Annotated in this window: 60 protein-coding genes, 1 pseudogene and 1 riboswitch (2 of these 62 running past the window's edge); of the genes and pseudogenes, 20 read left to right on the top strand and 41 right to left on the bottom strand. The window is 64.9% G+C overall.

Annotation, left to right across the window (positions count from 1 at the left end; genetic code table 11):
• From B4400_RS15875 to B4400_RS15865, 4 genes are all read right to left on the bottom strand, one after another.
• On the bottom strand, positions 1-1,031 hold the 5' portion of the coding sequence (locus tag B4400_RS15875) for a magnesium transporter MgtE N-terminal domain-containing protein (protein WP_078312005.1). 274 nt of this gene lie to the left of the window's left edge; only the first 1,031 of its 1,305 coding nucleotides appear in the window; its start codon is at positions 1,029-1,031; its stop codon lies beyond the left edge, outside the window.
• Between the two features lie 136 nt (positions 1,032-1,167).
• Complete coding sequence (locus tag B4400_RS24695) at positions 1,168-1,305, bottom strand: hypothetical protein (protein ID WP_170915024.1); 138 nt, start codon at positions 1,303-1,305, stop codon at positions 1,168-1,170.
• A gap of 233 nt (positions 1,306-1,538) precedes the next feature.
• Positions 1,539-1,707: riboswitch (M-box (ykoK) riboswitch) on the bottom strand.
• Positions 1,708-1,777: 70 nt separating this feature from the next.
• Positions 1,778-2,932 (bottom strand): SPFH domain-containing protein, encoded by a 1,155-nt coding sequence (locus tag B4400_RS15870; RefSeq protein WP_078312004.1) that lies wholly within the window; start codon positions 2,930-2,932, stop codon positions 1,778-1,780.
• A 30-nt stretch (positions 2,933-2,962) separates the two neighbouring features.
• A complete protein-coding gene (locus B4400_RS15865) occupies positions 2,963-3,388 on the bottom strand; it encodes an NfeD family protein (protein ID WP_078312003.1) in 426 nt (141 codons plus the stop codon).
• 65 nt (positions 3,389-3,453) lie between these two features.
• On the opposite strand from B4400_RS15865, the gene B4400_RS15860 reads away from it, so the two are divergent.
• Positions 3,454-4,281, top strand: coding sequence for an Rv1486c family protein (locus B4400_RS15860; RefSeq protein WP_078312002.1), 828 nt, complete (start codon positions 3,454-3,456; stop codon positions 4,279-4,281).
• Here the strand turns inward: B4400_RS15860 and B4400_RS15855 are convergent.
• The 9 genes from B4400_RS15855 to B4400_RS15815 form a co-directional block, all read right to left on the bottom strand.
• On the bottom strand, positions 4,278-5,300 hold the full coding sequence (locus B4400_RS15855) for a ferrochelatase (RefSeq protein ID WP_078312001.1): 1,023 nt from the start codon (positions 5,298-5,300) through the stop codon (positions 4,278-4,280). The genes B4400_RS15860 and B4400_RS15855 overlap by 4 nt on opposite strands.
• A 17-nt stretch (positions 5,301-5,317) precedes the next feature.
• The gene (inhA, locus tag B4400_RS15850; protein WP_078312000.1) at positions 5,318-6,127 is read right to left on the bottom strand and encodes an NADH-dependent enoyl-ACP reductase InhA; all 810 of its coding nucleotides are present in this window, start codon (positions 6,125-6,127) and stop codon (positions 5,318-5,320) included.
• Between the two features lie 75 nt (positions 6,128-6,202).
• Positions 6,203-6,949 carry a 3-oxoacyl-ACP reductase FabG1 gene (fabG1, locus tag B4400_RS15845; protein WP_078311999.1) on the bottom strand — a complete coding sequence of 249 codons (747 nt, stop codon included), beginning with the start codon at positions 6,947-6,949 and terminating at the stop codon, positions 6,203-6,205.
• Between the two features lie 74 nt (positions 6,950-7,023).
• Entirely contained in the window at positions 7,024-8,034 is a 1,011-nt protein-coding gene (locus tag B4400_RS15840; RefSeq protein ID WP_078288051.1) for a VWA domain-containing protein, read from the bottom strand.
• Positions 8,031-9,002: a DUF58 domain-containing protein gene (locus B4400_RS15835; RefSeq protein WP_078311998.1), complete on the bottom strand. Its 972-nt coding sequence runs from the start codon at positions 9,000-9,002 to the stop codon at positions 8,031-8,033. The genes B4400_RS15840 and B4400_RS15835 overlap by 4 nt, the downstream gene beginning before the upstream one ends.
• Positions 8,999-10,144: a chaperone MoxR1 gene (gene moxR1 / locus B4400_RS15830; RefSeq protein WP_078311997.1), complete on the bottom strand. Its 1,146-nt coding sequence runs from the start codon at positions 10,142-10,144 to the stop codon at positions 8,999-9,001. The genes B4400_RS15835 and moxR1 overlap by 4 nt, the downstream gene beginning before the upstream one ends.
• Before the next feature lie 184 nt (positions 10,145-10,328).
• Entirely contained in the window at positions 10,329-11,015 is a 687-nt protein-coding gene (locus B4400_RS15825) for an NlpC/P60 family protein (RefSeq protein WP_286142112.1), read from the bottom strand.
• Positions 11,016-11,089: 74 nt separating this feature from the next.
• Positions 11,090-12,535: an NlpC/P60 family protein gene (locus B4400_RS15820; protein ID WP_078312081.1), complete on the bottom strand. Its 1,446-nt coding sequence runs from the start codon at positions 12,533-12,535 to the stop codon at positions 11,090-11,092.
• A gap of 316 nt (positions 12,536-12,851) precedes the next feature.
• The gene (locus B4400_RS15815) at positions 12,852-13,409 is read right to left on the bottom strand and encodes an Rv1476 family membrane protein (RefSeq protein ID WP_078311995.1); all 558 of its coding nucleotides are present in this window, start codon (positions 13,407-13,409) and stop codon (positions 12,852-12,854) included.
• Positions 13,410-13,664: 255 nt separating this feature from the next.
• Between B4400_RS15815 and acnA the strand changes: the two genes are divergently transcribed.
• Genes acnA through B4400_RS15800 form a run of 3 tightly spaced genes read left to right on the top strand, consistent with a single transcriptional unit; the run spans position 13,665 to position 17,590 of the window.
• A complete protein-coding gene (acnA, locus tag B4400_RS15810) occupies positions 13,665-16,487 on the top strand; it encodes an aconitate hydratase AcnA (RefSeq protein ID WP_212566655.1) in 2,823 nt (940 codons plus the stop codon).
• A gap of 16 nt (positions 16,488-16,503) precedes the next feature.
• The gene (locus B4400_RS15805; RefSeq protein ID WP_078288046.1) at positions 16,504-17,076 is read left to right on the top strand and encodes a TetR/AcrR family transcriptional regulator; all 573 of its coding nucleotides are present in this window, start codon (positions 16,504-16,506) and stop codon (positions 17,074-17,076) included.
• On the top strand, positions 17,060-17,590 hold the full coding sequence (locus B4400_RS15800; RefSeq protein WP_078311993.1) for a DinB family protein: 531 nt from the start codon (positions 17,060-17,062) through the stop codon (positions 17,588-17,590). The genes B4400_RS15805 and B4400_RS15800 overlap by 17 nt, the downstream gene beginning before the upstream one ends.
• Here B4400_RS15800 and B4400_RS15795 read toward each other — a convergent pair.
• From B4400_RS15795 to B4400_RS15765, 7 genes and pseudogenes are all read right to left on the bottom strand, one after another.
• Positions 17,587-18,150, bottom strand: a pseudogene (locus tag B4400_RS15795) (hypothetical protein); the annotation flags it as partial. The gene B4400_RS15800 and the pseudogene B4400_RS15795 overlap by 4 nt on opposite strands.
• A gap of 84 nt (positions 18,151-18,234) precedes the next feature.
• The gene (locus B4400_RS15790) at positions 18,235-18,879 is read right to left on the bottom strand and encodes an AMIN-like domain-containing (lipo)protein (protein ID WP_078311992.1); all 645 of its coding nucleotides are present in this window, start codon (positions 18,877-18,879) and stop codon (positions 18,235-18,237) included.
• Between the two features lie 64 nt (positions 18,880-18,943).
• A complete protein-coding gene (locus tag B4400_RS15785) occupies positions 18,944-19,126 on the bottom strand; it encodes a helix-turn-helix domain-containing protein (RefSeq protein ID WP_078288042.1) in 183 nt (60 codons plus the stop codon).
• Positions 19,127-19,242: 116 nt separating this feature from the next.
• Positions 19,243-20,871 carry an ABC-F family ATP-binding cassette domain-containing protein gene (locus B4400_RS15780; RefSeq protein ID WP_078311991.1) on the bottom strand — a complete coding sequence of 543 codons (1,629 nt, stop codon included), beginning with the start codon at positions 20,869-20,871 and terminating at the stop codon, positions 19,243-19,245.
• Between the two features lie 38 nt (positions 20,872-20,909).
• Positions 20,910-21,719 (bottom strand): enoyl-CoA hydratase, encoded by an 810-nt coding sequence (locus B4400_RS15775; protein WP_078311990.1) that lies wholly within the window; start codon positions 21,717-21,719, stop codon positions 20,910-20,912.
• 66 nt (positions 21,720-21,785) lie between these two features.
• A complete protein-coding gene (trxA, locus tag B4400_RS15770) occupies positions 21,786-22,139 on the bottom strand; it encodes a thioredoxin (protein WP_078311989.1) in 354 nt (117 codons plus the stop codon).
• Positions 22,140-22,199: 60 nt separating this feature from the next.
• Entirely contained in the window at positions 22,200-23,327 is a 1,128-nt protein-coding gene (locus B4400_RS15765; protein WP_078311988.1) for an NADH:flavin oxidoreductase, read from the bottom strand.
• A 52-nt stretch (positions 23,328-23,379) separates the two neighbouring features.
• Between B4400_RS15765 and B4400_RS15760 the strand changes: the two genes are divergently transcribed.
• Complete coding sequence (locus tag B4400_RS15760) at positions 23,380-24,135, top strand: DUF5666 domain-containing protein (RefSeq protein WP_139360285.1); 756 nt, start codon at positions 23,380-23,382, stop codon at positions 24,133-24,135.
• Positions 24,136-24,276: 141 nt separating this feature from the next.
• Positions 24,277-25,053, top strand: coding sequence for a DUF5666 domain-containing protein (locus B4400_RS15755; RefSeq protein ID WP_078311987.1), 777 nt, complete (start codon positions 24,277-24,279; stop codon positions 25,051-25,053).
• On the opposite strand, the gene B4400_RS15750 is transcribed toward B4400_RS15755, so the two are convergent.
• From B4400_RS15750 to B4400_RS15720, 7 genes are read right to left on the bottom strand one after another with little or no spacing between them, the layout of a single operon-like run.
• Positions 25,050-25,394: a metal-sulfur cluster assembly factor gene (locus B4400_RS15750; protein WP_078311986.1), complete on the bottom strand. Its 345-nt coding sequence runs from the start codon at positions 25,392-25,394 to the stop codon at positions 25,050-25,052. The two genes, B4400_RS15755 and B4400_RS15750, sit on opposite strands and share 4 nt — an antisense overlap.
• Positions 25,391-25,858 (bottom strand): Fe-S cluster assembly sulfur transfer protein SufU, encoded by a 468-nt coding sequence (sufU, locus tag B4400_RS15745; RefSeq protein WP_078311985.1) that lies wholly within the window; start codon positions 25,856-25,858, stop codon positions 25,391-25,393. Before sufU ends, B4400_RS15750 begins: the two co-directional genes overlap by 4 nt.
• Before the next feature lie 6 nt (positions 25,859-25,864).
• Positions 25,865-27,145 carry a cysteine desulfurase gene (locus tag B4400_RS15740; protein ID WP_078311984.1) on the bottom strand — a complete coding sequence of 427 codons (1,281 nt, stop codon included), beginning with the start codon at positions 27,143-27,145 and terminating at the stop codon, positions 25,865-25,867.
• 2 nt (positions 27,146-27,147) lie between these two features.
• The gene (sufC, locus tag B4400_RS15735; RefSeq protein WP_078295660.1) at positions 27,148-27,912 is read right to left on the bottom strand and encodes a Fe-S cluster assembly ATPase SufC; all 765 of its coding nucleotides are present in this window, start codon (positions 27,910-27,912) and stop codon (positions 27,148-27,150) included.
• Between the two features lie 14 nt (positions 27,913-27,926).
• The gene (gene sufD, locus B4400_RS15730) at positions 27,927-29,087 is read right to left on the bottom strand and encodes a Fe-S cluster assembly protein SufD (protein WP_078311983.1); all 1,161 of its coding nucleotides are present in this window, start codon (positions 29,085-29,087) and stop codon (positions 27,927-27,929) included.
• A 2-nt stretch (positions 29,088-29,089) separates the two neighbouring features.
• Positions 29,090-30,517 carry a Fe-S cluster assembly protein SufB gene (gene sufB / locus B4400_RS15725; RefSeq protein ID WP_070952566.1) on the bottom strand — a complete coding sequence of 476 codons (1,428 nt, stop codon included), beginning with the start codon at positions 30,515-30,517 and terminating at the stop codon, positions 29,090-29,092.
• The gene (locus B4400_RS15720; protein ID WP_078311982.1) at positions 30,514-31,296 is read right to left on the bottom strand and encodes a helix-turn-helix transcriptional regulator; all 783 of its coding nucleotides are present in this window, start codon (positions 31,294-31,296) and stop codon (positions 30,514-30,516) included. The genes sufB and B4400_RS15720 overlap by 4 nt, the downstream gene beginning before the upstream one ends.
• A gap of 108 nt (positions 31,297-31,404) precedes the next feature.
• Between B4400_RS15720 and mptB the strand changes: the two genes are divergently transcribed.
• The 5 genes from mptB to B4400_RS15695 are packed head-to-tail and all read left to right on the top strand — an operon-like array spanning position 31,405 to position 35,986.
• Positions 31,405-33,189 (top strand): polyprenol phosphomannose-dependent alpha 1,6 mannosyltransferase MptB, encoded by a 1,785-nt coding sequence (mptB, locus tag B4400_RS15715; RefSeq protein ID WP_078311981.1) that lies wholly within the window; start codon positions 31,405-31,407, stop codon positions 33,187-33,189.
• Positions 33,131-34,030, top strand: a complete 900-nt coding sequence (locus tag B4400_RS15710) for an ABC transporter ATP-binding protein (protein WP_078311980.1) — start codon at positions 33,131-33,133, stop codon at positions 34,028-34,030. The genes mptB and B4400_RS15710 overlap by 59 nt, the downstream gene beginning before the upstream one ends.
• Positions 34,027-34,821: an ABC transporter permease gene (locus tag B4400_RS15705; protein WP_170915023.1), complete on the top strand. Its 795-nt coding sequence runs from the start codon at positions 34,027-34,029 to the stop codon at positions 34,819-34,821. The genes B4400_RS15710 and B4400_RS15705 overlap by 4 nt, the downstream gene beginning before the upstream one ends.
• Before the next feature lie 38 nt (positions 34,822-34,859).
• Positions 34,860-35,519: a DUF899 family protein gene (locus tag B4400_RS15700; RefSeq protein WP_078311977.1), complete on the top strand. Its 660-nt coding sequence runs from the start codon at positions 34,860-34,862 to the stop codon at positions 35,517-35,519.
• Positions 35,520-35,542: 23 nt separating this feature from the next.
• On the top strand, positions 35,543-35,986 hold the full coding sequence (locus tag B4400_RS15695; protein ID WP_070952570.1) for a YybH family protein: 444 nt from the start codon (positions 35,543-35,545) through the stop codon (positions 35,984-35,986).
• A 35-nt stretch (positions 35,987-36,021) separates the two neighbouring features.
• Here the strand turns inward: B4400_RS15695 and B4400_RS15690 are convergent, their stop codons facing one another.
• The 3 genes from B4400_RS15690 to B4400_RS15680 all read right to left on the bottom strand — a co-directional run bounded on the left by B4400_RS15690 (position 36,022) and on the right by B4400_RS15680 (position 37,991).
• Positions 36,022-36,585 (bottom strand): TetR/AcrR family transcriptional regulator, encoded by a 564-nt coding sequence (locus tag B4400_RS15690; protein ID WP_078311972.1) that lies wholly within the window; start codon positions 36,583-36,585, stop codon positions 36,022-36,024.
• A 99-nt stretch (positions 36,586-36,684) separates the two neighbouring features.
• Positions 36,685-36,900 carry a hypothetical protein gene (locus tag B4400_RS15685; RefSeq protein WP_078312079.1) on the bottom strand — a complete coding sequence of 72 codons (216 nt, stop codon included), beginning with the start codon at positions 36,898-36,900 and terminating at the stop codon, positions 36,685-36,687.
• Between the two features lie 17 nt (positions 36,901-36,917).
• On the bottom strand, positions 36,918-37,991 hold the full coding sequence (locus B4400_RS15680; RefSeq protein ID WP_078311969.1) for an oxygenase MpaB family protein: 1,074 nt from the start codon (positions 37,989-37,991) through the stop codon (positions 36,918-36,920).
• Between the two features lie 234 nt (positions 37,992-38,225).
• Between B4400_RS15680 and B4400_RS15675 the strand changes: the two genes are divergently transcribed.
• Complete coding sequence (locus B4400_RS15675) at positions 38,226-39,170, top strand: COX15/CtaA family protein (protein WP_078312078.1); 945 nt, start codon at positions 38,226-38,228, stop codon at positions 39,168-39,170.
• Here the strand turns inward: B4400_RS15675 and B4400_RS15670 are convergent.
• Together B4400_RS15670 and B4400_RS15665 are read right to left on the bottom strand one after the other, a co-directional pair.
• Complete coding sequence (locus B4400_RS15670) at positions 39,123-40,088, bottom strand: ATP-grasp domain-containing protein (protein ID WP_078311967.1); 966 nt, start codon at positions 40,086-40,088, stop codon at positions 39,123-39,125. The two genes, B4400_RS15675 and B4400_RS15670, sit on opposite strands and share 48 nt — an antisense overlap.
• The gene (locus tag B4400_RS15665; RefSeq protein WP_078288232.1) at positions 40,070-40,393 is read right to left on the bottom strand and encodes a hypothetical protein; all 324 of its coding nucleotides are present in this window, start codon (positions 40,391-40,393) and stop codon (positions 40,070-40,072) included. The genes B4400_RS15670 and B4400_RS15665 overlap by 19 nt, the downstream gene beginning before the upstream one ends.
• A 34-nt stretch (positions 40,394-40,427) precedes the next feature.
• Here B4400_RS15665 and B4400_RS15660 point away from each other — a divergent pair, with 34 nt between their 5' ends.
• Positions 40,428-41,405 carry a quinone oxidoreductase family protein gene (locus B4400_RS15660; RefSeq protein ID WP_078311964.1) on the top strand — a complete coding sequence of 326 codons (978 nt, stop codon included), beginning with the start codon at positions 40,428-40,430 and terminating at the stop codon, positions 41,403-41,405.
• Here B4400_RS15660 and B4400_RS15655 read toward each other — a convergent pair.
• Positions 41,394-42,332: a heme o synthase gene (locus tag B4400_RS15655; protein ID WP_078311961.1), complete on the bottom strand. Its 939-nt coding sequence runs from the start codon at positions 42,330-42,332 to the stop codon at positions 41,394-41,396. The two genes, B4400_RS15660 and B4400_RS15655, sit on opposite strands and share 12 nt — an antisense overlap.
• Before the next feature lie 245 nt (positions 42,333-42,577).
• On the opposite strand from B4400_RS15655, the gene tkt reads away from it, so the two are divergent.
• From tkt to B4400_RS15625, 6 genes are all read left to right on the top strand, one after another.
• Positions 42,578-44,665, top strand: coding sequence for a transketolase (gene tkt, locus B4400_RS15650; RefSeq protein WP_170915034.1), 2,088 nt, complete (start codon positions 42,578-42,580; stop codon positions 44,663-44,665).
• Between the two features lie 26 nt (positions 44,666-44,691).
• Positions 44,692-45,825 (top strand): transaldolase, encoded by a 1,134-nt coding sequence (gene tal, locus B4400_RS15645; protein ID WP_078312077.1) that lies wholly within the window; start codon positions 44,692-44,694, stop codon positions 45,823-45,825.
• Between the two features lie 35 nt (positions 45,826-45,860).
• Positions 45,861-47,378, top strand: coding sequence for a glucose-6-phosphate dehydrogenase (gene zwf / locus B4400_RS15640; protein WP_078311955.1), 1,518 nt, complete (start codon positions 45,861-45,863; stop codon positions 47,376-47,378).
• Complete coding sequence (opcA, locus tag B4400_RS15635; protein WP_078311953.1) at positions 47,375-48,283, top strand: glucose-6-phosphate dehydrogenase assembly protein OpcA; 909 nt, start codon at positions 47,375-47,377, stop codon at positions 48,281-48,283. Before zwf ends, opcA begins: the two co-directional genes overlap by 4 nt.
• On the top strand, positions 48,280-49,023 hold the full coding sequence (gene pgl / locus B4400_RS15630) for a 6-phosphogluconolactonase (protein ID WP_078311950.1): 744 nt from the start codon (positions 48,280-48,282) through the stop codon (positions 49,021-49,023). Before opcA ends, pgl begins: the two co-directional genes overlap by 4 nt.
• Positions 49,024-49,230: 207 nt before the next feature.
• A complete protein-coding gene (locus B4400_RS15625) occupies positions 49,231-49,476 on the top strand; it encodes a cytochrome C oxidase subunit IV family protein (RefSeq protein ID WP_078311948.1) in 246 nt (81 codons plus the stop codon).
• Here B4400_RS15625 and B4400_RS15620 read toward each other — a convergent pair.
• The 5 genes from B4400_RS15620 to B4400_RS15600 form a co-directional block, all read right to left on the bottom strand.
• Positions 49,473-50,228: a hypothetical protein gene (locus B4400_RS15620; RefSeq protein WP_078312076.1), complete on the bottom strand. Its 756-nt coding sequence runs from the start codon at positions 50,226-50,228 to the stop codon at positions 49,473-49,475. The two genes, B4400_RS15625 and B4400_RS15620, sit on opposite strands and share 4 nt — an antisense overlap.
• Positions 50,215-50,550: a hypothetical protein gene (locus B4400_RS15615; RefSeq protein ID WP_078311946.1), complete on the bottom strand. Its 336-nt coding sequence runs from the start codon at positions 50,548-50,550 to the stop codon at positions 50,215-50,217. Before B4400_RS15615 ends, B4400_RS15620 begins: the two co-directional genes overlap by 14 nt.
• Positions 50,547-50,933: a YbaB/EbfC family nucleoid-associated protein gene (locus tag B4400_RS15610; protein WP_078311944.1), complete on the bottom strand. Its 387-nt coding sequence runs from the start codon at positions 50,931-50,933 to the stop codon at positions 50,547-50,549. Before B4400_RS15610 ends, B4400_RS15615 begins: the two co-directional genes overlap by 4 nt.
• Positions 50,934-51,198: 265 nt before the next feature.
• Positions 51,199-51,435, bottom strand: coding sequence for a preprotein translocase subunit SecG (gene secG / locus B4400_RS15605; protein WP_030093493.1), 237 nt, complete (start codon positions 51,433-51,435; stop codon positions 51,199-51,201).
• A gap of 49 nt (positions 51,436-51,484) precedes the next feature.
• Positions 51,485-52,693, bottom strand: a complete 1,209-nt coding sequence (locus tag B4400_RS15600) for a neutral zinc metallopeptidase (protein ID WP_078311943.1) — start codon at positions 52,691-52,693, stop codon at positions 51,485-51,487.
• A 35-nt stretch (positions 52,694-52,728) separates the two neighbouring features.
• On the opposite strand from B4400_RS15600, the gene B4400_RS15595 reads away from it, so the two are divergent.
• A complete protein-coding gene (locus B4400_RS15595; protein ID WP_078311942.1) occupies positions 52,729-54,414 on the top strand; it encodes a DUF2207 family protein in 1,686 nt (561 codons plus the stop codon).
• A gap of 1 nt (position 54,415) precedes the next feature.
• Here B4400_RS15595 and tpiA read toward each other — a convergent pair whose 3' ends face one another.
• The 3 genes in view from tpiA to gap are tightly spaced (at most 11 nt apart) and all read right to left on the bottom strand, a layout consistent with a single transcriptional unit that may run on beyond the window.
• Positions 54,416-55,201, bottom strand: coding sequence for a triose-phosphate isomerase (tpiA, locus tag B4400_RS15590; RefSeq protein WP_078311941.1), 786 nt, complete (start codon positions 55,199-55,201; stop codon positions 54,416-54,418).
• Between the two features lie 11 nt (positions 55,202-55,212).
• Positions 55,213-56,439: a phosphoglycerate kinase gene (locus tag B4400_RS15585; RefSeq protein ID WP_078311939.1), complete on the bottom strand. Its 1,227-nt coding sequence runs from the start codon at positions 56,437-56,439 to the stop codon at positions 55,213-55,215.
• A gap of 2 nt (positions 56,440-56,441) precedes the next feature.
• Positions 56,442-56,679: the 3' end of a type I glyceraldehyde-3-phosphate dehydrogenase gene (gene gap / locus B4400_RS15580; RefSeq protein ID WP_078295684.1), read on the bottom strand. 785 nt of this gene lie beyond the right edge of the window; the window shows 238 of its 1,023 coding nt (coding positions 786-1,023); the start codon falls outside the window, past its right edge — the gene reads right to left on this strand; it ends in the stop codon at positions 56,442-56,444.

Here is a 56,679-nt window from a genome sequence, read left to right as displayed (position 1 = left end):
AGCCGGATCACCGACACCACGCCCACCAGTTCACCGTTATCGGAAATCACGTGCACCTTCAGGAGTGCCTCCGGCTGAAGGGATTTCGCCGCAGAAATCGCATCAAGAGCATCACCGGCGGTGCTACCGAGCACGCAGGAGATAATGTCGACATTCATCAGACCACCGGCCGACTCGGGGCTGAACCCCATCAACGTGATCACCTTGGTACGTTGCGGTCCCGGCATCAGGTCCAAGACGGCACGCCGACGCGACTGCCGCAGATCGAAGATCGCATCGGCAGCGTCGTCGGCGCGCATCCGGCCAAGGAGAGCCGCCACATCGACATCGGACATGTCTTGGAACAGCTTGCTGGCCTTGTCCGAATCGAGTTCCTCGAACACATCGGCCTCGAGCTCCGGGTTGTCACGGACGCGGTCGAGGATCTCGCCACCCTCCTCCTTGGTGGCCTCCTCGAGCAGGTCGGCGATCTCGGCGGGCTTGAGCGTGTTCACCCTCCCCCCGACGCGGCGTGCCAGCAGCGACCCACCATGGCCGATCATTGGCTCGAATGCCTTCCAATCCCGACCGGCCTGGCCCGCACCGGCCTTGATCAGGCCGAAAAATCTTGCGGGACGGCGCGTATCGAGCCGGGCAAGTATCCATCCCTCGGCTGTTTCCACGAGCTCGATATCGTAGGCGTGCACCAGCTCGGCATTGTCCACGTCGATGAACCGATGGTCGAGCACGTCCTCGTCGAGCAGGTACTCGCCGTCGCGGCGTTCGAAGCCGCGCAGGTCAACCTTGTTCTTACTCAGTTCAATTCGATGCGGTGCCACGACGGAAATCACATCCGAGGATACGAATACCCTGCGCCCACCCATGTCGACCACGTACCCGGTGACGAGCGGATACTCATCCGACCCGCGGAACCGAACGATGACATCCTCCAGCCGGCCGATCGTGTCGCCGGAGCGCGCAACAACCGGAGCCTTCAACAGATCCGAGAATTGGATTACTCGCGGCGTCGCCGCCTTATTCGAAGTAGCCATGCCGACTCCTCAGCGTTTGAACCAATACGCTCCGACCGCCCAGCGGGCGGCCGAAGCGTATTGGGCTCGAATGAATTCCGAATGTCCACGCACTGTGAATCGGCTGTGCGTGGCTGCGATGGCAGCACCCTGAGGGCTACCGCGTTGGGTGCGCCCCTAGCGACGCCGAAACAACCGCAAGCGGCGAGTAGGCCAGCTGCAGATTGGCGCGCTCTTGCGGGGTCAGCCGGCGCCGTGTCCACACCCGACGTACTGCGTTGAATGTTGTGCTCATGATCGGACTCCTTTTTAGGGAAGCCGCATACCCGAACGCAAGCGTCAAAAGTATTGACTAAAGCGAGGTTTCACCCTCGTACGAGCAGCAAGGTATGCGGCAGCTGTTGTCTATGCGGACTGTCTCCGGATATCACGGTTGTGCCTCACCTCCTTGCCGTCGGGGCGCACGCGGGCGCCTGCTGTCGGAACAACGACCACAAGAGAGAAATACCGGACAACGACGTCGCCCGGCACGCACCCCTCTCGTCAGGGCTTCGGCACTACGTGACGTGTCCGCTCGCGGAAGCCACTTCGGGTCATCCCTTAGTCCGGGAAGACCTGTCCTAACCTTGGGCGTCTCTCGACGTCGTCAGATCAGTGGCCTGTATTCACGTAGGAGCCTCACCTAGCAAGGTGCTGAACCGATACCCATGATGGGCCGGAGGAATCTGCTTGTCAAGGCGACTACGCCGGTGCCGACACTGCGGGTGTCATGCCCCCGGTAGTCCGTGACGGCTCGTTGGGTCGATCGCGGGATCCGCGGCACCGATTTCCTGGGCCGCGGATTGCGCAGCGGCCACTGCCGCAGCGACTTCGGGAGTGGTCTTGGTTTCGAACCACCCGGCAACCTCTGCGGAGTCATCCTCGGGACGCTCGGTGGACTCATCGTCCGGGGACGGTTCATAGCGGAACACGCCGTCAGATCCTGGGGCACCCAGCAGCTTGGTGAACCCCTGTAATGCCGAACCAAAGTCACTGGGAATGAGCCACACCTTGTTGGCTTCACCCTGGGCCATCTTCGGTAACGTCTGTAAATACTGGTACGCCAACAACTCTGGAGTCGGCTTACCCGATTTCACTGCGGCAAAGACCTTTTCGATGGCCTTGGCCTGGCCCTGCGCCTGTAGATATTGGGCGGCACGCTCACCCTCGGCACGGAGGATGCGGGACTGGCGTTCACCTTCGGCGGCCAGGATCGCCGACTGCCGGGAACCTTCAGCGGCGAGGATCTGGGCCTGCTTCTGCCCCTCTGCCGACAGGATTGCCGCCTGCCTGGCACCTTCGGCCGACAAAATCATGGCGCGCTTCTCACGGTCGGCCTTCATCTGCTTTTCCATCGACTCCTGCACGGAGGGCGGTGGATCGATGGATCGCAGCTCGACGCGGGCGACGCGCAGGCCCCAGCGTCCGGTGGCCTCGTCGAGCACACCGCGCAACTGACCGTTGATCTGATCACGCGAGGTCAGCGTCTGCTCCAGCGTCATACCACCGACCACGTTGCGCAGCGTCGTGGTGGTGAGCTGTTCCACACCGACGATGTAGTTGCTGATCTCGTACACCGCAGCTTGCGGATTGGTGACCTGGAAGTAGACGACGGTGTCGATGTTCACCGTCAGGTTGTCCTCGGTGATCACCGGCTGGGGAGGGAAGGACACCACCCGTTCGCGCAGATCGACCTTGGCCCGGATACGGTCGACGAACGGCACCAGGATGGTCAACTGCCCGCTCACAGTCTTCGAATACCGCCCCAGGCGCTCGATCACCGCGGCCTCCGCCTGCGGGACGAGTGCCACGGACTTCAGCACGATGGTGACGCCCAGGATGATCAAGACGATCAGCACAAAGGCTCCGGCAGCTACTCCCATACCCGTACTCCTGTCACTGAGGTTACTGCGCTAGATCTTCTCGACAACCGCCGTCGCACCGTCGATCTGAACAACCGTGACCGTCTCACCCTGTTCGAATCGACCCGACTTCTCCAGGCTGCGGGCGGACCACATCTCTCCGCCGAGCCGAACCAGCCCATGGACGTCATCGACCGGTTCAATCACGATGGCACTCTTGCCCTCCAATGCCCTGGCATTGGTATGCAGGACCGGGCCTGCCGTCAGTCGTTTCCGCAGCGCCGGACGCACACCGACCAGCAGAATCACCGCGCTGATGACGAAGACCAGCCCCTCGGCCCACAGCGGCATGTCGAACGCCCACCCGGCACCGGCCGTGACCAGCGCCGAACCGCCCAGCATCAACAGGAACATGTCACCTGTCATCAGCTCGGCGGCCGCGAGCAGGATGCCTGCGACGAGCCACACAATCGGCATGGCTCCACATTAGACCGCGTGGGCAACTGGTGGGGGCGGATACGGAGCCTTAGACTGCGAGCACTATGGCGAATCCGAGTGTGTCCCTGGCGGTGTGGGCAAGCGCGTGGCTGGCGGGCCGCGCGGCGCCGGACGACGTCATCGACGCCCTCATCGCATGGGCGCCAAGACATTTAGTCACCGCGTACGACGCCGTCGCCGCCGGCCACACGGGTCTCTCGTGGCCAGATATGGACGATAACGGCCCCATCGGCCTACTGCAGACGGTCCGTACCGCGACCGGTCAGCCGCACGGCTCGCCCGATATCCATGTGATTCTGCCCGCACCCGGCGACCCTCGGGGGCTGCCCGCCAACACCCAGTTTCAGCGTGATGCGATGGAGGCAAGCGAGGCGATTGTGCTTAGCGATCGCCAAAACAATTCCACCCCAATTGGATTGGTTCCCGCCGTGGAGTACGACGAGGACCGCGGCGAGACGGTCGGCCTATCCTGGACGGTGTATTCGCTCCCTGCCCGGATCCCCGCACAAGCGGTCCCGGACCTCGGCGAGGCCGAATATCAACTACGCCAGGCAGTCCGAACCGCCACGGCGACACTCAGCCGCGTGGACCGGGTTGTGGGCCCAACGGACGCCGACCCTCGCTCCCTGGTCGAAGATGTGCTGTCCACGCTACGCGGGCACCGCCTGCCGGACTACGCGCCACACCGGGCGGTCCGCGTGCTCGATTCAGCCAACCAGGTTGAGGCCATTGCCACGGCAGCGGCTGAGATCATGGAGTCACCCGGGGCGCTCGACGACGGAACGGTCGCCGACGCGTTACGCCCTCTCGTCATTCTGGTGCGCGAGGCGCGGATGGCCGCCGCGGCCGCCATCATCGGCGCCGCGCCCTAGGCCTCCGGCCGGCCGCAGCACAGGGGCGAACACGGGGCGCCGTTCACGCTGAACCCGTATCCCGGGACCGGATTCTTGCCCGCCGCACGCAGCGGGGCCTGGCCATCTGCGATCTCAGCGATCAGGTCCACAGCGATGCGCGCGAATCGCTCGTCCGCCCCCGGTGTCCCCGCCCGCGCGAACTCGATGTCGTGCGCGGCCGCGTACTCCTGCGCCTCGTTGTCCAAGTCCCACACCACCTCCAGGTGGTCCGACACGAATCCGATCGGCGCCACAACCACGGATCGGATTCCTCGATCTTTGAGTGCCGCAAGATGATCAACAATGTCCGGCTCCAGCCATGGCACCTGTGGCGGGCCCGAGCGGGACTGCCACACCACGTCGTAATCCTGATATCCGGCGGCATCGGCGACCAACTCGGCGAGGTAGTGCACCTGGCGGCTATAGAGCTCGGGGCCGTGCCGCTGGTCGGCGGCTATCGGGATCGAATGCGCGGTGAACACCAGCCGAGGTGCACCCTGCAGGCCCGAAGCCGCGGCGACGACCGCCTCGGCGTACAGCTGCACCAATGCCGGGTGGTCGAAGTACTGACGAAGCTTCACCAACTCGGGCGCCCCGTCCCCCACCGCGGCGCGGGCCCGGGCGATATCCTCTACGTACTGCGTGCATCCCGAGTAGCCACCCCAGGCAGAAGTCGTGAAGACGGCAGCCCGCTGAATCCCTTTGTCGCGCATATCGGCAACGGTTTCTTCCACCATGGGATGCCAATTGCGGTTACCGAAGAACACCGGCAGCGGGCGCCCGGCCAGTTCTAGTTGACGCGAGATCTCCTCGATCAGCGCTCGATTGATTCCGTTGATCGGCGAGACGCCGCCGAAATGGAAGTAGTGCCCGGCCACTTCGTCGAGACGTTCCGGCGGAACCCCGCGGCCGCGCGTCACGTTCTCCAGGAAGGGCCGAACTTCCTGCGGCCCCTCGGGACCACCGAAGGACAGCAGGAGCACAGCGTCGAATAACACGGCCGAATGTCCGCTGGTCAGAGCAGCTGTGTGTGCGCGCCACCGTCGGCGAAGATGATGTCGCCGGTGGTCGCGGGCAGCCAATCCGAAAGCAGGGCACACACGGTCTTGGCGACCGGTGTGGGGTCCTTCATATCCCAGCCGATCGGGGCACGCTGGTCCCAGCCGTCCTCAAGCACGCTCATCTGCTTGCCGGCCTCATCGCCCAGTGCACCGCCGACGATCGCACTCATGGCGAGCGTCCGAATAGGACCGGCCGCAACAAGATTCGAACGAATGCCAGCAGCGCCCGCCTCGCGCGCGACGAACCGGTTGACCGATTCCAGTGCGCTCTTGGCCACGGTCATCCAGTTGTAGAACGGCATCGCGCGGGTCGGATCGAAGTCCATGCCCACGATGCTGCCGCCGCGGTTCATGATCGGCAACACTGCCTTGGCCAGCGATGCGTAGGAGAACGCCGAGATGTGGAAGCCCTTGGACACGTCCTCAAACGGCGCCTCGAAAAACGGATTCAAGCCCATGCCGGTCTGCGGCATGAAACCGATGGAGTGCACCACGCCATCGAGCTTGTTGCCTTCGCCGATCACCTCGGTGACGCGCTCGGCAAGGCTGTCCAGGTGCTTCTCGTCCTGCACATTGAGCTCCAGCAGCGGCGCCGGCTCTGGAAGGCGCTGAGTGATGCGTTCAATGAGGCGCAACCGGTCGAACCCGGTGAGCACCAGCTGTGCCCCCTGTTCCTGCGCGACCTTTGCGATGTGGAATGCGATCGACGAATCGGTGATGATGCCCGTCACCAGGATCCGCTTGCCCTCAAGTAGCCCTGCCACGATTCTCCTTAGTTGTGTTCTCGCTCGTCGTACTGCTCGTCGCGCATGCGGCGCATCGCCGCGGAATTCCCGTACCTAGTGGCCCATGCCCATGCCGCCATCAACCGGGATGACCGCACCGGAGATGTAACTGGCATCTTCGGACGCCAGGAAGCTGACCACCCCGGCGACCTCGGCCGCAGTGCCCACCCGCTTGGCCGGGATGAACTCGAGTGCGCCCTCCTGGACCCGCTCATCGAGCGCGCGGGTCATCTCGGTGTCAATGAAGCCAGGCGCGACGACATTGGCGGTGACGCCCGCCTTGGAGAGCTCCCGGGCGATCGAGCGTGCCAGGCCAATGACGCCGGCCTTGGAGGCCGCATAGTTGGCCTGATTGCCGATTCCCCAGGTGCCCGAGACCGAACCGATGAAGATCATCCGGCCGAAGCGCTTCCGCTGCATAGTGCGCGAGGCACGCTGCGCGACCCGGAACGCCCCGGTCAAGTTCGCGTTGATGACCTGCTCAAACTTCTCCTCGGTCATCCGCATCAGGAATGCGTCCTGCGCGATACCGGCATTGGACACCAACACCTCGACGGGGCCCTGGTGCTCCTCGACCTCTTTGAAGGCCCGGTCGACGGCGGCGTTGTCGGTGACATCGCACTCCACCCCGAACAGGCCCTCCGGCACACCGGACCCGCGGTGGGTCACCGCCACCTTGTGTCCGTCGTCGGCAAGACGCTGCGCGATCGCCAGGCCGATACCCCGGTTACCACCGGTAACCAGGACAGAACGAGAGACAAAGGCGGGACGGACGACGCTAGCGCCCAGAGCATCAGACATGAGAGTCAATTTATCGTCTTCTTAGACTTTGGCCTAACCGACTGGCCCAACCGAACCGCCGGGCGGACACCGAATCAGTTGGGTAGACGCCGGTTGATCACTAGCCCGACGAAGGCCGCCGCGAGCACCAGCAACGCACCCAGGCGCAACCACCCGACGCTGGCATCGCCGCGGATCGTCTCGTACCCAATCTGCTGCTGCAGGTTGGCGTACACCTCCTTGAGCTGGCCGAGCGTAGACGCCGTGTAGGTTTCCCCACCCGATAGCTTGGCCACCTTCTCCATCATGTCGGGGGCGTACGGGACGTTCTGACGCTGCCCGTTGATCTCGACGTACCCGTCCTTGGTGCCGAACGCGATCGTCGAAATCGGCACCTGCTGATCCTTGGCGGTACGCGCCGCGGTGTAGGCACCCTTCGGATTGTCGGGGTTCGACGGAACCGTTTCCTTACCGTCGGACATCAACACGATGCGCGCCGGAGGCGCCTTGTCACCGCCGCCGATCACAGCACCCACCGTCGCAATGGCCTGCAGTGCCGTGAAGATGCCCTCACCGGTGGCGGTGCGATCCGCGAGCTGCAGGTTATCCAGGGCGTTTACGGTGGCGTCCCGGTTGGTCGTGGGTGAGACGAGCACTGTCGCGGTGCCGGCATAGGCGATGAGGCCCAGGTTGATACCCGGGGTGAGATTGCGGGCGAATTCCTTACCGGCTTCCTTCGCGGCGCCCAGGCGACTGGGAGCGACGTCGGTCGATTCCATGGACCGAGAAACGTCGATAACGAGCATCACCACAGCGCGGTTGCGCGGAATCCTCACGTCATGACTCGGGCCTGCCAGCGCGATGGTCAGCACCAGCAGGCCGACCACCAGGAGCGCTGTCGCCGCGTGCCGCCAGGCGCGAGGCCGAGTCGGGGCCACCGAGTCCAATAGCTCGGTGTTCGCGAAGCGCAGCACGCGCTTCTCCCGCAGATACTGCGCAAACACATACAGCCCGACCAGCGCCGCCACCAGCAGTAGTACCAGGAAGAACCACGGGTGGGTGAAGCCCGTGAGAGTCATCGGCCCGAAGAACGGCAGATCGCTCATCGAGCCCCCGCCCCCGTCCCGGCCACCGCACCACGGCGCTGTTGGGAGACAAATCTCACGATGTCGTTAATCCAGTCACGGTCGGTCCGCAGGCTCAAAAGCGGTGCACCGCAACGGCGCAATGTGCGTGCCACCTCTTCATGATGCCTGGCCGCTGCCTGTTCGAAGTCCCGGCGAAGATTCTCATCGATCCGGTACTCCTTGGTGACTCCGGTCTCGGCGTCCTGCAACAGCACCTCGCCGACGTCTGGGAGCTCCATGTCGCGGGGATCGAGGACCTCGATGCCAAGCACCTCATGGCGGGCACCGATGGCGCGCAGTGGCCGCATCCAGTTGATGGGGCCAAGGAAGTCGCTGATGACGACGGCCATGCCACGGCGGCGCTCCGGCCGTCGCAATGCGTCGATCGCCAGCGACAGGTCGCCCCGGACACCCAATGGCGCCTTGGGCATGGTGGCGATGCTGCGCAGGATGTCCTGCTCGTGAGCGCGTCCGGAGCGCGCCGGTAGCCGAACAATCTTGTCCCCATTGGCAATCAGCGCACCGAGCCTGTTGCCGCCACCACTGTTGAGGAAGATGATGGCCGCGGCCGCCGCGACCGCAAGGTCGCGCTTCTCGCAGTTAGTCGTCCCGAAGTCCAGGCTGGCCGACATGTCGACCACGAGCCACGTCTCCAGCTCGCGGTCCGCGATCATCTGGCGGACGTGCGGGCTGGTAGTCCGCGCGGTCACTGACCAATCCATCCGGCGCACGTCGTCACCGGGTTGATACAGCCTGGACTCCCCCGGCTCCGATCCCGGGCCGGGAATCAGACCGAGGTGGTTACCGTGCAGCACCCCGTCGAGCTTGCGACGGATCTTCAGTTCCAAGGTCCGCAGCGCCGCCGACAACTGCGGATCACGGATCTCGCCCCGACGCAGGGACGGGATGTCTACCGGCCGGGCGTTGCCCGGACTGGGTGTGCTCACCTGGGCGCGGCGTTATGGGTGGCCGGGACCGGGCCGTTTGTCCCCACCATCGCCGGCTGCACCGAATGTCCTTGCTGTGGAACGGCATTCACCTGCGGCAGGCCAACCGTCTGCAAAATCCGGTTGATCGCGGTGTCGGCGGAAACCTCGTCGGCCAGCGCGTCGTAGCTCATCACCAGGCGGTGGCGCAGCACATCCGGGATGACCTCGATGACGTCCTGTGGGATCACGTAGTCACGCCCCCGCACCAAAGCCAGTGCCCGGGAGGCCGCGATGATGCCCAGCGAGGCACGCGGGCTCGCGCCGTAAGAGATCCAGTTGGCGACGTCGCCGAGCCCGAACTGCGCGGGATTGCGGGTGGCCGAGATGACCCGGACCACATAGTCGACCAGGGCGTGGTGCACAAAGTTGTTGGCCGCGAGGTCCTGCAAGCGCAGCAGCGCGTCAGCGGACAGGATCTGCTTGGGCTCCGGCGGCGTGACACCCATCCGGTAGATGATCTCGCGCTCTTCCTCAACGGTCGGGTAGTCGACGTTGATCTTGAACAGGAAACGGTCGCGCTGAGCCTCGGGCAGCGGGTACACGCCCTCGTTCTCGATGGGGTTCTGCGTGGCCATCACCAGGAAGGGCTTGGGCATCGGATAGGTCTTGCCGCCGATAGAGACATGCCGTTCGGCCATGACCTCGAGCAGTGCCGACTGCACCTTGGCGGGCGCACGGTTGATCTCGTCGGCCAGCAGGAAGTTGGCGACCACCGGTCCGAGCTCGGTATCGAACTCCTCCTTGCCCTGGCGGTAGATGCGGGTACCGATGATGTCGGTGGGCACCAGGTCCGGCGTGAACTGGACACGGGAGAACGAGCCGCCCACCACCTTGGCGAAGGTCTCGACCGCCAGCGTCTTGGCAACGCCGGGCACACCCTCGAGCAACACGTGTCCCTTGGCGAGCAGGCCGACGAGAATTCGCTCGACCAGTCGGTCCTGGCCCACGATGACGCGCTTGACCTCAAAGATGGCGCGCTCGAGGTTCTGCACCTCGGCGGCCAGGGCCGGTGATGTCGGACCCTGCGGGGCGTGCGGCGCGGGACCGGCGCTTCCGCCGGAGTACCCGGCACCTCCCCCTGGTGACCCTGGTGATGACATCAACTTCCCTCCGGCTCTGCCTGACGATTCCGTGCTATTTCGGTGGCTTCTTGGTGGCCATGTGCATATGAGCGGCACCCAGCCCTGGGCGGCGCCTCCGGTCCACTATTCCAGCATCCCGGGATTTGGTCCACGTACCCGTTCGCTGGCGCGCCGTTCTAGCTCACCCGAAGGATCAGAAGAGCTACCACGCGATGATGCGCACGGCATAGGGAGTCATGCCTCCGGTGCGCACGGGCGACACCGTCACCTTCTCCGCGCTGCCGCTGGCTTCCAGCATCTGACCGTTGCCGAGGTAGATCACCACGTGCTGAGAACCGCCCGGGCCGTAGAACAGCAGATCGCCGCGCTTCGCCTGCGAGACAGGAATCTTCTGGCCCGCGTTGTACTGATCACCCGAGTATTTGGGCAGCTTCACGCCGGCTGCCGCGTAGGAGAACATGGTGAAGCCGGAGCAGTCATAGCCCACCTTGCCGGCGTCGTAGTCCACGCCCCCGCTGGGCCCGCGCACGGTGCCGCCACCCCACGAGTACGGGACACCAAGCTGCGTACCGCCGCGCTGGATCACCGCTTCCACCGCCTGACGGCCGTACACGAGTGGACGTCCGGCTCCCGCAGACGCGCGGTTACCGCCGATGCCCAACGCACCCAGCGCGGTCTGTCCGACCCCCATCACCCCGTTCATGATCTTCGTGGGGTCGGCGCCCTGACTCGGCCCCGCGAAGGGCAGTGTGTTGTCCCAGTCGCCGCCCGACGGGTTCAGCCCGAGGGCGTTCAGGAAGGCAGTGCCAACATTCGGGCTGATCGGGTTGTCATCGGCTGAGGCCCGCGGGACACCCATGAACAGCACCAGTGCGACAGCGATCCCCACCGCGAGGGCCGCACGCACGACGAAGAGGCCCTGAACTTTGAGCAATCTGGTCGTTTTCGCTGTGTTCACAGGTTCTACCACTCAATCAATCGGGTTACGAAGGGCGTCATGCCGCTGGTGCGAACCGGCGACACCTTGACCACATCGCCGGTGTTCGGCGCTTCGAGCATCTGACCGTTGCCGAGGTACAACGCAACGTGCTGGCTTGCGTTGGGGCCGTAGAAAATCATGTCGCCGCGCTTCATCTGCGCACTGGGCACCTTGCGCCCGGAGTTGTACTGATATCCGGTGTAGTGCCTGAGTCTGATGCCGACCGCGGCGAACCCGTACATCATCAGTCCAGAGCAGTCATAGCCGACAGTATTTGCACCCGAGTCGATTCCGCGGGTCGGACCGTTGTAGGAACCACCACCCCACGAGTACGGCGTGTTCATCGCGCTACCGGCGCGGGCGATCACCCGCTCCACATTCTCCCGGCCGTAGACCTTGGGGAGGTACTCGCCACCCTCGCTGGAAGCCGCCGCCGCCGGGGCAGCTTTGGGGCAGAACATTCCGATCACACCGCACACCGCGGACTGGCCGACGTTGGCTGCGGTGTTGCCGATGCCCAACACCATGTTGATGGTCTGCGTCGGATCGGTCGGCACGTTGGCGCTGGCGATCATCGGAAGCGTGGTATCCCATTGGCCACCGGCTGCGGCAGCAGGAGCCGGCCCCTCGGTCCACTCGTTGCCATTACCCGCGATGGCGGCACTCGGATTGACCACCCGGGCGGTCGCCGTCGACGCCGCGAACTCCGGCCCACGGGCGGCGGCTAGCTGCGCCTCGGCGCTCTTCTTCTTGGCCGCCAACTCCGACGCGGTTCCGCGCTGCGCTTCGAGCTTCTTCTGTACATCCTTCATCGCCGACACCAGGTCGTCCTGCTGCTTCTGTGCGTCAGCGGCGGCCTGGTCGGCCTTCTCCTGGATGGCCCGCGCCTGCGATTCCTTGTTGACCTGCTCTGTACGTGCGCGGCGCAGGTTGTCCATGACGGTCTGCGAGCTCGCCTCGACACTCTTGGTCACCGAGGCCAGACGCACCACGTCGTCGGGGCTGGTAGCGGTCAGGTACGAACCCGAGGGGCCGGCCATGTACGTGGCCGCGGCCATCCGGTCGAACTTGCCCTGCGCTTCGACGATCGCGCCATTGGCGGTGTCGACGGCCTGCTGCCCCTCTGCGACCGCCTGGGCTGCTCCGGCCGCCTTGTCACGCGCGTCCTGAAGATCGACCAATCCCTTGTTGATGGACTCCTGTTGGGTCTGCACGTCAGCGGTGAGCTGTTCGATCTGCTGGTTGGTGTCGGCCAGTTGACTGATCAGCGAGGCCATGTCATTGGGTTCTGCGGACGTGACCGCAAGGGTGTTGGGCCACATCATCAGACTCGCGGCCATCAGCGAGGGCACGACCAGGGCGACTGCCACGGTTCGTTTGCCACGCACCGCGAAACGGTCCGCGAAATGCTGCGGGACTGTCCGTTTCATTCGGTCTGCCGTCTCCTCGATCTTCGGCGCTCGGCGAGCCTTCTCGGTCATAGCGGCCCTTCCCCGACACGCTCCCAGTTGTCACATAAGACGCACTAACCACTTTGGCGCCACTTGCACCGTACGTCACTTTGGCAACTAATGAAACTTTAGTCACAAATTACATATGTGTAATTAATTGGCCACTGACAGGCAATTGCAGAGACGCCTTCGGGCGGTTAATTGACCTGAATTGAATATCGGCAGATCATCCGGGTTCCATACTGCGCGCGGCTATTTCGTGGCGAAACAGGCTGCGCGAATGGTTTGCAAATCGTTACTTAACCGAGTCATTCGCAAATCGGCCGCGCAGGAGTGTAATTCCCGTGCAGACCGCGGCCACGAACAGGACAAGCACAATGGTCAGCGCGGTCCACGAGAAGTGCTCACGCCCGAGCTCGTCTACGAAGTTGTTGGCGGAGAGCACCGGATTGCCGGTCTTGGCGACATCCTGCCCAGCCTCCAACGTCACCCTGTCGAACCTCGCACTGTAGGTACCGGCGTACGACGGGCTAATGACGAGGATCGTCGCGTCCGGATGGTCCTTGCCGATCTCGGTGGCGATATCGCGCAGCGGTGTGTCGATCCAGGGATTACCGGGAAGCGAGATGACCTTCAGGTCGATGTTCTTGGCATGCGCCTTCGCGACGACGTCCTTCAATCCGGGGACATCCGCGGCGGGGGCGGCCACGCCATCCTCGTTGACATCCGCGCGCGCCATCTCCAGGCACTTGGCCGACCAGCCCATCGGATCGGTACCCGCGGTCTGGACGGACACGCCCACCGCCTGGCAGAGCTCGGCGGGGATGATGGTCGGCAAGTGCTGCGGCGTCACGCGATCAATCTAACCCCCACCGTGCGCGGCGTTGCGCGCGCAGACACGCCGCATTTTGCGTGCATATCGGCACCCACTACGAAGATGACGAGTGCCAGCGCGGGAACGGGGTGTGAAATTTGGGCATCCCCCTTATTACGGGACAAGCGTACTGTTAGACTGAGGACGGAAGGCAGCCATCTGCGGTGGCGCCTCCGGAACCCCGCCTGGCACAGCCCGCCGGCGGGTGGCCTTCGAGCGAGCTTTGGAGCTGATGTGACTAGCAACGAATCGGTGAATTCCTTCGGCGCACGCGGCACTCTGCAGGTTGGTGACGAGTCGTATGAGATCTTCCGACTGAACGCCGTACCCGGTACCGAGAAACTGCCGTACAGCCTGAAAGTGTTGGCGGAGAACCTGTTACGCACCGAGGACGGCGCGAACATCACCAAGGACCATGTCCTGGCGCTGGCCGACTGGGACCCCTCGGCGGAGCCGAGCGTGGAGATCCAGTTCACCCCGGCCCGGGTGGTCATGCAGGACTTCACCGGCGTGCCCTGTGTCGTCGACCTGGCCACCATGCGTGAGGCCGTCTCCGCACTCGGCGGTGACCCCGACAAGGTCAACCCGCTGTCCCCCGCCGAGATGGTCATCGACCACTCGGTGATCCTCGATGTCTTCGGCACTGCCGACGCCTTCGAGCGCAATGTGGAGCTCGAGTACGAGCGCAACGCCGAGCGCTACCAGTTCTTGCGTTGGGGCCAAGGCGCTTTCGACGATTTCAAGGTCGTCCCCCCGGGCACCGGCATCGTGCACCAGGTCAACATCGAGTACCTGGCCCGGACCATCTTCACGAGGAACGGGCAGGCCTACCCGGACACCTGTGTGGGCACCGACTCGCACACCACGATGGTCAACGGCCTCGGCGTCCTTGGCTGGGGTGTCGGCGGTATCGAGGCAGAGGCCGCCATGCTCGGCCAGCCGGTCTCGATGCTGATCCCGCGCGTCGTCGGCTTCAAGCTCACCGGTGAGATCCAGCCGGGCGTCACCGCCACCGACGTGGTGCTGACCGTCACCGACATGCTGCGCAAGCACGGTGTGGTGGGCAAGTTCGTCGAGTTCTACGGCAAGGGTGTGGCCGAGGTGCCACTGGCCAACCGCGCCACGCTGGGCAACATGAGCCCCGAATTCGGCTCTACCGCAGCGATCTTCCCGATCGACGACGAGACCATCAACTACCTGCGCCTGACCGGCCGCGACGATCAGCAGCTGGCGCTCGTCGAGGCGTACGCCAAGGAACAGGGCATGTGGCACGACGCCGATCACGAGCCCGCCTTCTCGGAGTACCTGGAACTCGACCTCTCCACCGTCGTGCCGTCCATCGCCGGGCCCAAGCGTCCGCAGGACCGCATCGAGCTGTCTGACGCGAAGAACGCCTTCCGCAAGGACATCCACAACTACGTGGAGGAAAACCACCCCGCACCGCACACCCAGCTCGACGAGGCGGTTGAGGAGTCGTTCCCGGCCAGCGACACCGCGGTGCTGTCCTTCGCCGAGGATGACGCGGTCATTCCGTCGGCAGCCAATGGTGGCGAGGGCCGCCCGTCCAAGCCGGTCAAGGTGACCTCCGCCGAGCGCGGCAACTTCGTTCTGGACCATGGCGCGGTCGTGGTCGCGGGCATCACCTCCTGCACCAACACGTCCAACCCGTCGGTGATGCTGGGTGCCGCACTGCTGGCCAAGAAGGCCGTCGAGAAGGGTCTGACCACCAAGCCGTGGGTCAAGACGAACATGGCCCCCGGGTCGCAGGTCGTCACCGACTACTACAACAAGGCTGCGCTGTGGCCATACCTGGAGAAGCTGGGCTACTACCTGGGCGGCTACGGCTGCACCACGTGCATCGGCAACACCGGCCCGCTGCCCGACGAGATCTCCAAGGCCATCAACGACAACGACCTGTCGGTGACCGCGGTGCTCTCCGGTAACCGCAACTTCGAAGGGCGCATCTCCCCCGACGTCAAGATGAACTACCTGGCCTCCCCGCCGCTGGTCATCGCCTACGGCATCGCGGGCACCATGGACTTCGACTTCGACACCGACCCGCTCGGCCAGGACCACGACGGTAACGACGTGTTCCTCAAGGACATCTGGCCGACCGCCTTGGAAATCGAGGAGACCATCGCCTCGTCGATCAACCGCCAGATGTTCACCGACTCCTATGCCGACGTCTTCAAGGGCGACGAGCGCTGGCGCGGACTGCCCACCCCCGAAGGCAACACCTTCGAGTGGGCCGACACGTCCACCTACGTGCGCAAGGCCCCGTACTTCGACGGGATGCCACTGGAGCCCACGCCCGTCACCGACATCACGGGAGCGCGCGTACTCGCCCTGCTCGGCGACTCGGTGACCACCGACCACATCTCACCCGCGGGTTCCATCAAGTCGGGCACCCCGGCCGCGCAGTACCTCGACGAGCATGGCGTGGACCGCAAGGACTACAACTCGCTGGGTTCGCGTCGCGGTAACCATGAGGTGATGGTGCGAGGCACCTTCGCGAACATCCGGCTGCGCAACCAGCTCCTGGACGACGTCTCGGGCGGTTACACGCGCGACTTCACCCAGGAGGGTGGTCCGCAGGCCTTCATCTACGACGCTTCGGTGAACTACCAGAAGGCCGGCATTCCGCTGGTCGTGCTGGGCGGCAAGGAGTACGGCTCCGGATCCTCGCGTGACTGGGCCGCCAAGGGCACCCGCCTGCTGGGCGTCAAGGCCGTCATCACCGAGTCCTTCGAGCGCATCCACCGGTCGAATCTGATTGGTATGGGCGTCATTCCGCTGCAGTTCCCGGCCGGAGAGTCGGCGGCCTCGCTCAAGCTCGATGGCACCGAGACCTACGACATCAGCGGTATCGAGAAGCTCAACGAGGGTTCGACGCCCAAGACCGTGCACGTGACCGCGAAGAGACTTGCAGAAGACGGCACTGTGTCTTTCCAGGTCGAGTTCGACGCGGTGGTCCGAATCGACACCCCCGGTGAAGCCGACTACTACCGCAACGGCGGCATCCTGCAGTACGTGCTGCGGAACATGCTGGCCGGCTAGAAACGGCTGACCAACAGTGCCGCGCGTTAGCGAGGATCACCTCGCGGCTCGTCGCCGCCAGATCCTCGATGGCGCGCGGCGCTGTTTTGCCGAGTATGGGTACGACGGTGCCACCGTGCGCCGCCTGGAGCACACCATCGGCATGTCGCGGGGGGCGATCTTCCACCATTTCCGCGACAAGGACACCTTGTTCTTCGCGCTCGCCCGCGAGGATGCCGAGCGGATGGCGAACGTCGCCAGCCGCGAGGGCCTGGTGCAGGTGATGCGCGATATGCTGGCCGATCCGGATCAATTCGATTGGCTGGCAACGCGTTTAGAGATCGCCCGCAAGTTGCGCAATGATCCCGAATTCCGGCGGGGCTGGAACCAGCGTTCCGAAGAGCTCAACACCGCCACCTTGGCACGGCTACAACGCCAGAAGAAGGCCGGCCGACTGCGTGAGGACGTGTCCAGCGAGGTGATTTTGGGCTATCTGGATCTGGTGCTCGACGGCCTGGTGGCACGCCTGGCCGCCGGTGAATCCACCGAAAGCCTCAGCCGCGTGTTGGATCTCGTCGAGGATTCGGTGCGCCGTGCCGATCACGCCTGACTCCAAGGACTGGACCTGGGTCCTCGAACGCCCCTGCGGTGAATGCGGATTTGATCCCGCCGCAACATCATTCGCGCGGATACCGGATATCGTCCGGGATAACCTGAGGGCCTGGCAGCGGGTGCTGGCCCAGCCCCGGGTGCGGGTACGCCCCGACGAGCAGACCTGGTCGGCGCTGGAGTACGGAGCGCACGTCCGCGACGTGTTCCGCATCTTCCTGACCCGGCTGCAGCTCATGCTCGCCGAGGACAACCCCTTGTTCGAGAACTGGGACCAGGACAAGACGGCCGTCGAGGACCGGTATGCCGAGCAGGATCCACAGGCGGTAGCCGTCGAACTCGCCGCGGCGGGCGAAGCCATCGCCGCCGCCTTCTCCGATGTGCCCGAGTCGGCCTTACAGCGACGCGGGAGACGAAGCAACGGTTCGATTTTCACCGTCGCGACACTGGGTCTGTACTTCGTGCACGATCCGGTGCATCACCTGCACGATGTTTCCCGCCTGCCTGCGGATTAGTGCGGAAAGTCGATGACGGCCCGGGCGGGCGTGTCGGCGATGTACACGACTGGGCATTTGGGCGCCTGTGCCGCGACCTTCCACGCCATCACGCCGTTCTTGTTTTTGAAGATGTCCGCGTCCTGCATGAGACGAGCCGATCGGACCACCGCAGAGCCGGGAGGCGCTCCGAGATCATCGGGTTGCGGAAATGACTTCACGTGCCGGTTCTCGGGATTGTCGACGGTCCCCATGATGGTGTCGTGTGCCGCCGCGCCGCGGAATGCCACCGCGTATCCCCCGTCGACCGGTGTGACCGAGAATGGTGGGGCCTGCCAATAGGTCACCGGCCCTACCGGCGGCGCCAGCTTGTCCGCTCCGAAGCTGAACGTCACCCTGTCCAGGTCATCGAGAGTTTCGATGCGCACATCGTGCAGGATATTGGCATAGTTCTCGGCGCCGCCGTCGGTCACTATCGGGCACGCGGGTGCGGCCGCCGCCTGCGGGGCACCCACGAGCGGCCCGACTACCAGTACAAGTGGTACCAGGTATCGATACATGGTTAGCGAATGTACGGCGTTCGACGCCGTACCGCTGGCGTTCGACCGGGGATTGTCCCCCGTGGCTAACCGTGGGCCGGGCGATGGTGCCCGGTCACAAACCCCTTAGTGCGGCAGATCCACCACCAGCCGAGGCGGATTGGTCAGCGTGCTCACCTCGGGGCAGCGCTGTTTATTCAGACCCAGCGCCCACCGAACCTTCCCCTCGAAGTCCTCGCCTTGCTTGGCCTCGGCCAGGATCGGGAAATCCTTCGGCTTGATCTCGCTCGGGCCCGGATACGAACGGATGGGCTTATCAGTCTCATGCGCGGACGCCCCGTCGAACAACACGCCGAGCAATGCGCTACCGGCGACGATGACGTTGTCTCCCTTGGGCCCCGCCGAGACGCTGGCCGGGCTGTCCACCGAGTACTTGGGAACCACCAGCTGATCGAGCGCCACCTTGTTCTTAGGGTCAGCCTTGGCATCCGGCCCGAATTCGAAAGTGACCCTGTCGTAGTCGTCCTGCTTACCCACGCGGACGTCGCGCAGCAGAGTGGCCACATTCTTGCCGCCACCGCCGCTGACCGTCTCGCAGGCCGTGACGCGGAACGTCTCGGGGGCAGGTGTTGAGGTTTGCGGCAGCGCCGTCGTCGTGGCCACGGGCGACACCGAGTCGCCCAGCCGGCGCACCTCACCGGCGCAACCGGATGCCGTCATGGCCGCCAGCACCAGCACACCAATGTTCCGGATACCGCCTTGTCCTCGCATCGCATAACGGTAGCAACAATTGGCACCCGAAAGCTCAACGGGCACACTGCGTGTCGAACGCCAGTTACGCCTTGCGGCCGCGCCGATTCGGGCCACCGCGCCCGCGTAGGGTGGCACCCGATTCCACGAGAGCGCGATGCACGTAACCATACGACCGGCCCGTGCCCGCGGCGAGCGTACGAATGCTCGCGCCCTTCTCGTATGCCGCTTTCAGCTCGGCACGCTCCTCGTCGCGTGTTTTGGCCATCGCGACCTCTCTCCCGACTCCATGCCGCTGCCCCTGTGGACGGCTCGACCCGGTTGCACCATAGCGCAAATGTGATCACGCAGGTGCACGAGACGCGGATGGCGTATGAGAAATGGTCAGGCCAGCTCGATGAGGTCCCGGTACTCGTCCGACCAGTAGTCTTCGGTGCCATCCGGCAACAACACAACGCGTTGTGGATTCAATGCTTCAGCGGCTCCCGGGTCGTGTGTGACGAGAACGACCGCCCCCAGGTAACTGCGTAGCGCGTCCAAAACCTGTTCGCGTGAGGCGGGATCCAGGTTGTTGGTCGGCTCGTCGAGCAGCAGCACATTCGCGGTCGAGGCCACCAGACCCGCCAGGGCCAGACGGGTCTTCTCACCGCCGGACAGCGTCCCAGCCGGCTGTTCCAGCTGCGGGCCACTGAACATGAACGCACCCAAGATTCCGCGCAGCTCCTGCTCCCCCGTATCCGGGGCGGCATGACGGATGTTCTCCCACACCGTCGCGTGATCATCCAGGGTGTCGTGCTCCTGCGCGAAGTATCCGAGCTTGAGACCATGGCCCGGCTCCAGCGCGCCGGCATCCGCGGTCTCCGCGCCCGCCAGCAGGCGCAGCAGCGTCGTCTTCCCCGCGCCGTTGAGCCCAAGAACCACGACGCGGGAACCACGATCGATGGCCAAATCCACCCCGGTGAATATCTCCAGAGACCCGTAGTTCTTGGTCAGCCCCTTGGCCACCAGCGGCACCCGCCCACACGCCGCAGGCGTCGGGAACTTGATACGGGCCACCTTGTCGGCCACCCGCTCTTCGTCGAGTCCTGACAGCATCTTCTCGGCGCGACGCAACATATTCTGCGCGGCAACGGCTTTGGTCGCCTTGGCGCCCATCTTGGCCGCCTGGGTACGCAGGGCCGATGCCTTCTTCTCCGCGTTGGCCCGCTCGCGCCGACGGCGCTGCTCATCCAGCGACCGCGCGTCCAGATACTTCTGCCAACCCATGTTGTAGACATCGACCTCGCCGCGAACGGCATCCAGGAACCACACCTTGTTGACCACATCGGCCAGCAGATCGACGTTGTGACTGATCACCACGAGCCCGCCCTCGTGGTTCTGCAGGAAACCGCGCAACCAACCGATCGAGTCCGCATCGAGGTGGTTGGTCGGCTCGTCGAGCAGCAGCGTCATATTGGACCCAGCGCCACCCTCAGCCGCGCCGAACAGAATCCGGGCCAACTCCACGCGTCGCCGCTGACCGCCCGAAAGCGTGCGCAGCGGCTGGACGAGCACCCGCTCGGGCAACCCGAGGCTTGAACAGATGCGGGCTGCCTCACTCTCCGCGACATACCCACCCAGCGACGAGAAGCGCTCTTCCAGCTGCCCATAACGGCGAATCGCCTTATCGCGCTGATCCTCGTCGGCCAGCTCCGCCATCAGCGTCTGCTGCTTCTCCAACTCGCTGATGATGGTGTCCAGGCCACGCGCCGACAGCACCCGATCGCGCGCCAGCAGGTCCAGGTTCCCTTCCTTGGGATCCTGTGGCAGGTAACCGATTTCACCGGTCCGAGACACCGACCCGGCGTACGGCTCGCCCTCGCCTGCCAGAATTCTCATCGAGGTGGTCTTGCCGGCCCCGTTACGCCCCACCAGCCCGATGCGGTCACCGGGCTGGATGCGTAACGCGGGGCCCGGCGCATAGACGAGTGTGCGGGCGCCGGCGCGGACCTCGAGGTCCGTCGCGGTAATCACTACTTACTCCTTGAATGCTGTGTGCGCGTCTCGCGCCGTCAGCGCTTGTCTCTGAACGCCGCCGCCCGCTTTTCCTTGCGCGCGGCGGTGGCTTCTTCGAAGTTGTCGGTGAGCAGCCGGACATAGAGCTGGCCCAGGCCCTCTTGATGCATGTGACTTTCCAGGCTAGCGGCGTCCAGCCCACTCCAAATGGTGCGCTTGGTCAACTCGATCCCTGGACGGGAGAACCCGGCGATGCGCTCTCCAATCGCGTAACACTCTTCCAGTAGCGATTCGGAGGGCACCTTGCGGGATACCAAACCGATGCGCTCTGCCTCGTCCGCGTCGACATCGCGGCCGGTCAGCATGATGTCCGAAGCGCGGGACGTGCCGATGGCGCGCGGCAACAGGTAGCTCAGCCCCAGCTCGCTGGCTGTCAGTCCGTTGTTGATACCGGCGGCCCGGAAGTAGGCGGCCTCGGATGCCACCCGAACGTCGCAGGCCAGCGCCAGGCACAGACCGCCACCGATGGCGGCGCCGTTGATGGCGGCGATCACCGGCTGGTGCATGCGGCGCAAGGTGAGGATGACGTCGTCCAGCAGCTCCATGGATCGCAGTGCGATCGTCGGCTGGGTCAGCCCTCCGATGTGCGGAATGGGCCCCGCGGACTTCTGATCGGCGCCCGAACAGAACCCCTTACCGGCCCCGGTGATGATGACGGCGCGCACGTCGTTGTCGTGGCTGATGTCGACCAGCATCTGCTTGAAGGGCAGCATCACGTCGAACGCCATGGCATTCATCCGCTCGGGCCGGTTCAGGGTGACCAGGGCAATATCCGGGCGCGGACGATCCACCAGCACGAAACTCATGCGTCCATATAACCGACCCCGCCGGATTGCACCAAATCGTTTCTGTGCGGCGACGCCCTTCGGGTGTTACGCCTCTTGTTCGCGCAGCGCCGCCTCAACGTCCAGCTCGCGAACCTTCTGCACCAGATCGGCCAGCGATGCGGGCGGCAGCGCACCGGGCTGGTTGAACACCAGCTGGCCCTGCTTGAACACCATCAGAGTCGGAATGGAACGGATGTTCGCCGCCGCCGCCAGAGCCTGCTCGGCTTCGGTATCCACCTTCGCGTGGACGACATCAGGGTTCTCCTCCGACGAGGCCTCGAAGACAGGCCCGAACTGGCGGCACGGTCCGCACCAGGAGGCCCAGAAATCGACCAGCACGATGTCGTTGTCGTGGACCAGGTCATTGAACGCGTCAGCGGTGATGTCACGTGTTGCCATGTCGTCCTCAACGTTGCCGGGGTGCGCGATGTTCCGTCGCCACTCAGTACAGGGGTCTGCTCAGTACAGCGCGGCCAGGGCGTTGCCGATGTTGAATCCGACGAACTCCTCCTGTCGCCCCGCCCGCAGCTTGTTGACCCATTCAGGGTCCGACAGCAGGGCACGGCCGACCGCGATGACGTCGAACTCGTTGTTGGCGAATTGTCGCAGTACCGCTTCGACGGGCGCGGGCTCGATATCCCGCACCTCGGTGGGCTTGAACTCCGTCTGCAATCCCACCGAGCCGACGGCAATGGCCGGCAATCCCGTGACACGTTTGGTCCAGCCGGCAAGGCTCAGCTCTCCGTCATCGCCGGCCAAGTCCGCGAAGGCGGGCACATAGTGCCGGCGGGTAGACGGGTGGAAGACATCCACACCTGCCTCGACCAGGGGGGCGAGCAGCCGTTCCAATTCCGCCGGGCTGTCAGCCAGCGTGGCCGTGTAATCCGCCTGCTTCCACTGTGAAAACCGGTACAGAATAGGGAAATCCGGCCCGACGGCGGCACGTACGGCCCTCACCACCTCGACCGGGAATCGCACCCGATCGACGACCGAGCCGCCATAGCCGTCGGCCCGAACGTTGGTGCGCTCCCACAGGAACTGGTCAAGGAGGTAGCCGTGGGCGCCGTGCAACTCCACGGCGTCGAATCCGGCCGCCTGGGCATTGCGGGCTGCCGTCGCGTACTGCTGCGCAAGCGGGGCGAGCTCACCGGTCCGCAGTGCACGACCTTGCGGGGAGGCATCTCCGCCCAAGCCGGACGGACTCACCGACTCCACCTGGGGATTGAACTCCGGATCGACGCCGCGTTCGACACCCTGGTGCCACAGCTGCGCGGCGATCGCCGATCCCTCGTCGTGCACGGCATCGGTGACCGCGGACCATCCCGCCAGCACCTCATCGCCGACGAGGCGCGGAACGCTGGACTGGCCGCCTGCAGCATCATCCGGAATGAAGACACCCTCCGTGATGATCAGCCCCACACCCCCGGCGGCACGGCGGCGGTAGTACGCCGCCACATTCTCACCGGGCACTCCGCCGGGTGAGGCCGACCGCGTCATCGGCGCCATCGCGAACCGGTTCGGTGCGGTCAGCGATTTGACGGTGAACGGTTCAAAGAGGGGCGCTACGTCTGGTCTCACGTCGGTCACGAGGTGTCAAACTACGCCGACGCCCAATCCATTCCAGATAACGTGGTCAACCATGTCACCAAATCTCTGGCCACGGCCCATGTTGCTCGTGATCGCCGGAGCCGTCGTGTTATCCGGCGCGGCATGTGGCGGGTCCGGGGATAAGGCAGTTACATCCTCGCCCGGCCCTGCCTCGACCACCGTCACCCGGCACGCGGGTGGCCAGGACCGGGCCGGTGGGCTGATCTCCGGGGTGTCGGGCCACACCGTCCAGGTGACCAACCCCGTCGGCAGCGCCGACATCGACTTCAACACGATGACAAAGCTCACCGAGGTGCAACCCGCAGAGCTTGCGGATGTCGTCGTCGGTAGCTGCGTCAGCGTGCTGGCGACGGCAGACGCGGCTTCGTCGGACCAGGTCACCGCACAGCGCGTGCTGATCAGCACGGCCGAGGACAACAAGTGTGCCGTGGACACGCCGCCCGGGAGCGCACCGCCTCCCGGCATACCGCAGGGACCACCGCCCGGCGCTCCCGAGGGCCCGCCGCCGTTCGGCGGCCCGAGCGTCCAGGGCGCGGTCGCGTCGGTCAACGGCAGCACCGTCGTGGTCGCCAACACCGATCCCAGTGGGGCATCGGAGATCCAGACCAATGTCACGGTGACCGCTGATACCGCCTACGACAAACGGCAACCCACCGAGGCCACCGCCATCATCACCGGCAAATGCGCGGACGCCCGCGGCACCAAGGACGCCGGCGGGGTTCTTCAGGCCACCAAGATCGATTTAGGTCCCGCCACCGATGGGCGATGCGGACCGCCCCCACGGTAACTCCGGGCATGGCTTCGGCCACGGGTCATCGCCCAGGCTGACGTCGGCAACACACAGCAACTTCGCACAGACACCGGAGCGCCACCTCAGTCAGCACCCGCACGCTGAGGTGTCCCACTCGTCAACCCATGGAGAACATCGATGTCCCCAACCCAGATACTCGCCTCACCACGGGTCGCCCGCGGCGCCCTGTTCGCACTCGCGGGGCTGACCGCGCTATCAGTGGCCGCGTGCGGCTCGCCTACCGATACCCCTGGCGCCTCCACAAAGTCCGCGACCCCGACCACATCTTCGGCCGCACAGCAGGGCCAACACCGCGACAAGGACCAGGTGATGGGACTTATCGCGTCGGTATCGGGCAACACCATTCAGGTGACCAAGAGGGATGGCACCGCGACCGTCGGCTTCAGCCAGTCCACGAAGGTCTCCGAGATCACGGCCGGACAATTGTCGGATGTCACCGCAGGGAGCTGTATTGCCGCGATGGCGCAACAAGACTCGAACCCACCGACCGCCCGGCGCGTGATGATCTGGCCGGCCAACGACGGTAACTGCGCGAAGCAACACCCAAAGGAGCAACAGCAGTCCTCATCCCCCGCCCCAACACCCGGTAAACGCCCCGAGCATCAGGCTGTTCAGGGGACGGTCACCTCAGTCAGTGGGAGCACGATCACCGTAAGCAGCACCGATCCCAATGGCGGGGCCGCCACCTCGGCGACGGTGACCGTGAACAACGACACCATGTACGCCAAGCGCGCCCCAGCGGACCAGAGTGCCATCGCCGCGGGCAAGTGCATCGCCGCGCACGGCCCCGATGACGCGTCGGGCACCCTGCAGGCCTCGACGATCACCCTTCGTGCGGCCAAGGACGGTTCCTGCGGGGGACCTGGTGGCCCCGAAGGCCACCACCAGCGCTAGACCGTGAAGCCGAGGGCCCGGAGCTGCTCCCGACCATCGTCGGTGATCTTGTCCGGGCCCCACGGCGGCACCCAGACCCAGTTGATCTTGATCTCCTTGACCAGCCCCGCGCCCACCAGCGCGTTACGCGACTGATCCTCGATGACATCGGTGAGCGGGCATGCCGCCGAGGTGAGCGTCATGTCGATGGTGGCGACCTTGCCGCTGTCCCCCTCTTCGACGTTGAGGCCGTAAACAAGCCCCAGATCGACGACATTGATACCGAGCTCGGGGTCGACAACGTCGCGCATTGCCTCTTCGAGATCTTCGAGAAGCTTCACTTCCGCGGACACTTCGGTCATCGCTTCACCTTCTCCGTTGTGCCGCTGGTCGCGGCGTCTGCCTGGACGAGCGCGTCTTTGAATGCCATCCATCCAAGGAGCGCACACTTCACGCGGGCTGGGTACCGCGAAACCCCAGCGAAGGCAATGCCGTCGCCGATGATGTCTTCGTCGCCGTCGATGGTGCCGCGCGAGGAGATCATCTCGTTGAACGAAGCCACTGTCTTGAGCGCCTCATCCACGGTCAGCCCAATCACCTGATCGGTCAACACCGAGGTCGCGGCCTGGCTGATCGAGCATCCCTGCCCGTCATAGGAGACGTCGGCGATCCTGTTGTCATCCAGGGCGACTCGCAGAGTCACCTCGTCTCCACAAGTCGGGTTGACGTGGTGCACTTCGGCCGCGAACGGCTCACGCAGCCCGCGATGATGCGGACGCTTGTAGTGATCCAGGATGACTTCCTGATACATCTGCTCAAGGCGCATGCTCGGTCAATCCCTCGTCGCCACGCTCGCCCCGACACCGAAGAACTGCTGCGCGCGGCGGACGCCGGCAACCAGTCGATCGACTTCGTCCAGGGTGTTGTAGACCGCAAAGGAGGCACGGGCGCTCGCCGCGATACCGAACCGGCGATGCAGCGGCCAGGCGCAGTGATGCCCGACTCGTACCGCGACCCCCTCGTCATCGAGAACCTGCCCCAGATCGTGCGCGTGGATACCGTCCACCACGAAGGCGACCGCACCCCCACGATCAACGTTCTCGGCGGGACCGATGACGCGGACGCCTTCGATGCTTCCGAGCCCGGCGAGAGCGGCCGACACCAGCTGATGCTCGTGCGCGGCAACTGCTTCCATGCCAATCGCATTCAGGTAGTCAACAGCGGCGCCGAGTCCGACCACCTGGGAGGTCATCGGGACCCCGGCCTCGAATCGCTGGGGCGGCGGCGCGTAGGTGCTGCTCTCCATGGTGACCGTCTCGATCATCGAGCCACCCGTAATGAACGGAGGCATGACCTCCAGCAGTTCGCGGCGGCCGTACAGCACGCCAACCCCCGATGGGCCGAGCATCTTGTGCCCCGAAAAGGCCGCATAGTCGACGCCCAGTTCCCGGAAATTCACCGGCATATGCGGAACCGACTGGCAGGCGTCCAGAACAACAAGGGCGCCAACGGATTTAGCGCGGCGCACCAGCTCGTCGACGGGAGCAACCGCACCGGTCACATTGGACTGGTGGGTGAACGCGACCACCTTGACGGCCTCGGTGAGCTCGAGCGAGTCAAGATCGATGCGGCCGTCGTCGGTGACTCCGTACCAGCGCAGGGTGGCGCCGGTACGGCGGCAGAGCTCTTGCCACGGAACCAGATTCGCGTGATGTTCCAGCTCGGTGATCACTACCTCGTCGCCGGGTCCCACCGCACGGTCGAACCGGTCGTCACCGAGGGTGTACGCCACCAAGTTCAGCGATTCGGTGGCGTTCTTGGTGAAGATGATCTCGCCGTCGTCAACGCCCACAAAACGGGCGATCGCGTGGCGCGCTCCCTCGTAGGCGTCGGTAGCCTCTTCGGCGAGCTGGTGAGCACCGCGATGCACCGCGGCGTTGCGCTCGGTAAGGAAGACCCGCTCGGCATCGAGAACCTGCTTGGGCCGTTGCGAGGTCGCACCGGAATCCAGGTACACCAACGGCTTACCACCGCGCACCGTCCGGCTCAGGATCGGGAAGTCATCCCTGATCTCCGAGATCCGAGTGATGTCCAGCGGCACAATGGCCGTCACGGTCAGGCTCCCACCGTTTGGGTAAAGCGCACGTAGCCGTTTTCCTCCAGCTCGTCGGCCAGCTCGGGACCGCCCGACTCGACGATGCGCCCGCCAACAAAGACGTGCACAAACTGCGGCTGGATGTAGCGCAGGATCCGGGTGTAATGGGTGATGAGCAGAACGCCGCCATTCTCGCGCTCGGCATACCGATTCACACCTTCGGAGACGATCCGCAGGGCATCGACGTCTAGCCCGGAGTCTGTCTCGTCCAGGATGGCGATCTTCGGCTTGAGCAGGCCCAACTGCAGGATCTCATGGCGCTTCTTCTCGCCGCCCGAGAAGCCCTCGTTGACGCTGCGCTCGGCGAAGGCGGAGTCGATCTCCAGCTCCCCCATGGCTTCCTTGACTTCCTTGATCCAGTGCCGCAGCTTCGGAGCCTCGCCGCGGACGGCGGTGGCGGCGGTGCGCAGGAAGTTCGACATCGACACTCCCGGAACCTCGATCGGGTACTGCATGGCCAAGAAGAGACCCGCACGGGCACGCTCGTCCACGGACAGTTCCAGCACGTCCCGCCCGTCGAGAGTGATCGATCCCGAGGTCACCTCGTACTTGGGGTGTCCGGCGATGGCATAGGACAGCGTGGACTTGCCGGAACCGTTGGGGCCCATGACCGCATGGGTCTCCCCCGAGTTCACCGTCAGGTTGACGCCCTTGAGGATCTCGATGGTTTCGCCCTCGTTGGGCGAGATGCTGACGTGCAGGTCCTTGATTTCCAGAGTGGTCATGAGTTGCTTTCTATCTACGAGTTGGTCTGGGCGAGTTCGTTTTCGATGGCCTCGGTAAGGCGATCTCGCACTGACTCGATCCCGATCCGGCCAATGATGTCCTGGAAGAAGCCACGCACCACCAGACGGCGCGCATCCTCCTCGGCAATACCGCGCGAGCGCAGGTAGAACAGCTGCTCGTCATCGAATCGCCCAGTGGCACTAGCGTGCCCGGCCCCGGCAATCTCGCCGGTCTCGATTTCGAGGTTGGGCACCGAGTCGGCCCGAGCGCCATCGGTGAGGATCAGGTTGCGGTTCAGTTCGAAGGTGTCGGTTCCGGTTGCCTCAGCGCGGATGAGTACATCGCCGATCCAGACGGTGTGCGCGTCTGCTCGACCAGATTCGGGGTCTCCCTGCAGTGCACCCTTGTACGTGACATGCGAACGACAGTTGGGTTGGGCGTGATCGACGAGCAGTCGATGCTCGAAGAACTGACCGTCATCTGCGTAGTAGAGACCCAGCAGCTCGGCGTCGCCTCCCGGCGCCTCGAACCGGACGGTGCCGGTGAGGCGAACCAGATCGCCACCGAGGGTGACGGCGATATGGCGCAACACCGCGTCCTTGCCCAGCTTGGCGTGGTGCGCGCTGACATGCACGGCGTCATCGGCCCAGTCGGCGATCGAGACGACGGTCAGCCGAGACGCGTCCTCCAGCAGGAATTCGACATTCTCAGCGTATGTTCCACTGCCTCGGTAGTCGATGACCACCAGCGACTCGGACAGTTCAGCGGCGCGCACCTGCAGATGCCCATAGGCCACCTCGCCCGCGCCGGGGCCACTCACGGTGATCGAGATCGGGTCCGCGACCACGGCTTGCTTACCTACCGAGACCACAGTGGCGGTCCGGAACGCGGAGTACGCCTGTGCGGCAACGCGATCTGACGGAACCCCGCCCTTACCGAGCCGTTCGTCGCCGCGATCGACCGTCTCGACGGTTACACCGTCGCCGGCGGTAACCCCCACGGACGGATCTGCCGTCGCGACAGCCGATCCGTCGTGCAGCCCGCGCAGGCGGCGCAGCGGGGTGAACCGCCACAGCTCGTCACGGCCACCGGGGACCTCGAAGGCCTCGACGTCGTAGGAGCTGAACAGTTCGCCCTTGTTGGAGCCTTCGACAGCTTGAGTCAACTGCGTCATGACTAACCGACCGCACCTTCCATTTGCAGCTCGATGAGCCGGTTGAGCTCGAGCGCGTACTCCATCGGCAGTTCCTTCGCGATCGGTTCGACGAACCCGCGCACCACCATGGCCATCGCCTCGTCCTCGGTCATACCGCGGCTCATCAGATAGAACAACTGATCGTCACTGACCTTCGAGACGGTCGCCTCATGCCCCATGGTGACGTCGTCTTCGCGGATATCGACGTACGGGTAGGTGTCGCTGCGGCTGATCGAGTCAACAAGCAACGCATCACATTTCACCGTTGAGCGGGAGCCGTGCGCCCCCTTGTTGACCTGGACCAGGCCACGGTAGGAGGCACGACCGCCGCCACGCGCCACCGACTTGGAGACGATGTTGCTCGACGTGTTCGGCGCCAGGTGCAGCATCTTGGCACCGGTGTCCTGGTGTTGTCCCTCGCCGGCGAAGGCGACCGACAGCACCTCACCCTTGGCGTGCTCACCGGTCATCCACACGGCCGGGTACTTCATGGTGACCTTGGAGCCGATGTTGCCGTCGACCCATTCCATGGTGGCCCCCGCCTCGGCGCGGGCCCGCTTGGTAACCAGGTTGAACACGTTGTTCGACCAGTTCTGGATCGTCGTGTAGCGGCAGCGCCCGCCCGGCTTGACGATGATTTCCACCACGGCCGAGTGCAACGAATCCGACTTGTAGATCGGTGCGGTACATCCCTCGACGTAGTGCACGTAAGCACCCTCGTCGACGATGATGAGCGTCCGCTCGAACTGGCCCATGTTCTCGGTGTTGATGCGGAAGTAGGCCTGCAGCGGGATATCGACCTTCACGCCCGGCGGCACGTAGATGAACGAACCACCCGACCACACCGCGGTGTTGAGCGCGGAGAACTTGTTGTCCCCGGCCGGGATCACGCTGCCGAAGTACTCCTTGAAGATCTCCGGGTGCTCACGCAGACCCGAGTCGGTGTCCAGGAAGATCACACCCTGGGCCTCGAGGTCCTCGCGGATCGAGTGATAGACGACCTCTGACTCGTACTGCGCGGCAACACCGGACACCAGGCGCTGCTTCTCGGCTTCGGGGATGCCGAGGCGGTCGTAGGTGTTCTTGATGTCGGCGGGCAGATCGTCCCACGTGGCCGCCTGCTTCTCGCTGGACCGCACGAAGTACTTGATGTTGTCGAAGTCGATGCCCTCGAGGTTCGATCCCCAGTTCGGCATCGGCTTCTTGTCGAAGGTGCGCAGCGCCTTCAGGCGGATGTCGAGCATCCACTCGGGCTCGCTCTTCTTCGACGAGATGTCACGCACCACGGCCTCAGACAGACCGCGCTGCGCGCTGGCTCCGGCCGCGTCGGAGTCAGACCAGCCATAGCCGTAGTTGCCCAGTGACGCGATTGTCTCGTCCTGGGTCAGCACCTCACGCTCGAGGGTCATCGTGACTCCTTACTGATCGTTGTATCCGGCGCGGGGCTGGGCGCCGGAGGTGTAGATACGTGCAGGGGAATGTGCGTCGTGCAGGCACAGTCACCGTTGGCGATGGTGGCCAGCCGTTGTACATGTGTTCCCAACAACTCGGCGAAGGCCTGCTGTTCCGCCTCGCAGAGTTCGGGGAACTCCGCGGCCACGTGCGATACCGGACAGTGATGCTGACATATCTGCACGCCGCTCGAGGACGCGCCCGCTCCACCGACCCGCTGGGTGCTGGCCGCATATCCGGCCTTGGTCAGCGCAACGGCCACGTGGTCCACCGCGGCCTCGGTGTCGTTGAACGGCCCACCGGCCGCGACATCGCTCAAGATCGAGTCAATGCGACGCCGCGCGAAGATCCGCACCGCATCGTCGCCACCGATCTCGCGCAGCTGGCGCATGGCGGCAGATGCCAGGTCGTCGTAGGCGTGGTTGAGTTTGGCGCGACCGTCCGCGGTGAGCTGGAACCGCTTAGCCGGGCGCCCCCGGCCGTTGTGCTGCCATGCGGCCGCCGGATTCGAGACGGCATCACCGGCCTCGATCAAGGCGTCGAGGTGGCGGCGCACCCCCTGCGGCGAAAGGCCGAGCTGTTCCCCGATCTCACCCGCGGTGACCGGCCCAGACTCCATGAGTAGCCGCACCACGGCGACACGTGTCTGGCCATCATGGGACACGGCCGGGGCAGCATCCAGCACCTGCGACGTCGCCGCAGCAGACGCCACCGCGGAGGGCTGGCCGAATTTCACAACACCAGTGTGACGCAATTCGGAATGCCACGTCTAGCAAGGGTTACCTATGTTGAGCGCACCCCGCCGGCCGGACAGGCCCTGCCCGACTGGTTCCACGGAGCGGGCATGGCGGGCCGATACGCTGCTGGCGTGTCGGTACGTGGTCAGTGGCTGAGTTCGTCGCTGTCGCATCTGCATGATGACGAACGTTCGTCGGCCCCGCTCACTGAGCGAGAGCTCACAGCCATGAACCGAACTCGCTTGTTCGGCGCCACCGGAACAGCGCTCATGGCCATCGGTGCGCTCGGCGCCGGCGCGCGACCCGTCATCCAAGATCCGATCTTCGGGGTCCGGCTTCTCAACCTGCCGTCGCGCATTCAGACGGTGTCCCTGACGATGACGACCACCGGTGCCGTGATGATGACGTTGGCCTGGCTCATGCTGGGACGCTTCGCCATCGGCAGCCTGCGCAACAAAAACGCCAACGGCGAACGGGGACCGGTCCGCAGGATGTCCCGCGGCCAGCTGGACCGGACCCTGCTGCTGTGGATTTTGCCGCTGCTCGTAGCGCCTCCGATGTACTCCAAGGACGTGTACTCGTATTTGGCGCAGAGCCAGATCGCGCGCCTGGGCAAGGATCCGTACACCGAAGGTCCGGCGGTCGCCCTGGGCCTCGATCACGTGTTCACGCTGTCGGTGCCCAGCATGTGGCGAGAAACACCTGCCCCCTACGGTCCCTTGTTTCTGTGGATCGGCAAGGGCATATCGCGGCTCACCGGTGACGACATTGTCGCCGGAGCCCTGTGTCATCGGCTCGTCGAACTGCTCGGAGTGCTGTTGATCATCTGGGCAACACCACGTTTGGCCCAGCGCTGCGGCGTCGCGGAAGTCAGCGCGCTCTGGCTCGGCGCCGCGAATCCGCTGCTGCTGATGCACCTGGTCGCCGGAATTCACAATGAAGCGCTCATGCTGGGCCTGATGCTGGCCGGCACCGAGCTGGCCATGCGCGGTATCGACTCGACACGTGCCCTCATCGGGGTGCATACCGAATGGGCCACCTGGGTTCCGCTGGGCAACCTCCTGGCCGGGACGGTACTGATCACCGCGTCATCGCAGGTCAAACTCCCTTCCCTGCTGGCCCTGGGCTTTGTCGGCATGGCGCTGGCTCGCCGATGGGGCGGCGGCGTTCGCGGCCTCTTCCAGGCCGGGGCGCTCCTGGGCACTGTGACCGGCGCTTGCACGGTCCTCATCGGATTCGCCAGCGGGCTCGGGTTCGGGTGGATCTACACACTCGGCACCGCGAACGCCGTGCGCAGCTGGATGTCGCCGCCGACCCTCGTCGCCCTGGGCACCGGGCAAGTCGGCATCGTGCTCGGTCTGGGCGATCACACCACCGCGATACTGTCGCTGACCCGCGGAATCGGTATCGGCATCATCGGCATCGCGGTGTCATGGCTGCTGCTGGCCGTGCTGCGTGGACGCCTGCACCCCGTGGGCGGGCTGGGTGTCGCCCTGGGCATCACGGTGCTGCTCTTTCCAGTGGTGCAGCCCTGGTACCTGCTGTGGGCGATCATCCCGCTGGCCGCGTGGGCCACCCGCCCCGCTTTCCGCGGGACCGCCATCGGCATCACCCTGCTCGTAGGCATTTTCGGGCCGACCGCCAACGGCGACAGGTTCGCGCTGTTCCAGATCATCGACGCCACCGTGGCGAGCGCCATCATCGCGCTCCTGCTCATCGCTATCACGCACGACTATCTGCCGTGGCGTCGGCTGCCTAACGGTGACGAAGCCGCGCCGCTTACGCTGACTGACCGTGACGCAACCACCGACAAGGACGGCACCCCCGGTGCGGATGCGGTCGGTGACGAAGCGATACGGGACAACGACAGCACTCCACAACCTCGACCTTGAGGTAGAGCAGGCCCAGGTCTTCGCACTGCTCGGCCCCAACGGCGCCGGAAAAACCACGACCGTCGAATTGTGCGAGGGCTTCTTGCATCCCGACGAGGGCACCGTCGAGGTGCTGGGCATGGATCCGGTCGCGAAGAACTCTGCGGTGCGCGCGCGTATCGGTGTGATGCTGCAGGGCGGCGGCGCCTACCCCACCGCACGGGCCAGTGAGATGCTCGGTCTCGTAGCCTCCTATTCCGCCAATCCGCTTGACCCGCAATGGCTTCTGGACACTCTTGGGCTGACAGACGCCGCGCGCACCCCCTACCGGCGCCTGTCTGGAGGGCAGCAGCAGCGCCTCGCGCTGGCATGCGCGCTGGTGGGCCGGCCCGAGCTGGTGTTCCTCGACGAGCCGACGGCCGGTATGGACGCCCATGCCCGGCTGGCGGTGTGGGAACTCATCGATTGCCTGCGGCGCGATGGCGTCTCGGTGGTGCTGACCACGCACCACATGAAGGAGGCCGAGGAGCTTGCCGACCAGCTGATGATCATCGACCACGGCGCGGTGGTAGCCGCCGGTACGCCGTCGGAGTTGATGCAGTCCGGCGCCGAGAACCAGCTACGCTTCTCGGCCCCGCCGCGACTGGACCTGACGCTCCTCACGTCGGCGCTGCCCGAGGGATACAAGGTCGCCGAGGTGACACCGGGCGAGTACCGGGTCGAGGGCGTCGTCGACCCGCAGGTGCTGGCCACCGTCACCGCGTGGTGCGCCCGGATGGATGTGCTGACCACCGACCTACGGGTGGAGAAACGGAGCCTCGAGGACGTATTCCTGGAGCTGACCGGGCGGGAGTTGCGATGAGCGAGATGACCCCACGGTTCGACCCGGGCACCTTCGCCCCAGACCCGCGCCCCAGCGCCGTGCACACCATGCTGTTTGCGCAGTTCTGGCTGGAACTCAAGCTGCTGCTCCGCAACGGCGAACAGCTGCTGCTCACCATGTTCATCCCGATCACCCTGCTCATCGGACTGACGCTGCTGCCGCTGGGCCAGTTTCCCGGCTCGCGTACCGACATTTTCGTGCCCGCCATCATGGCGCTCGCGGTCATCTCCACCGCCTTCACGGGACAGGCCATCGCCGTCGGGTTCGACCGCCGCTATGGTGCGCTGAAACGCCTGGGCGCCACCGCATTACCCGTGTGGGGCATCATCGCAGGCAAGGCACTCGCCGTCGTCACGGTGGTGGTCCTGCAGGCCGCGGTCATCGGCGCCATTGGTGCCACGCTGGGCTGGCGCCCGCATCCAGTCGGACTACTCCTCGGCGCGGTAGTCATCGCTCTCGGCACCGCGACGTTCGCGGCGATGGGACTGCTCCTCGGCGGCACACTGCGCGCGGAAATCGTGCTCGCCCTGGCGAATCTGCTGTGGTTCATCTTCGCCGGGCTCGGGGCGTTGACCCTGGAGGACGGTCGCACCACCGACGCGATCCCCCACGCCGTGGTGCTCTTGGCGCGGCTGTCTCCCTCGGGTGCGCTCTCGGAGGCACTGGCCGCCGCGATGACGCTGTCAGTGGACTGGTTCGCGATCGCCGTGCTCGCGGTGTGGGGCTCACTCGCCGGATACGGTGCGCTGCGCTGGTTCCGATTCACCTGAGCCGATGAGATTGTGGCTTACCACCGGTCTATATCGGTATGTCCCATGCCAAACCCCTGCCCCCGATTGTTTCCCGTAACGAGTGGCTCGAAGCGAGCGCCGAGTTGTTGGTTCACGAGAAGGCCACAACGCGGACCCTCGACAATCTGGCCGCTCGGCGTCGCCGGATGCCGATGGTCGCGATGCCCGGCGGGTACACGTTCACCGGCCCCGGTGGCGAGCTGTCGCTGCCGGATCTGTTCGACGGGCGCGACCAGCTCATCGTGTACCAGTTCATGGACAACGGTGCCGATGACTTCTGCTCCGGGTGCGCCTCGGTATGTGACAACATCGGCAGGCACGAGCATCTGAACGCCCGCGGTACCAGCTTCGCGGTGGTGTCCGACATGCCGTATGCACAAATCAACGCCCTGAAGCACCGCATGCAGTGGTCGTTCCCGTTCGTGTCGTCCCGTGAGACGACATTCGCCGAGGATTGCGGCGCAGGGAGCGGATTCGGCATCAGCGTGTTTCTTCGCGACGGCGACAGTGTGTACCAGACCTACTTCAGTACCGACCGGGGCGGGGACAAGATGCGCCTGGATCTTATGCTGCTCGACCTCACACCCTATGGCCGTCAAGAAGATTGGGAGGACTCACCCGACGGCTGGCCGCAGACGCCGCCGTATCAGTGGTGGCGCTTGCACGACGAGTACTAGCAAAGACCCCGTACGCTCCCCCTATGGCGGATATTGCGGTCGCCCTGGACCGCTTCGTGGCTGCGTTCAACACCAATGATCTGGACCTGGTGATGGAACACTTCGCCGAGGACGCCGAGTACCTCCCGGGCGATGGATCCCGGCATGTCGGCTTGGCCGCCATCCGTCGTGAATTCGAACCGCAGTTCACAGGCGCCTACGGTGCCATGACATTCGACGAGCACGACCGGCTGATCGATCAGTCCGCACGTAAGGCGACGATTCGGTGGACATGCCGTCACGACATCCGCGCACGCCAGTCCCGGAGCCGGCTGCTTGGTGCGGCGACTCGCCTGGCGGCCGTTGCCGTCCCGCGTTTCGGATGGGAAGGCTTGGACGTCTTCCACTTCGACGCGGACGGGAAGATCACCGGCAAGTACTCGTACTCCAATTACGTACTACCCAGGATCAGTCGGCGACTCGGCTAGCCGTCGGATCTGCCCGGCGTGCCGATGACTCGCTCTCAGCGAGGAGCCGCCCGCAATGCCCGGTACGCCGCCCGGCCGACGATATCCGCCAGGTCCGTTGCGGACCATCGCGGGTCAGGACCGAGCATCAACCGTATGGCTCCCTCGCTGATTGCCAGGAGTGTTTCAACCAGCGGGGGCATGACGAAATCGACATCGCGGACCTGCCACCGCTGCAGCAGGGGTCGCATGACTTCGCAGATCTGCGCCCGAATCTGCGCCCGGCCCTGCGAAATAGCCTCTGCAAGCACGGGATCTGACTGCGCTGCCGCGATGATCTGCCACGAGGCAGGGCGCGTGGCAACGTCGCCCAACAGAGCTGCGAATCCGTCGACGAACATCTGCTCAACAGAGCCCGTCCGCTGTGGCGGAAGGATGGCACGCAAGCTGGTGAGAGCCAGCCGCGTCTCGCGTTCCAGCAGTTGCGTCAGTACCTCGCTTCGCCCGTTGTAGCACGCATACACAACGGGGCGAGTGACGCCCATGCGCGTGGCGATGGCAGCCATCGTCACATTCGCCACGCCCTGTTCAGCGGTGATCTGCAGGGCCGTATCCAGCACCTGCGCCCGCCGCCTCTCCGGTCCGAGATGTTCGGCCCGGGCACGCGGATTCGTCGAGGCTGGCGGCGCAGTGACGGTGTCCTCCTACGACTGGCCCGGCTACTGCAGATACACGTTGGCGATGATGAGCACCGGCCAGGCGACAATTTCTCCCAGCATAGAGAAGAGCTTGTCCAATCCGGTGAGTTGTTCAAGGTGGTCACGGTGGGTCATTGCCCAAATCAACCCGATCACCACATACGGCAAACCGATGACGATCACCAGGTAGACGAGCTGGCGGATGCTGAGGCGACGGTCGAGCAGGTCCTTGATCATGGTGTGTTCCTTCTGAATCATCCAACGGTGCCGAGAATCGGCTCGGACTCTCTAATTCCCTCGTCGCTGGGAGCCTGTCCCTCTCCGAACACGCGGGTTCGTTGCCGTTCCCGGAGTTCGTGGTGCGCCCGACGGGGAATCTCATAGCCGTAAAGTTCCTGCGCCTCCCTGGGCGTCATGGTGATCGAGCTTCTCGGCGGTACCGAGAGCAGAACGCGTGCGCCGATGGGCACGGTGGCAGGTGAGATCAGCCGCAGCAGGATCAACTGCAGCCGCTTGCTCATGCTGATCGCCGTGAAGGCGGCACTTATCGGTGGCACGATCACCGCGTCGAGCAGGGGGGCAACGCTTAGCCCGGCCATCTCCCGCATCCACCGGGGCATGGTCGCCAAGGTGCCCCGGCGCAAAAACCATGTGATCACCTTGGTGAACGGCCGCAACAGCAGGGGCATCGGTGGCAGCATCACCTCGGCGCTGAGCAAGTGCCGCATCGCCTGCCGGGCGATATCAGAGCCGATGAGCTGTGGCCGCATCTTTTCGAAGTACTGGCTTATCCCCTCACGCGTTCGGGGGATATCGCCCGGGTCGCACGTCTGCAATTCCGCCGCGCGGGCGCATTCACTCCAGAACTGCGCTTCGTCCTCGTCAGAAAGCCGCCCTGGGCCGTACTTCTCATAGGCGATCAGAATCGAATGCCACGCCGTGAGGTGGATCCACAACTGGGAATCGGGATTGTTCGCGTCGTAGTTCTCGCCGGTGACCGGGTCGACGCCAATGGCCTTGGAATGAATCTTGACCAGGACATCTGCCGCTTTGGCTGTTGACCTGCTGTCATCGAAGGCAACCATCGCGAAGTACCGCAAGGTTCGGTCGTAACGAGTCCGGGGCCGTGAATAGATCTCATGCGTCTTGTCCACGGCGGCAATCAATCCGGGATCAAGTTCCTCGATCACCACGGCGCGCTGAAATCCAATGGACAGCGACGTCGGGTAGCTCCACACACGCCACGACACCGATTCAGGACCAAAGAAGCCGTAGTCCTCAGCAGGTTCAACCTTCGGTAGTGACAGCCACTCCCTGATCACACTCACAGGCCCGCTCCCTCTGCGCCAGTATTCCTACGAGATGTAGGATTTTTCTACACAGCGTAGGATTCATCACCCGATCGCTTACGTCAAGGGGCAAAGCGTCAACCAACCGGCCTATTCGCCTCAGCCCTGTGTCCAGACGGAACCCGCAGCGACTACTACAAGGCGTAGTCGGCGGTGACATAGACTCATCGCGTGCTATATCGGGCGTTCTTGCGGGTAGTCGATCTACTGCCGATGCCGAGCCTGCGGACGCAGCGCCTCATCGCCGCGGCGGTCGTGCTGACCCAGGGCGGAATTGCCGTGACCGGCGCCGTGGTTCGGGTCACCGCCTCCGGCCTGGGCTGCCCCACCTGGCCACAGTGCTTCCCGGGGAGCTTCACCCCCGTCGCCGTCGCCGAAGTGCCGCGCATCCATCAGGCCGTCGAATTCGGCAACCGGATGATCAGCTTCCTGGTCGTGATCACCGCCGCGTTGGCAGTACTCGCCGTGACACGCGCACGGCGCCGGCGCGAGGTCCTCATCTATGCCTGGCTGATGCCGGCCTCGACGGTCCTGCAGGCAGTCATCGGTGGCATCACCGTACTGACCGGCCTGTTGTGGTGGACCGTCGCGATCCACCTGCTGGTATCGATGGGCATGGTGTGGCTGGCGACGCTGCTCTACGTGAAAATCGGTGAGCCCGATGTCGTTTCGGATTTCCCCATGGTGCCACCGCCGCCCGCCCCGCTGCGCCGGCTGACAGCGCTCATCGGTGTGACATTGGCCGCGGTCCTGGTCGCCGGAACACTGGTGACCGGAGCAGGACCCCATGCCGGCGATAAAAGCGTCACCCGCGTGGTGCCCCGACTGCAGGTCGAGATCACCACACTGGTGCATCTACACGGCACACTGCTCATCGCCTACCTGGCATTACTGCTAGGGCTGGGATTCGGACTGGCAGCCGTCGGTGTGACCAGACCCATCTGGGCGCGCTTCACGGTGCTGGCGGCCCTCACACTGACCCAGGGCCTCGTGGGCGTCGTGCAGTTCTACACGGGTGTGCCCGCGGTGCTCGTCGCCGTCCACGTCGCGGGTGCGGCCGCATGCACAGCGGCGACCGCCGCGCTGTGGGCGGCGCTGACCTCTCCGGCGCTAGCCGCGTCGGTGCTGCCCCAGCGGGCCCAGACCCAGGCGCTCTAACGCGTCCTCGACGCCGATCACAAACTTTCGTTGCGCCAGGTCGCGCTCCTCGGTCTCCAGCTGACGCCAGCCCAGAGACGGCTCGACCAGTTCCAGCTCCAGTAGCCGTGGGTCATCGTCGTGCACACCGCCGATGACATCGACTCGCGCGTACAGCAGCTCAGTCATCGCGACACCGGATTTCGTGGCCGCCGCGGCAAGCGCCGCGGCACCGAACTTCCACAACGCCGCCGACGGCCTCACCGGCGCCAGACGCTCGGAGTGGAACAGACCCGACTCGTCGACCTCGGCGGCGGCACCCGGCGGAGGCAGCAGCGCCCCCTTGGTAAACGCATGGGACGGTTCGCCGTTGAGAAAGACCAATGCCGTCTCGCCGTGCGTGTCGACGCGCGGGTCGTAGGGCTGGATGAGCACCGTGCGACCCTCATCTTGCAGCGCCTCGGCATGATTACGCGCAGCCTCCGGGCACGTGAAGCGCCCCGCGCCACGCGATCCACCGGCCACCGAGGGCTTGATCACCAGTTCGCCGTCGGGCAGCACGACGGGCTCATCGGGCGCGAAGAAAGTGCTAGGAACCGTCGAGATACCAGCTGCGGCAAGATCATTCAGATAGCGCTTATCGGTGTTCCAGCGCACTACCGACAGCGGGTTGAGCACATTGGGCACAGATCCGGCCCACCGCAGGAATTCATCCAGGCGTTCGGGATAGTCCCAGGTAGCACGCAGGATCACCAGGTCCGCCTGTGCGGCCTCAGGGTCATCCCAGGACAGCCACCGGGCGTGCAGGTCGCGAACACGCAGCGCGGCAACAAGTTCAGCGTCGTCACCGTCACCGGAGACGAGTTGTGGGCAACCGGCCAGAACGATGCGCGGATGGAAGATATCCGGCCGTCCCAGCCTTACGTCCGGGCGACCCACCCGGCCATCTTCTTGGCGTGACCCGGTGCCGGGTTGGCGGTGCTGACCAACTCGCGGTCCCATTCCTCAACGGGCTCGATGCCTTCGACTGCCGCCACGGCAGCATGCGCCGTGGCGATGTCGGCAACCACCTGATCACCCAGGATCCCGTCGGCACCGACCAGCGTGATCCGGACGCCGGCCTGCCCGATGGGCTGCAACACGGCCTTGGTGGGCATGTGATGCGCCTTCACGAACGCGGTCAGCGCACGGTGCACGGTCGACGGAACGGACACCTTCGCGTCTGGCTGGGCTTCGTCGGTCATATGTAGAGCGTACGTGGCCTGGATACTGGTACCCATGCGCGCCATCGAAGTGCCGGTGACCGGCGGACCCGAAGTGCTCACCCTCGTCGAAAAGACAGCTCCGACACCGGGCCCCGGCGAGGTGCTCATCGACGTCGATGCGGTGGGGGTCAACTTCCGCGATATCTATCTACGCAACGGCAGCTACGCCGCCCCGCTCCCCCACATTCCGGGATCCGAGGTCACCGGAGTGGTAAGCGCGGTGGGCGAGGGTGTCGAAAACCTTGCCCCCGGCGACCGGGTTGCCAGCCCCGTGGCCGCCTGGGGGTACGCCGAATCGACCACCGCACCAGCCGATTACACCGCAAAGGTGCCCGAGGGCCTGTCATCGGAGGTTGCCGCGAGCGCCCTGCTTCAAGGCATCACCGCCCATTACCTGCTCACCTCGGTGTACCCCGTCGCCGCCGGTGACACCGTGCTGGTGCACGCCGGCGCCGGCGGTATGGGTCTATTGCTGACCCAATGGGCGACCCATCGCGGCGTCAGGGTCATCACCACCGTGTCGAGCGAGGCCAAGGAGAAGCTGTCCCGCGCGGCTGGCGCCACCGAGGTGCTGCCCTATCCCGATCCCGCGGATCCGGCGGAGTTCGCCTCACGAATCCTGGAATTGACCTCGGGTGAGGGTGTGGCGGTCGCCTACGACGGCGTCGGCAAGTCGACCTTCGAGGCAAGCCTGGCGGCAGTCCGGGTGCGTGGCCTGATCGCCCTGTACGGGGCGGCCAGTGGTCAGGTACCGCCCTTCGATCCGCAGCGCCTCACCGCCAAGTCGGCAGTGCTCACCCGCCCAACCATGGGGCATTTCATCCGCACCCCCAAAGAATTCGCCTGGCGCGCCGACGATGTCCTGGACCTGGTGTCGCGCGGAACATTGAAGATCACCGTCGGAGCCAGCTATCCGTTGGAGCAGGCCGCCCAGGCCCACATCGCCCTTGAGGCACGCAAGACCACCGGGTCGGTCGTCCTAGTGCCCTAGCAGCCCATTACCGAACAGCAGCGGCCAGCCGACCACCGAGTCGACCGCCAGCGCACAGAAGACCACGGCCAGGTAGTTGTTGGACTGCAAGAACAACCGCAGCGGTTTGATCGGCTGACCCTTGCGCACACCCGAGTACAGCTGGTGCGCCATCGCCAGGAACCACACCCCGGCCAGGAATGCGACCACGGCGTAGATGACACCGGCGGCCAGCGCGAGTGCCAGCGTGGCCAGCACCGTCAGCCAGGTGTAGATCAGGATCAGCCGGGTGACCTTCTCCTCGGTGGCGATCACGGGCAGCATGGGGACGCCCGCAGCCCGGTAGTCCTCCTTGTAGCGCATGGCCAGCGCCCAGGTGTGCGGCGGAGTCCAGAAAAAGATGATCAGGAACATCACCACGGCCGGCCATTGAATGGTGCCGGTGACCGCCGACCACCCGATCATCACCGGCATGCACCCGGCAGCGCCGCCCCACACCACGTTCTGCGCGGTGCGGCGCTTGAGCACCAACGTGTAGATGAAGACGTAGAAGGCGATGGTGGCCACGGCGAGCACACCAGACAGCAGGTTGGCGGTCCACCACAACCAGGCGAACGCTCCGATACCGAGCACGATCCCGAAGATCAGCGCGTTGCGGGTGGTGACCGATGCGGTGGCCAGGGGCCGGCGCGCGGTGCGCTTCATGACCTTGTCGATGTCCGCATCGGCCACACAGTTCAGGGTGTTGGCACTGGCCGCGGCCATAATCCCGCCGAGAAGCGTATTCAGGATGAGCAGCGGATTCACATGCCCGCGTTCGGCGAGCAACATCGCGGGAATCGTGGTGACCAGCAGCAGCTCGATGACCCGCGGCTTGGTCAGGGCCACGTAGGCGAGGATCGTCGAAAGGAACGGGCCGCGAGCACGCGCGCCTTGCGTCTCTCGCATCCGCACCGCGCTGATCCTCCTGGGTAATTAATCCGGTGAGCCAGCCGACCCGCGGCACTGAGCGCTCTACTACAGACGATGGTAGACCGCCAGGGTCGCGCGTCGACAACCAAGGTCGGCCCACGGAAGTGAACAGAGGTTGTCCGTCACCGGACTATCACATTGCCCAGGAGGCGTGACCCGGCCGTGAGGCAGCGGCGCGAAATCGGCGGCACTACGATGGGCCCGTGACCGCGATCGACGAGATCCCGACCGATATCCCAACCCTCACCCGGGCCAACTACCCGGATGACTGGACAGACCTGGACTCGCGTGCGGTTGACACCGCGCGGGTGCTGGCCGCCGATGCCGTACAGAAAGTCGGCAATGGGCATCCCGGCACCGCGATGAGCCTGGCACCCGTGGCATACACGCTCTTTCAGCGACAGCTGCGCCACGATCCCAGCGACACCACCTGGATCGGCCGCGACCGATTCGTGCTGTCGTGTGGCCACAGCAGCCTGACCCTGTACTTGCAGCTGTACTTGGGCGGATTCGGCCTGGAGCTCTCCGATATCGAGGCACTGCGTACCTGGGGCTCTTTGACCCCCGGCCACCCCGAGTACCACCACACCAAGGGTGTCGAGATCACCACCGGGCCGCTCGGCCAGGGCCTGGCCTCGGCGGTTGGCATGGCGATGGCCTCTCGGTACGAGCGCGGTCTCTTCGACCCCGACGCCGCGCCCGGCACCAGCCCGTTCGACCACTTCATCTACGTCATCGCCTCCGACGGCGACATCGAAGAGGGCGTGACCTCGGAAGCGTCCTCCTTGGCCGGTACCCAACAGCTGGGGAACCTCATCGTCATCTGGGACGACAACGAGATCTCCATCGAGCACGACACCAAGATCGCACTGAGCGAGGACACCCCCGCCCGCTACGAGGCGTACGGCTGGCATGTACAGACCGTCATCAGTGGTGAGAACGTCACCGGCATCGAGGAAGCACTGGCCAACGCCCGTGCGGTCACCGACCGTCCGTCGTTCATCGCTCTGCGCACGATCATCGGTTACCCCGCTCCCACCAAGATGAACACCGGCGGCGTACACGGCTCGGCGCTGGGGGCTGACGAGGTGGCCGCCACCAAGAAAATTCTGGGCTTCGATCCGGAGAAATCCTTCGACGTGGCCCCGGAGGTCATCGCCCACACCCGCGAGCTGGTGCAGCGCGGCAAGCAGGCACATGCGGAGTGGGACAAGGATTTTGATGCCTGGGCCGCCCGCGAGCCCGAGCGCAAGGCACTGCTGGACCGGCTGGAGGCGCGCACCCTGCCCGAGGGCTGGGACGCCGAGCTGCCGTCCTGGGAACCCGGCTCTAAGGGCGTCGCCACCCGTGCCGCGTCCGGCGACACCCTGTCGGCGCTCGGCGCCAAGCTTCCCGAGCTGTGGGGTGGCTCCGCGGACCTCGCGGGCAGTAACAACACCACCATCAAGGGCGCCGATTCCTTCGGCCCAACGTCCATCGCGACATCGGACTGGAATGCCCAACCATACGGCCGCACACTGCATTTCGGCATCCGCGAGCATGCGATGGGATCGATCCTGTCCGGCATCGTGCTGCATGGCCCCACCCGCGCGTACGGCGGAACGTTCCTGCAGTTCGCCGACTACATGCGGCCCGCGGTGCGCCTGGCGGCATTGATGAACATCGACCCGATCTACGTGTGGACACACGACTCGATCGGTCTCGGCGAAGACGGCCCCACCCACCAGCCGGTGGAGCACCTGGCCGCCCTGCGCGCCATCCCCAACCTTTCGGTGGTGCGCCCCGGTGACGCGAACGAAACCGCGTACGCCTGGGCGACCGTCCTGGAGCGTCAATCCAGCACCGGCCCAGTCGGTTTGGCACTCACCCGCCAGGGTGTACCGATCCTGGAAGGCACCAGCCGCGAGGGTGTGGCCAAGGGCGGCTATGTGCTGGAGGCAGCCGATGGCCAGCCCGATGTGATCCTCATCGGCACGGGCTCGGAACTGCAGCTCGCCGTCGAGGCCAAGAAGATTCTTGCCGCCAAGGGAATTGCGGCCTCCGTGGTGTCGTTCCCCTGTGTGGAATGGTTCGAGTCCCAGCCCCAGGAATACCGCGACAGCGTGCTGCCGCCGTCGGTGCGTGCCCGGGTGTCCGTGGAAGCCGGCATCGCGCAAGGCTGGTACAAGTTCGTCGGCGACGCCGGTCAAATCGTCTCACTGGAGCACTTCGGAGCTTCCGCTGACGACAAGACCTTGTTCCGTGAGTTCGGCTTCACCCCGGATGCAGTGGCTGCGGCCGCCGAAAGGTCCATCGCAGCAGCTCAATAACCCCGAATCAGGAAGGGATGAATCCCATGAGCACATCTGATCAGAACGCTAATCTCGCCGAACTGAGCGAAGCCGGAGTTGCCGTCTGGCTCGACGATCTCTCCCGGGACCGACTCACCTCGGGCAACCTCGCCGAGCTGATCGCGACCAGAAGCATCGTCGGGGTGACCACCAACCCGGCGATCTTCCAGGCCGCCCTGTCCAAGGGGCATGCCTACGACGCGCAGATCGCCGAGCTGGCCGAGCGGGGGGCCGATGTGGACTCGGCGATCCGCACCGCCACCACCGACGACGTGCGCGCCGCGTGCGATGTGCTGGCTCCGCAGTACGAAGCCTCTGAGGGTGTGGATGGTCGTGTCTCCATCGAGGTGGACCCCCGCCTGGCTCACGACACCGACAAGACCATCCTGCAGGCCATCGAGCTGTGGAAGATCGTCGACCGCCCGAACCTGCTGATCAAGATTCCGGCAACCAAGGCCGGTCTGCCCGCGATCTCGGCGGTGATCGCCGAGGGCATCTCGGTGAACGTCACCCTGATCTTCTCGGTGGAGCGCCACAAGGAAGTGATGGACGCCTACCTGACCGGCCTGGAGGCCGCCAAGGAAGCCGGCCGCGACCTTTCCAAGATTCACTCGGTGGCGTCGTTCTTCGTCTCCCGGGTAGACACCGAGATCGACAAACGCCTCGAGGACATCGGCAATGGTCAGGCGCTGTCCCTGCGCGGCCGGGCCGGGGTGGCCAATGCCCGTCTGGCCTACCAGGCCTACGAGAAGGTGTTCGATCACGGTCACCGGTTCGCCGAGCTCAAGAAGGCCGGCGCACGGGTGCAGCGTCCGCTGTGGGCCTCGACCGGAGTCAAGAATCCCGACTACGACGACACGATGTACGTCGTGGACCTGGTGGCTCCGCACACCGTGAACACCATGCCCGAGAAGACCCTGGAGGCGGTTGCCGACCACGGCGTGGTCACCGGCAACACCATTCATGGGACTTACGACGGCGCCCACGCGGTCTTCCATGAACTGACCCGCGCCGGGATCGATCTGGATGATGTGTTCGAGGTGCTCGAAACCGAAGGCGTCGATAAGTTCGAGGTCGCGTGGAATGAGCTCATCGACGCCACCCAAGCCCAACTCGACGCGGTATCCACCAAGGAGTGAGCGTGGATGACGGTCTTCACACGAAAGGCTCATCCATGACAAACCCGTTGCGAGACAAGCGCGACAAACGTCTTCCGCGTATCGCGGGCCCCTGCTCGCTGGTGATCTTCGGGGTCACCGGCGATCTGGCCCGCAAGAAGCTGATGCCGGCCATCTATGACCTCGCCAACCGAGGCCTGCTGCCGCCGTCCTTCGCATTGGTCGGATTCGCCCGCCGGGACTGGGCCAACGAGGATTTTGGGCAGATCGTGCTCGACGCCGTCAAGGAACATTCGCGCACGCCGTTCCGCCAACACGTATGGGACCGCCTGGCCGAGGGAATCCGCTTCGTGCAGGGCAGTTTCGACGACGACGCCGCTTTCGAGCAGCTCAAGAAGACACTGCGCACTCTCGATGAGGAACGTGGCACCGGCGGCAATCACGCCTTCTACCTGTCGATTCCGCCGAAGGCCTTCCCCACCGTATGCGAGCAGCTGTCCAAATCCAGCCTCGCGCAGCCGATCGACGGCGCATGGCGGCGAGTGGTCATCGAGAAGCCGTTCGGCCATGATCTGCAGAGCGCCCGCGAACTGAACGCGGTGGTCAATGAGGTTTTCCCCGAGGAGTCTGTTTTCCGAATCGACCACTACCTCGGTAAGGAGACGGTGCAGAACATCCTGGCACTGCGCTTTGCCAACCAGCTGTTCGACCCGATCTGGAATGCACACTTCGTCGACCATGTGCAGATCACGATGGCCGAGGACATCGGATTGGGCGGCCGCGCAGGATATTACGACGGCATCGGGGCAGCACGCGATGTCATCCAGAATCACCTGTTGCAGCTGCTGGCGTTCACCGCGATGGAAGAGCCCATCAACTTCTCCCCCGCAGAGCTGCAGGCCGAAAAGATCAAGGTGCTCTCGGCCACTCGGCTTGCCGAGCCGCTCGCCGAAACCACGGCCCGCGGCCAGTACGGACCCGGCTGGCAGGGCAGCCAGCAGGTGCCCGGGCTGCTGGAGGAGGAAGGCTTCTCCAAGACCTCGACCACCGAGACATACGCCGCGATCACCCTGGAGGTCGACAGTCGGCGATGGGCCGGAGTGCCGTTCTACCTGCGTACCGGAAAACGCCTGGGCCGCCGGGTCACCGAAATCGCCCTGGTGTTCAAACGAGCGCCCCACCTGCCTTTCGACTCCACGATGACCGAGGAACTGGGCGCCAACGCGCTGGTGATTCGGGTGCAGCCCGACGAAGGTGTCACGCTGCGGTTCGGATCGAAGGTTCCCGGTACCGCCATGGAGGTACGCGACGTCAATATGGACTTCTCGTACGAGCAGGCCTTCACCGAGGAATCGCCGGAGGCCTACGAGCGGTTGATCCTCGATGTGCTGTTGGGAGAACCCTCGCTGTTCCCTGTGAACGCCGAGGTCGAATTATCCTGGCGGATACTGGATCCCGCGCTGGACTTCTGGGCATCGGGAGGAAAACCCGACACCTACGAATCCGGCACCTGGGGCCCGCAGTCGGCGTTCGACATGCTGGCCCGTACGGGACGTGACTGGAGGCGACCATGATCATCGATCTGCCCGACACCACCACCAATGACGTCAACAAGAAGCTGGTCGAGCTGCGCGAAACCGGCGGCGCGGTCACTATGGCGCGGGTGCTGACTCTGGTCGTCATCACCGATGCCGGCGATGACGTCGAAGAGGTCATCGAGGCCGCCAACGGCGCCAGCCACGAGCATCCATGCCGCATCATCGTGCTCGAACGCAATCCGCTGGCCCCCAAGACCGGCCTGAATGCCCAGATCCGTATCGGCGGCGATGCCGGTGCCGGCGAGGTTGTCGTGCTGCGGCTGCGCGGCCCGCTCGCCGCGCACGAGCACAGCGTTGTCATCCCGTTCCTGCTGCCCGACACTCCTGTGGTGGCCTGGTGGCCCAACCAGGCTCCACCCGTCCCCGCTAAAGATCCGCTGGGGCGCTTGGCGATTCGGCGGATCACCGATGCGACGACGGCACCGGACCCCCTGAATGCCATTAAGAACCGGCTCGCCGGGTACACCCCGGGCGATACCGATCTGTCGTGGAGCCGGATCACGTACTGGCGGGCGCTGCTGGCCTCGGCGCTGGATCAGCCACCGTACGAGGGCATCAACTCGGCAGTGGTGTCCGGGCTGGCCACCGAGCCGGCCCTGGATGTCATCGCGGGTTGGCTCGCCTCACGTATCGAGGGTCCCGTCACCCGGCTGGTCGGTGAGCTCAAGGTGGAACTGCACCGGGACAGCGAGGTCGTCGCCCTGAGTCGGCCCCAGACCGGCGCCATCGCGACATTGGCCCGCACCGGACGCCCGTCGGCATCACTTCCTTTGCCCCGCAGAGAAACACGAGATTGCCTGGCCGAGGACTTGCGCCGCCTCGACCCCGATGAGATCTACCGCACGGCGCTTGAGGGAATCGCGAAGGTGCAGTACCAATGAGTGAAACAATCATCGAAAAGTACGCGGACACCGATGCTTTGGTGACCGCGGCGGGTGATCGGCTCGCTCTGGCGATCGCTGGTGCCCTCACCGACCGCGGCAAGGCGATGATCGTGCTCACCGGCGGCGGCACCGGTACTGCCCTGCTCAAACACCTGCGCGATGTCGCGAGCGATCTCGACTGGGACAATGTCCACGTCTTCTGGGGCGACGACCGGTACGTCCCCAAAACCGACCCGGAACGCAATGCCTGGCAGGCCTGGGAGGCGCTGCTTGAGCATGTCGACTTCCCGATGCGCAATATGCACGCCATGCCCAATAGCGAAAGCGAATACGGCACCGACCTGGATGCGGCGGCGCTGGCTTACGAACAGCTACTCGCCGCCAATGCCGAGCCGGGCCAGGACTGCCCCGCATTCGACGTACACCTGCTGGGGATGGGCGGCGAGGGCCACATCAACTCGCTGTTCCCGCACACCGATGCCGTCAGGGAGACGCACCGCCTGGTCGTGGCTGTACCGAATTCTCCCAAGCCACCACCGCAACGGATCACGTTGACATTGCCCGCGATTCAGCGTTCACGCGAGGTATGGCTGGTCGTTTCGGGCGAGGCCAAGGCCGAGGCGGTCGCCGCGGCCATTGGCGGAGCCGACCCGATCGACGTACCCGCGGCAGGCGCCATCGGGACCGAGCGCACGGTGTGGCTGCTCGATGAGGCCGCGGCGAGCCAGCTGGACTAGCCGGGCGCGCCCAACCCCTGCCGATACGTGGGCGTGGGCCGGACCCAGCGTCTCCCCGGCCGGGAGTCTATTGCCCTCACCATGTCTTGCCTTTCGGGCAATGCCCGAAAGGCGTTGCTGCTCTGCGCTTTACGGAATGCCCATGTCCGCACAATCGGAACCTAGTTCCCGTACTGCACTCTCGGGGCCCGGCCTCGACGCACCCTTGTGATACACCGGCGTCATCCGGCAGGCCGTGGCAGCACCCTCGCGACGTGGGTATTGACCTTCGGAAGGTATGCGGCACATTCGGCGACACTGATCATTCTGGCGCTGACGGCGATCAAAGTGGCGCTGATCGTCGCGTCCTGCATGGAGATCAATCGGGCTCCGCGGTGGCTTCAAATGCTGTGCGGTGCATGGACCATGGCCGTATTCGGAATCCTGCCGTACACCCTGTGCGCGAGGGTCTAACTCTCGTTGCCCTGTCCCGCGGCGAACAGCGCATCCGGATCCACAGACAATCCGTGCTCGGCCGGTGCCGGTTCCGAAGCCGGCGGCGACTGCCGTACGGCCGGGGCCGCAACCGGTGCGGCGGCGGGTCCCGGCGCGGGCGTCCGCAGGCGCTCCACATTCATCGAGAACTCGGCCACCCCGTCCCGGATCGCGGTCGCATGCTCGTCAAGACGGTCCAGGAGCTGAGACAGCGTGCGCCCCATCTTGTTTCCAAGCTCGGAGGCATCTGCTACCGCAGAAGCTATGGTGGTCGCCACGCTGCCGCCCTGGGTGATGGGTGAGGCGGCTCGTGCTGCGGTGAACTCGGTGATGATGTCGTCGACGTACCCTTCCACCCATTGCCCGAGCATGCTTCGAGTATGCGTAACCAGATCCGTCACCACGTTGATGCGCTGATTGACGTTCGCCGCGACCACTCGCAGCTCTTGCAGAGCATCGTCGAGGAGACCGGCCGCCTCCCCGAATCCTGTTGCTGCCGCACCACTGTGACCGTCACCCAGCGCGCTGAGCACAGCCGACAGCTCCTGCTGCACATTGGTGACATCGGCAATGCAGTATCGCCAGAAGGTGGCCTCCGCGGAGGCTGCGACCGGGTCACCCCGAAGCGCATCGAGTGGTTCTTCGAGGAACTGCACATGCTCGACCATGAAGCCCAATCCGGCGTCATGGAGGCGAGTGAGCGGTTTCAGCTCGGCATCAAGGGTGTCCACCGAACCCTTCACCAATCTTCGTCATCGCGGCGACGGTCTGATCCTCCGCTTCGGCGATCTGCCGAGCCTGGTCGTGCAGACGCTGTCCCGTCTCCACCATGACATCTCCCAGGGTCCGGACCGCGTCAGAAAGCTGGTCGATACTCCCCCGCACCGACATCACGAAATCCGACGACACCGCCCCCAGGTCCTGCTCGCCGAGCCCGCCTCCATGGTGCTCGAGCAAGAATCGCACCGAGCCCCCGGCGCTCTCCAGGTTCGCCGCTTCGTGCAGCACCACATCGCGGTCAAAGTGGAAGGTCCCGCTCGTCTCGCCGTTCATGACGGCGATCCCAGATGCTCACCCTCCCCCAGGTGCCCCCCGTCCAGGTAGCCCTTGACGTAGTCCATCGCCGGCCCGTCGCCGGTGAGGTCGTGCAATGTGCTGTGGATCTGGCTGGCCGCGTTGACCTGCGCCGCGGCGATAGTTCTGGTGATGATGGCCGACAGATCCCTGGCGTCCATCGACAGCGTCGATTCATCCAGGTCCAGGGCCTCGATGCGGCCGCCCGACCCAACGGTCACCGCGACCCCGATGTCGTCCTTCGCATGGCCCCGCACCAAACCGACGGTCTGTTGCACATACTGGGCACGCTGCCCAAGAACCTCCAGGCGATCCTGGTACTCACGAATCCATTGGCGGGGGTCACCACGGCACTCCGACATGACGAGGGGCTCCTTTCCTGGGGTGCGGCCGGTGAAACGGGAACGTCCCCTCCGCGTCCCCGGTCCACCGACCGCTGATGGCACTGGTCGACTTCTGTGCCATACATAGAGATTGATGGGCCGAAGGCATGAATCGGTTCCATGAATTTTGAAGAAATTTCTCGGCAAATAGATGAAACATCAACTACCTGCGAGGATATCTGCCGCAGAGACAAAACAGCGGACTACCTGTGCAGTAGTCCGCTGTCTGTGAATCGTGATTTCGTTATCCGCCGAGCTTGATCTCCAGCCCAACGCCGATGATCGAGATCACCCAGATGGCGGTGACGAAGTAGGTGAGCCGGTCCAGGTTCTTCTCCACCACGGTGGAACCGGAGAGGCTCGACTGAACGCCACCACCGAACAGCGTCGACAGACCGCCACCCTTCGCCCGGTGCAGTAGCACCAGCAGGACCACCAACAAGCTCGTGATCACCAGGATGATCTGCAGCGCCAATTCCATGGGGGTAAGACTACCGGCTCCGTTCCGGCGACCTGCGCAGGGACGCCTGTCAGCTCACTTCAGAACTGTCAGACAGCCAGGTATTACATTCCCACAGGCGATTCGTCAGTGACCCGTGCCGCCACCATGCCGCGGAATGCTCATTGGAACCGTGGTCACGTTTCGACCGTTGCCCATCGCCCCGATCTTGATCGTTCCAGGCCAGATCGAGTTCTTGCTGGGTGATGGTGCCCCCGCGCCGCGAACCCAGGAACATTCCGGAGAAGCACTGAGCCTGAAGTTCACTACGCCGAGACAACTCCAGCCCCAGCGGAGAATCCACTCCCGCAGCAACGCGCTGGTTCCACTCCTCCGACGATATCCCGCTGAGCTCCTGGGCGTGATGCCCGTACTCATGCGCGTAAACGGCAAGGTAGAAACCGTCGTGATTTCCGTACCTGTTCGGCGACATACTCACCGTTGACATGTAGATCGTGTTATTCGACGAGCAGTAGAAGGCGGCTGTCTCGCTGCCGCCGAAGTCCTCGTCCCCACAGGGAGAATCCACATAGCTTCCTGCCACTACCAACCCCGGCGATGACCATGGCAGGCGGGACCAGTCCAGAAGCCGCTTCCACTCCGGATCCAAGCACCCACGCAGATCCCGGTAAAACGCCTCGGCGTGGGGAATATCAAACGGCCATGTGCTCGTTGAGCAGGGCGCATTGGTGAACCCAGCGCCCTGGTCCCGAAACAAAGGGTTATCGCCAAGCGCGTACACGGGCCGGGGTTCGGGCGGCGGTTGCGGCGTCGACTTCGTCGGCATCCCGATGGCACTAGTTGGGGATGCCGTCCAGGGTGTGGCCGATGGGTACTGCCACGCCGAGGTGGCCCGCACCGGATGGCGTCCCCCCGAGTGGAGAGCCCACACCGCAGCCGTTCCGAACATCAAGACCCCGACCAACACGAAAGCCGCGCCACCGATGATCCAGCCGTGGGCAGACCTACGTCGCGCGGGCCGAGGCCGTCCGTAGGCTGCCGGCGGCGGATATACCGGCCCAGCCGGCGGCACTCGATAACCGGACGGCGCTTGGGCCACCGGGTATCCAGGAAAGGCCGGTACTGGCAACGGGCGCCAACCAGGAGGTGGCGCTAGCTGGGCACGGGCCGGCGGTGGCAGCGGTGCATTCCAGGCAGGTACAGGCCTGGGCTGGCAGTACGGCTGCGGCCCCACGTCGTCCACTCCCCCCCAACACGTTCTGTGAATCGGCGCCAGCATATCGACCCTGACCTAGGGTTACCGCCGTGGGAGAGATGACTCGCGGGGTGATGTTGCAGTTGGCACTGTGTCTGTCGGTGTGCGTGGGCTGGCTTCTCATGGCAGCCCCGGCAAGCGGCGATGTTTCCCCGGGCACGGTCGCTGTTGCCATGACCCTCGCCGAGGACGGCACACTGAATGTCATCGAGACCGTCACGCCCGCCGAAAATCAAGTGCTGCAACGGCATCTGCCTCTGGACATGGCCGTTGAGGGCAATCGGGTTCAGCACTTTGAGGTCAGCAACGTCGCCACATCGGGTGATGGGACGGCGACAATCGACGGAAACACGTTGATTACCACCGCTAGTGGCCCGGCGACCGTTGCCTACACGATTCGCGGGACCGTCGCCGACATGGCCAACCACCAGCAGGTGCTCTGGCCGTTTGCCTCCGGCTGGCACTCCGGCCTGCACGATGTCACCGCGTCATTCGCCTCTCCCAGCACCAAACCCAGCTCCCCGTCATGCACACTGGGCGCACCGGGATCTCAAATACGTTGTACCGCAGCACAGGTCGATCACACCGGAGTAGTTCGCGTCCAGCAGGACGAACTGCCGCCGGATGCCATCGCCACCTTCACCGTGGCGGTTCCGGCAGGCACCGTGCCGGCGAGCGCAACCTTCACCGCGCTCCCCGGCACGCAGGGCCCCTTCGCGCTGACGTGGCCCGCCACTACCGCGCTGATCAGTCTCGGCGTCGTCTCGGCGGCACTAGCGGGGTGGGTGATGATCGCACGTCGCCGAGACGTGCGCGCCGCTAGAATCGTTGTCACCCCAGCCGATCCCCTGGTGCACGACGAGAAGGGATCACGCTTCGCCGCGCCGGACGGCGTACTGCCGGGCCAGGTGGGCACCGTCACCGATCTGCGTGTCGATGCTGTCGATCTGACGGCAACGGTCATCGACCTGGCAGTGCGCGGATACCTATGGATCGCCGAAACAAACGGCCCCGATGGCCAGCTCGATTGGCAGATGTCCCGGCGCGCTCCGGCAGACGACCTCTTGACCGCCTATGAGACCCGGCTTGTGGACATGCTGTTGCCCGATGACACCCAGACGGTGTTCATGTCCAGCCTCCGCTTGCCGGGACCTCGTCTGGATCTCGGCAGCATCCCCGATGCGATGTACGCCGACGCACAGCTCCACGGATGGTTCCGCCATGCACCGCAACGCCTCGGTACCTTGACCCGCTATGGAATCGGCATGCTGCTGGCCGGCCTCCTGGTCACCGCCGTGTTGGCCACCAGCATCGGCAACGCCATGGTCGGGGTAGCACTGTCCGGCCTGGGCGCGGTCTGCGCGCTGACCGGCATGATGCTGCCGGTCCGCACTGCGCGCGGTCACCTGCTGACGGCGCACGTGGCTGCGTTGCGCCGCTATCTGCGTGAGCTCGACGTCGAGGCATTGGACGCCGCCGACCGCGAGATCGTCCTGACCCGGGCAGCGCCGTACGCCATCGTCCTCGGTCAGCTCGGCCCGTGGCTCACGGCACTGGAAACACTCGACACCACCATGGACGGTTCACCGGGTATCGATTGGTACGACACCGCTTCGCGCGAGAACGAGACGAAGGACCTGGCGGCAGGCATGTCGGCGATCACCGCGAACCTGCCGCTCTTTCTCACTACCCTTGATGGCGTGCTCGCGCGCGCAGCGCATTTGCGGAATCTGCCGGACAGCTGAGTTAGAGCAGGGGCCCACCCGCGGCGATCGCCGACATCTGGGCGAACTGCTCACCGTCCAGGGAGGCGCCGCCCACCAGCGCACCGTCGACATCGTCTTGCGCGATCAGTTCGCCCACGTTCTTGGCATTGGCTGAGCCGCCGTACAGAACGCGCACCGATGCGGCCACCGATGCGTTCGCGATCTGGGCCAGCTCGGCACGGATCGCGGCACACACCTCCTGCGCATCCGCCGCACTGGCCACCCGGCCGGTGCCAATCGCCCATACCGGCTCATAGGCGATGACGACCTTCTCGATTTGGTCCGCACTGAGCCCGGCCAGCGACCCACGCAAGGAGTCCACGTTGTACTGGACGTGGTCCCCCGCTTCGCGGATGTCGAGAGCCTCACCAATGCAGACGATCGGAGTCAGGCCGTGCTTGAGCGCCGCAGCGGCCTTGGCAGCGACCAGCGCATCATCCTCGGCGTGGTACTGACGACGCTCGGAGTGCCCGACCACGACGTAGGTGACCCCCAGCTTCGCCAGAAATGCGCCGCTGATCTCACCGGTGTAGGCACCCGAGTCGTATACCGACAAGTCCTGGGCGCCATAGGTAAGACGCAGCTTGTCCCCGTCGACCAGGGTCTGCACACTCCGGATATCGGTGAACGGCGGAATGACCGTCACGTCCACCTTGTCGAAGTACTTGTTCGGCAACGAGAACGCAATCTTTTGCACCAGAGCGATGGCCTCGAAGTGATTGAGGTTCATCTTCCAGTTGCCGGCGATCAACGGCTTACGCGACATGCGGGGCTCCCCTAGTCCTCTAATACGTCGATGCCCGGAAGCGCCTTGCCTTCAAGGTATTCCAGGGATGCACCACCACCGGTGGAGATGTGCGAGAAGCCGTCGTCCGGCAGGTCCAGCGCACGCACCGCGGCCGCCGAATCACCACCGCCGACCACGCTGAACGCGCCCTTTTCGGTGGCCGCGATGATCGCCTCGGCGACACCCCGGGTTCCGGCGGCGAAAGCCGGGAACTCGAAGACACCCATGGGACCGTTCCAGAAGATGGTCTTGGCATTCGACAGCACGGCTGTGAATCGCTTCACCGACTCCGGCCCGATGTCCAGGCCCATTTTGCCTTCTGGAATAGCGTCCGCGGCAACGATTTCCGACGGTGAATCGGCTGCGAACTCGTCCGCAGCCACGATGTCCATCGGCAGGTGGATCACATCGGCATAGGTATCGAGCAGCCGCTTGCAGGTGTCCACCATCTCCGGCTGCACCAGCGACTTGCCCACCGGCAGCCCCTGCGCGGCCAGGAATGTGAAGCACATCCCGCCGCCGATCACGAGGCTGTCGGCCTTGGTGGCCAGCGATTCAATGACCGCCAGTTTGTCCGAGACCTTCGACCCGCCAAGCACCACCGCGTACGGACGCTCGGTGGACTCGGACAGCCGCTTGAGCACCTCGACCTCGGCAGCCACCAGACCACCGGCGTAATGCGGCAGCAGGGTCGCCACGTCGTAAACGGAGGCCTGCTTGCGATGCACCACACCGAAACCGTCGGAGACGAACGCGCCGTCGGTACCCGTTGGGCCGCCCACCAATTCGGCGAGCTCCTGGGCAAGCGCCAGCCGCTGTGCGTCGTCCTTGCTGGTCTCGCGCGGATCGAACCGAATGTTCTCCAACAGGAGCACGTCGCCATCGGTAAGGCCTTCGGCGCGCGCCAGCGCATCGGTGCCGACGACATCGCCGGCGACCTGTACGTGCTGACCCAGCAGTTCGCTGAGCGCGGCACCCACGGGAGCCAGCGACAACCCGGGATCCGGCTTGCCGTCGGGGCGGCCCAGGTGTGCGGTGACGATGACCTTGGCCCCCGCACCCGCGAGCGCGCGGATGGTCGGGACCGACGCCACGATGCGGCCGGGGTCGGTGATGTTGAGATTGTCATCGAGCGGGACGTTCAGGTCCGACCGGACCAGCACGCCCTTGCCCGAAACTCCCTCTGCCAGCAGATCGTTGAGGGACTTGATCGCCATCGTTACAGCGACTTGCCGACCAGGCCGACCAGGTCGACCAGGCGGTTCGAGTAGCCCCACTCGTTGTCGTACCAGGAGACCACCTTGGCCTGGTTGTCGATCACCTTGGTCAGCCCCGCGTCGAAGATCGAGCTGTGCGGGTCGGTGACGATGTCCGAGGACACGATCGGCGCGTCGTAGTACTTCAGGATGCCCTTGAGCTTGCCCTCCGCGGCGGCCTTCATGGCGGCGTTGATGTCG

The organism is Mycobacterium sp. D16Q13, assembly GCF_002013375.1.
In the GTDB taxonomy this organism is placed as follows: domain Bacteria; phylum Actinomycetota; class Actinomycetes; order Mycobacteriales; family Mycobacteriaceae; genus Mycobacterium.
Note: the sequence above shows the minus strand (reverse complement) of the source record. Positions and strands in the feature narration are given on the sequence as shown.

Coding starts and splice junctions, on each gene's coding strand:
- B4400_RS15750 (WP_078311986.1), bottom strand. CDS start 25,394: ATGACCGAAGTGTCCGCGGAAGTGAAGCTTCTCGAAGATCTCGAAGAG.
- B4400_RS15860 (WP_078312002.1), top strand. CDS start 3,454: ATGGCGAATCCGAGTGTGTCCCTGGCGGTGTGGGCAAGCGCGTGGCTG.
- B4400_RS15610 (WP_078311944.1), bottom strand. CDS start 50,933: ATGTCGGAGTGCCGTGGTGACCCCCGCCAATGGATTCGTGAGTACCAG.
- secG (WP_030093493.1), bottom strand. CDS start 51,435: ATGGAATTGGCGCTGCAGATCATCCTGGTGATCACGAGCTTGTTGGTG.
- B4400_RS15700 (WP_078311977.1), top strand. CDS start 34,860: ATGTCCCATGCCAAACCCCTGCCCCCGATTGTTTCCCGTAACGAGTGG.
- moxR1 (WP_078311997.1), bottom strand. CDS start 10,144: ATGTCATCACCAGGGTCACCAGGGGGAGGTGCCGGGTACTCCGGCGGA.
- B4400_RS15695 (WP_070952570.1), top strand. CDS start 35,543: ATGGCGGATATTGCGGTCGCCCTGGACCGCTTCGTGGCTGCGTTCAAC.
- B4400_RS15585 (WP_078311939.1), bottom strand. CDS start 56,439: ATGGCGATCAAGTCCCTCAACGATCTGCTGGCAGAGGGAGTTTCGGGC.
- tpiA (WP_078311941.1), bottom strand. CDS start 55,201: ATGTCGCGTAAGCCGTTGATCGCCGGCAACTGGAAGATGAACCTCAAT.
- B4400_RS15600 (WP_078311943.1), bottom strand. CDS start 52,693: ATGCTGGCGCCGATTCACAGAACGTGTTGGGGGGGAGTGGACGACGTG.
- B4400_RS15710 (WP_078311980.1), top strand. CDS start 33,131: ATGCGGTCGGTGACGAAGCGATACGGGACAACGACAGCACTCCACAAC.
- B4400_RS15665 (WP_078288232.1), bottom strand. CDS start 40,393: ATGACCGACGAAGCCCAGCCAGACGCGAAGGTGTCCGTTCCGTCGACC.
- sufB (WP_070952566.1), bottom strand. CDS start 30,517: ATGACCCTCGAGCGTGAGGTGCTGACCCAGGACGAGACAATCGCGTCA.
- B4400_RS15705 (WP_170915023.1), top strand. CDS start 34,027: ATGAGCGAGATGACCCCACGGTTCGACCCGGGCACCTTCGCCCCAGAC.
- mptB (WP_078311981.1), top strand. CDS start 31,405: ATGGCGGGCCGATACGCTGCTGGCGTGTCGGTACGTGGTCAGTGGCTG.
- B4400_RS15865 (WP_078312003.1), bottom strand. CDS start 3,388: ATGCCGATTGTGTGGCTCGTCGCAGGCATCCTGCTCGCGGCCGCCGAG.
- B4400_RS15870 (WP_078312004.1), bottom strand. CDS start 2,932: ATGGGAGTAGCTGCCGGAGCCTTTGTGCTGATCGTCTTGATCATCCTG.
- B4400_RS15675 (WP_078312078.1), top strand. CDS start 38,226: ATGCCGAGCCTGCGGACGCAGCGCCTCATCGCCGCGGCGGTCGTGCTG.
- B4400_RS15820 (WP_078312081.1), bottom strand. CDS start 12,535: ATGAAACGGACAGTCCCGCAGCATTTCGCGGACCGTTTCGCGGTGCGT.
- B4400_RS15785 (WP_078288042.1), bottom strand. CDS start 19,126: ATGGCCAAAACACGCGACGAGGAGCGTGCCGAGCTGAAAGCGGCATAC.
- B4400_RS15775 (WP_078311990.1), bottom strand. CDS start 21,719: ATGAGTTTCGTGCTGGTGGATCGTCCGCGCCCGGATATTGCCCTGGTC.
- tal (WP_078312077.1), top strand. CDS start 44,692: ATGAGCACATCTGATCAGAACGCTAATCTCGCCGAACTGAGCGAAGCC.
- zwf (WP_078311955.1), top strand. CDS start 45,861: ATGACAAACCCGTTGCGAGACAAGCGCGACAAACGTCTTCCGCGTATC.
- sufC (WP_078295660.1), bottom strand. CDS start 27,912: ATGACCACTCTGGAAATCAAGGACCTGCACGTCAGCATCTCGCCCAAC.
- sufU (WP_078311985.1), bottom strand. CDS start 25,858: ATGCGCCTTGAGCAGATGTATCAGGAAGTCATCCTGGATCACTACAAG.
- B4400_RS15790 (WP_078311992.1), bottom strand. CDS start 18,879: ATGCGAGGACAAGGCGGTATCCGGAACATTGGTGTGCTGGTGCTGGCG.
- B4400_RS15655 (WP_078311961.1), bottom strand. CDS start 42,332: ATGCGAGAGACGCAAGGCGCGCGTGCTCGCGGCCCGTTCCTTTCGACG.
- B4400_RS15615 (WP_078311946.1), bottom strand. CDS start 50,550: ATGAACGGCGAGACGAGCGGGACCTTCCACTTTGACCGCGATGTGGTG.
- sufD (WP_078311983.1), bottom strand. CDS start 29,087: ATGACGCAGTTGACTCAAGCTGTCGAAGGCTCCAACAAGGGCGAACTG.
- fabG1 (WP_078311999.1), bottom strand. CDS start 6,949: ATGTCTGATGCTCTGGGCGCTAGCGTCGTCCGTCCCGCCTTTGTCTCT.
- B4400_RS24695 (WP_170915024.1), bottom strand. CDS start 1,305: ATGAGCACAACATTCAACGCAGTACGTCGGGTGTGGACACGGCGCCGG.
- B4400_RS15660 (WP_078311964.1), top strand. CDS start 40,428: ATGCGCGCCATCGAAGTGCCGGTGACCGGCGGACCCGAAGTGCTCACC.
- pgl (WP_078311950.1), top strand. CDS start 48,280: ATGAGTGAAACAATCATCGAAAAGTACGCGGACACCGATGCTTTGGTG.
- B4400_RS15840 (WP_078288051.1), bottom strand. CDS start 8,034: ATGAGCGATCTGCCGTTCTTCGGGCCGATGACTCTCACGGGCTTCACC.
- B4400_RS15760 (WP_139360285.1), top strand. CDS start 23,380: ATGTCACCAAATCTCTGGCCACGGCCCATGTTGCTCGTGATCGCCGGA.
- B4400_RS15755 (WP_078311987.1), top strand. CDS start 24,277: ATGTCCCCAACCCAGATACTCGCCTCACCACGGGTCGCCCGCGGCGCC.
- B4400_RS15685 (WP_078312079.1), bottom strand. CDS start 36,900: ATGATCAAGGACCTGCTCGACCGTCGCCTCAGCATCCGCCAGCTCGTC.
- B4400_RS15595 (WP_078311942.1), top strand. CDS start 52,729: ATGACTCGCGGGGTGATGTTGCAGTTGGCACTGTGTCTGTCGGTGTGC.
- opcA (WP_078311953.1), top strand. CDS start 47,375: ATGATCATCGATCTGCCCGACACCACCACCAATGACGTCAACAAGAAG.
- trxA (WP_078311989.1), bottom strand. CDS start 22,139: ATGGCAACACGTGACATCACCGCTGACGCGTTCAATGACCTGGTCCAC.